The organism is Lentibacter sp. XHP0401 (assembly GCF_025751535.1).
In the GTDB taxonomy this organism is placed as follows: domain Bacteria; phylum Pseudomonadota; class Alphaproteobacteria; order Rhodobacterales; family Rhodobacteraceae; genus Lentibacter.
Genome location: NZ_JAOWLC010000006.1, coordinates 112,085 through 169,755, shown reverse-complemented (window position 1 = coordinate 169,755; position 57,671 = coordinate 112,085). Strand labels below are relative to the sequence as shown.

46 protein-coding genes (2 of these 46 running past the window's edge) are annotated in these 57,671 nt (G+C 57.7%); 24 read left to right on the top strand and 22 right to left on the bottom strand.

Annotated elements, in window-relative coordinates:
- The 4 genes in view from OE750_RS09860 to OE750_RS09845 are tightly spaced (each overlapping or abutting the next) and all read right to left on the bottom strand, a layout consistent with a single transcriptional unit that may run on beyond the window.
- Positions 1-728: the 5' portion of a dimethyl sulfoxide reductase anchor subunit family protein gene (locus tag OE750_RS09860; RefSeq protein WP_263764006.1), read on the bottom strand. The gene continues 142 nt to the left of window position 1, outside the view; 728 of the gene's 870 nt are visible here — the first part of the coding sequence; its start codon is at positions 726-728; its stop codon lies off the left edge, out of view.
- The gene (locus OE750_RS09855) at positions 728-1,459 is read right to left on the bottom strand and encodes a 4Fe-4S dicluster domain-containing protein (RefSeq protein WP_263764005.1); all 732 of its coding nucleotides are present in this window, start codon (positions 1,457-1,459) and stop codon (positions 728-730) included. Before OE750_RS09855 ends, OE750_RS09860 begins: the two co-directional genes overlap by 1 nt.
- The gene (locus OE750_RS09850) at positions 1,456-2,289 is read right to left on the bottom strand and encodes an alpha/beta fold hydrolase (protein ID WP_263764004.1); all 834 of its coding nucleotides are present in this window, start codon (positions 2,287-2,289) and stop codon (positions 1,456-1,458) included. The genes OE750_RS09855 and OE750_RS09850 overlap by 4 nt, the downstream gene beginning before the upstream one ends.
- Positions 2,289-5,114, bottom strand: coding sequence for a molybdopterin oxidoreductase family protein (locus tag OE750_RS09845; protein WP_412176220.1), 2,826 nt, complete (start codon positions 5,112-5,114; stop codon positions 2,289-2,291). The genes OE750_RS09850 and OE750_RS09845 overlap by 1 nt, the downstream gene beginning before the upstream one ends.
- A 1,045-nt stretch (positions 5,115-6,159) precedes the next feature.
- Here OE750_RS09845 and OE750_RS09840 point away from each other — a divergent pair.
- Positions 6,160-6,846, top strand: coding sequence for a sugar transferase (locus OE750_RS09840; RefSeq protein WP_263764002.1), 687 nt, complete (start codon positions 6,160-6,162; stop codon positions 6,844-6,846).
- 13 nt (positions 6,847-6,859) lie between these two features.
- On the opposite strand, the gene OE750_RS09835 is transcribed toward OE750_RS09840, so the two are convergent.
- A complete protein-coding gene (locus OE750_RS09835) occupies positions 6,860-8,008 on the bottom strand; it encodes a glycosyltransferase family 4 protein (protein WP_263764001.1) in 1,149 nt (382 codons plus the stop codon).
- A 171-nt stretch (positions 8,009-8,179) separates the two neighbouring features.
- On the opposite strand from OE750_RS09835, the gene OE750_RS09830 reads away from it, so the two are divergent.
- Positions 8,180-9,565 (top strand): hypothetical protein, encoded by a 1,386-nt coding sequence (locus OE750_RS09830; protein ID WP_263764000.1) that lies wholly within the window; start codon positions 8,180-8,182, stop codon positions 9,563-9,565.
- Positions 9,566-9,567: 2 nt separating this feature from the next.
- Positions 9,568-10,860: a glycosyltransferase gene (locus tag OE750_RS09825; protein WP_263763999.1), complete on the top strand. Its 1,293-nt coding sequence runs from the start codon at positions 9,568-9,570 to the stop codon at positions 10,858-10,860.
- A gap of 103 nt (positions 10,861-10,963) precedes the next feature.
- Here the strand turns inward: OE750_RS09825 and OE750_RS09820 are convergent, their stop codons facing one another.
- On the bottom strand, positions 10,964-11,473 hold the full coding sequence (locus tag OE750_RS09820) for a serine O-acetyltransferase (protein WP_263763998.1): 510 nt from the start codon (positions 11,471-11,473) through the stop codon (positions 10,964-10,966).
- Between the two features lie 114 nt (positions 11,474-11,587).
- Between OE750_RS09820 and OE750_RS09815 the strand changes: the two genes are divergently transcribed.
- Positions 11,588-14,512, top strand: coding sequence for a calcium-binding protein (locus OE750_RS09815; RefSeq protein ID WP_263763997.1), 2,925 nt, complete (start codon positions 11,588-11,590; stop codon positions 14,510-14,512).
- Positions 14,513-14,608: 96 nt separating this feature from the next.
- Here OE750_RS09815 and OE750_RS09810 read toward each other — a convergent pair whose 3' ends face one another.
- Both OE750_RS09810 and epsE read right to left on the bottom strand, forming a co-directional pair.
- Positions 14,609-15,124, bottom strand: a complete 516-nt coding sequence (locus OE750_RS09810) for a hypothetical protein (RefSeq protein WP_263763996.1) — start codon at positions 15,122-15,124, stop codon at positions 14,609-14,611.
- Positions 15,125-15,252: 128 nt separating this feature from the next.
- On the bottom strand, positions 15,253-16,434 hold the full coding sequence (epsE, locus tag OE750_RS09805) for an exopolysaccharide biosynthesis GT4 family glycosyltransferase EpsE (protein ID WP_263763995.1): 1,182 nt from the start codon (positions 16,432-16,434) through the stop codon (positions 15,253-15,255).
- Positions 16,435-16,594: 160 nt separating this feature from the next.
- On the opposite strand from epsE, the gene OE750_RS09800 reads away from it, so the two are divergent.
- The 10 genes from OE750_RS09800 to OE750_RS09755 all read left to right on the top strand — a co-directional run bounded on the left by OE750_RS09800 (position 16,595) and on the right by OE750_RS09755 (position 33,870).
- Positions 16,595-17,455 (top strand): glycosyltransferase family 2 protein, encoded by an 861-nt coding sequence (locus OE750_RS09800; RefSeq protein WP_263763994.1) that lies wholly within the window; start codon positions 16,595-16,597, stop codon positions 17,453-17,455.
- Positions 17,456-17,472: 17 nt separating this feature from the next.
- A complete protein-coding gene (locus OE750_RS09795) occupies positions 17,473-18,816 on the top strand; it encodes an oligosaccharide flippase family protein (protein WP_263763993.1) in 1,344 nt (447 codons plus the stop codon).
- Between the two features lie 126 nt (positions 18,817-18,942).
- A complete protein-coding gene (locus OE750_RS09790) occupies positions 18,943-25,374 on the top strand; it encodes a type I polyketide synthase (RefSeq protein ID WP_412176218.1) in 6,432 nt (2,143 codons plus the stop codon).
- A complete protein-coding gene (locus tag OE750_RS09785; RefSeq protein WP_263763991.1) occupies positions 25,375-26,382 on the top strand; it encodes a glycosyltransferase family 2 protein in 1,008 nt (335 codons plus the stop codon). It begins immediately after the preceding gene.
- Entirely contained in the window at positions 26,379-30,953 is a 4,575-nt protein-coding gene (locus OE750_RS09780) for a MupA/Atu3671 family FMN-dependent luciferase-like monooxygenase (RefSeq protein WP_263763990.1), read from the top strand. Before OE750_RS09785 ends, OE750_RS09780 begins: the two co-directional genes overlap by 4 nt.
- A gap of 2 nt (positions 30,954-30,955) precedes the next feature.
- On the top strand, positions 30,956-31,603 hold the full coding sequence (locus OE750_RS09775) for a 4'-phosphopantetheinyl transferase family protein (RefSeq protein ID WP_263764050.1): 648 nt from the start codon (positions 30,956-30,958) through the stop codon (positions 31,601-31,603).
- A gap of 247 nt (positions 31,604-31,850) precedes the next feature.
- A complete protein-coding gene (locus OE750_RS09770) occupies positions 31,851-32,069 on the top strand; it encodes a histone H1 (RefSeq protein ID WP_263763989.1) in 219 nt (72 codons plus the stop codon).
- Positions 32,069-32,623, top strand: coding sequence for a Panacea domain-containing protein (locus OE750_RS09765; RefSeq protein ID WP_263763988.1), 555 nt, complete (start codon positions 32,069-32,071; stop codon positions 32,621-32,623). The genes OE750_RS09770 and OE750_RS09765 overlap by 1 nt, the downstream gene beginning before the upstream one ends.
- On the top strand, positions 32,595-32,936 hold the full coding sequence (locus OE750_RS09760; protein WP_263763987.1) for a hypothetical protein: 342 nt from the start codon (positions 32,595-32,597) through the stop codon (positions 32,934-32,936). The genes OE750_RS09765 and OE750_RS09760 overlap by 29 nt, the downstream gene beginning before the upstream one ends.
- Before the next feature lie 49 nt (positions 32,937-32,985).
- Positions 32,986-33,870 carry an IS1 family transposase gene (locus tag OE750_RS09755; RefSeq protein ID WP_263763986.1) on the top strand — a complete coding sequence of 295 codons (885 nt, stop codon included), beginning with the start codon at positions 32,986-32,988 and terminating at the stop codon, positions 33,868-33,870.
- A 209-nt stretch (positions 33,871-34,079) separates the two neighbouring features.
- Here the strand turns inward: OE750_RS09755 and OE750_RS18190 are convergent, their stop codons facing one another.
- On the bottom strand, positions 34,080-34,361 hold the full coding sequence (locus tag OE750_RS18190) for a DUF3892 domain-containing protein (RefSeq protein WP_412176217.1): 282 nt from the start codon (positions 34,359-34,361) through the stop codon (positions 34,080-34,082).
- Positions 34,362-34,682: 321 nt separating this feature from the next.
- On the opposite strand from OE750_RS18190, the gene OE750_RS09750 reads away from it, so the two are divergent.
- Positions 34,683-35,990 (top strand): chain-length determining protein, encoded by a 1,308-nt coding sequence (locus tag OE750_RS09750; RefSeq protein ID WP_263763985.1) that lies wholly within the window; start codon positions 34,683-34,685, stop codon positions 35,988-35,990.
- A gap of 74 nt (positions 35,991-36,064) precedes the next feature.
- Here OE750_RS09750 and OE750_RS09745 read toward each other — a convergent pair whose 3' ends face one another.
- From OE750_RS09745 to OE750_RS09720, 6 genes are all read right to left on the bottom strand, one after another.
- Entirely contained in the window at positions 36,065-37,369 is a 1,305-nt protein-coding gene (locus OE750_RS09745) for a CpsD/CapB family tyrosine-protein kinase (protein ID WP_263763984.1), read from the bottom strand.
- Positions 37,370-37,537: 168 nt separating this feature from the next.
- Complete coding sequence (locus tag OE750_RS09740) at positions 37,538-39,631, bottom strand: NAD-dependent epimerase/dehydratase family protein (RefSeq protein WP_263763983.1); 2,094 nt, start codon at positions 39,629-39,631, stop codon at positions 37,538-37,540.
- A 7-nt stretch (positions 39,632-39,638) separates the two neighbouring features.
- The gene (locus OE750_RS09735) at positions 39,639-40,619 is read right to left on the bottom strand and encodes a glycosyltransferase (protein ID WP_263763982.1); all 981 of its coding nucleotides are present in this window, start codon (positions 40,617-40,619) and stop codon (positions 39,639-39,641) included.
- Positions 40,616-41,848 carry a glycosyltransferase family 4 protein gene (locus OE750_RS09730; protein WP_263763981.1) on the bottom strand — a complete coding sequence of 411 codons (1,233 nt, stop codon included), beginning with the start codon at positions 41,846-41,848 and terminating at the stop codon, positions 40,616-40,618. The genes OE750_RS09735 and OE750_RS09730 overlap by 4 nt, the downstream gene beginning before the upstream one ends.
- Entirely contained in the window at positions 41,845-42,780 is a 936-nt protein-coding gene (locus tag OE750_RS09725) for an NAD-dependent epimerase/dehydratase family protein (RefSeq protein WP_263763980.1), read from the bottom strand. Before OE750_RS09725 ends, OE750_RS09730 begins: the two co-directional genes overlap by 4 nt.
- Entirely contained in the window at positions 42,744-43,871 is a 1,128-nt protein-coding gene (locus OE750_RS09720) for a Gfo/Idh/MocA family oxidoreductase (RefSeq protein ID WP_318527994.1), read from the bottom strand. The genes OE750_RS09725 and OE750_RS09720 overlap by 37 nt, the downstream gene beginning before the upstream one ends.
- Before the next feature lie 154 nt (positions 43,872-44,025).
- Between OE750_RS09720 and OE750_RS09715 the strand changes: the two genes are divergently transcribed.
- On the top strand, positions 44,026-44,820 hold the full coding sequence (locus OE750_RS09715; RefSeq protein ID WP_263763978.1) for a WecB/TagA/CpsF family glycosyltransferase: 795 nt from the start codon (positions 44,026-44,028) through the stop codon (positions 44,818-44,820).
- Here the strand turns inward: OE750_RS09715 and OE750_RS09710 are convergent.
- From OE750_RS09710 to OE750_RS09700, 3 genes are read right to left on the bottom strand one after another with little or no spacing between them, the layout of a single operon-like run.
- Positions 44,817-45,587 (bottom strand): SDR family oxidoreductase, encoded by a 771-nt coding sequence (locus OE750_RS09710; RefSeq protein WP_263763976.1) that lies wholly within the window; start codon positions 45,585-45,587, stop codon positions 44,817-44,819. The two genes, OE750_RS09715 and OE750_RS09710, sit on opposite strands and share 4 nt — an antisense overlap.
- Positions 45,580-47,139, bottom strand: coding sequence for a GMC oxidoreductase (locus OE750_RS09705; protein WP_263763974.1), 1,560 nt, complete (start codon positions 47,137-47,139; stop codon positions 45,580-45,582). Before OE750_RS09705 ends, OE750_RS09710 begins: the two co-directional genes overlap by 8 nt.
- Complete coding sequence (locus OE750_RS09700) at positions 47,132-49,117, bottom strand: acyltransferase family protein (RefSeq protein ID WP_263763972.1); 1,986 nt, start codon at positions 49,115-49,117, stop codon at positions 47,132-47,134. Before OE750_RS09700 ends, OE750_RS09705 begins: the two co-directional genes overlap by 8 nt.
- Before the next feature lie 168 nt (positions 49,118-49,285).
- Here OE750_RS09700 and pcaF point away from each other — a divergent pair, with 168 nt between their 5' ends.
- The 8 genes from pcaF to OE750_RS09660 are packed head-to-tail and all read left to right on the top strand — an operon-like array spanning position 49,286 to position 55,277.
- Complete coding sequence (gene pcaF, locus OE750_RS09695; RefSeq protein ID WP_318527995.1) at positions 49,286-50,524, top strand: 3-oxoadipyl-CoA thiolase; 1,239 nt, start codon at positions 49,286-49,288, stop codon at positions 50,522-50,524.
- A 13-nt stretch (positions 50,525-50,537) separates the two neighbouring features.
- Positions 50,538-51,530, top strand: coding sequence for a 1,2-phenylacetyl-CoA epoxidase subunit PaaA (gene paaA / locus OE750_RS09690; protein ID WP_263763970.1), 993 nt, complete (start codon positions 50,538-50,540; stop codon positions 51,528-51,530).
- Positions 51,531-51,543: 13 nt separating this feature from the next.
- The gene (locus tag OE750_RS09685) at positions 51,544-51,918 is read left to right on the top strand and encodes a hypothetical protein (RefSeq protein WP_263763968.1); all 375 of its coding nucleotides are present in this window, start codon (positions 51,544-51,546) and stop codon (positions 51,916-51,918) included.
- Between the two features lie 20 nt (positions 51,919-51,938).
- Positions 51,939-52,223, top strand: coding sequence for a 1,2-phenylacetyl-CoA epoxidase subunit PaaB (gene paaB, locus OE750_RS09680; protein WP_263763965.1), 285 nt, complete (start codon positions 51,939-51,941; stop codon positions 52,221-52,223).
- 1 nt (position 52,224) lies between these two features.
- The gene (paaC, locus tag OE750_RS09675) at positions 52,225-52,977 is read left to right on the top strand and encodes a 1,2-phenylacetyl-CoA epoxidase subunit PaaC (protein ID WP_263763963.1); all 753 of its coding nucleotides are present in this window, start codon (positions 52,225-52,227) and stop codon (positions 52,975-52,977) included.
- Positions 52,977-53,435 (top strand): 1,2-phenylacetyl-CoA epoxidase subunit PaaD, encoded by a 459-nt coding sequence (paaD, locus tag OE750_RS09670; protein ID WP_412176216.1) that lies wholly within the window; start codon positions 52,977-52,979, stop codon positions 53,433-53,435. Before paaC ends, paaD begins: the two co-directional genes overlap by 1 nt.
- A gap of 8 nt (positions 53,436-53,443) precedes the next feature.
- Positions 53,444-54,514, top strand: a complete 1,071-nt coding sequence (locus OE750_RS09665; protein ID WP_263763959.1) for a 2Fe-2S iron-sulfur cluster-binding protein — start codon at positions 53,444-53,446, stop codon at positions 54,512-54,514.
- A gap of 13 nt (positions 54,515-54,527) precedes the next feature.
- Positions 54,528-55,277: a Phenylacetic acid catabolic protein gene (locus OE750_RS09660; RefSeq protein WP_263763957.1), complete on the top strand. Its 750-nt coding sequence runs from the start codon at positions 54,528-54,530 to the stop codon at positions 55,275-55,277.
- On the opposite strand, the gene OE750_RS09655 is transcribed toward OE750_RS09660, so the two are convergent.
- The 4 genes in view from OE750_RS09655 to paaG are tightly spaced (at most 4 nt apart) and all read right to left on the bottom strand, a layout consistent with a single transcriptional unit that may run on beyond the window.
- A complete protein-coding gene (locus tag OE750_RS09655) occupies positions 55,274-55,870 on the bottom strand; it encodes a TetR/AcrR family transcriptional regulator (protein WP_263763955.1) in 597 nt (198 codons plus the stop codon). The genes OE750_RS09660 and OE750_RS09655 overlap by 4 nt on opposite strands.
- Before the next feature lie 4 nt (positions 55,871-55,874).
- Entirely contained in the window at positions 55,875-57,185 is a 1,311-nt protein-coding gene (gene paaK, locus OE750_RS09650) for a phenylacetate--CoA ligase PaaK (RefSeq protein ID WP_263763953.1), read from the bottom strand.
- The gene (gene paaI, locus OE750_RS09645) at positions 57,182-57,625 is read right to left on the bottom strand and encodes a hydroxyphenylacetyl-CoA thioesterase PaaI (RefSeq protein WP_263763951.1); all 444 of its coding nucleotides are present in this window, start codon (positions 57,623-57,625) and stop codon (positions 57,182-57,184) included. The genes paaK and paaI overlap by 4 nt, the downstream gene beginning before the upstream one ends.
- A 2-nt stretch (positions 57,626-57,627) precedes the next feature.
- Positions 57,628-57,671, bottom strand: the 3' end of a protein-coding gene (gene paaG, locus OE750_RS09640; protein WP_263763948.1) for a 2-(1,2-epoxy-1,2-dihydrophenyl)acetyl-CoA isomerase PaaG. The gene runs 742 nt beyond the window's last position; only the last 44 of its 786 coding nucleotides appear in the window; the start codon falls outside the window, past its right edge; the stop codon is at positions 57,628-57,630.

The window sequence follows — 57,671 nt, the reverse complement described above, 5'->3', positions numbered from 1 at the left end:
GGTAGAACAATGCCAAGGCCAAAGGCGATCAGCCTTAGCTTGAACGCGTGCTTACGCCCCACTTGATAGGCCATTTCCTTCAAGAGATAGTTCTCGCCCGAATGGGGAGGTTCCAGCAAGCGCACCTTGCCGATGTGCCCGAGGCCCGTTGCTGTTTCCATCGTTGATCCGGCACGGCCTTTTTCATCGCCCACAATCCAGGCCCAGACCATGAGTGCGCCAAGGCTCGCAAGGAGGACTGCTGCCAAGCGCGGCTGGCCTGCAAGCAAGGCCCCACCGCCCAGAGCGTGGAGAATAAAGACAGGTGGGGTTGTCCACATATTCCAGCGCGGCACGGTTTTGAGCTGTGTGTAGATCATCGACGTGGTGAAAACGGTTCCAAGGCATAAGAGCGCGCCAATCAGGCCGACAAGCCGAAGACGGACTCCGAAGAAGATAAGCGCAATGGCAAAAACAGTCATGACCAAGAGTGCGAAGACTGCAACAATGCCTTCTCGCGACAGCCAACTTGAGCGCCACTGGCTGAAAGCCTTAATAGCGTTCTTCGGGTTCGCCAGATGCGCGACCGAGGCCAAAAGCCCACCTACGGCGAGCGCATACCCGAGAAAGAAAAAAACAAAAGCCACCCAGCCTGTCACAGGAGGCAGGCCTATGCCCAGAAATGCCAGAAGTCCGAAACCGAGGCCTGAAAGCGTTGTGAAGGCAATAACAGAGGGCGCTGGATGCATCAGATATTCTCCAGCGCTTTATCAAGCCAGGCAAAGAGGCCTTTGGCGTCATTGTGTTGCGGCTCAAGCGCGGCGTCAGAGGGCTGATCCTTCAGGCGCGGTGGCAGGTACTTGTTCACAGGTTTGGTTCCAAGCTCCGGCATCAGGTCCATCCCGCCGCGTGCAGCAACCAGCTTTGACACATTGCTCTCGGGGTTGCTCAAATCGCCAAAGTGGCGTGCATTCGAGGGGCAGGTGCGCACGCAGGAGGGAATACGGTCTTCCTCGGGGATGTTCTCGTTATAAATCCGGTCTACACAAAGGGTGCATTTCTTCATCACCCCGAAAATTTCGTCAAGCTCGCGAGCGCCATATGGGCAAGCCCATGCGCAAAGGCCGCAGCCCATGCAATCATCTTCGTTGACCAGCACGATCCCGTCTTCCTCGCGCTTGTAGCTCGCACCTGTCGGGCAAACCGTCACGCAGGGCGCGTCCTCGCAATGCAGGCAGGACTTGGGGAAATGCACGGTTTGCGAGCAGCCGCTTTCAGGTTGTGCTTCAAAGCTGTGGACACGGTTGAGAAAGGTTCCGTGCGGCTCGGCTCCGTAAGCGTCGATATCGGAGAGCGGCGCGCCATAGTTGGAGGTGTTCCATTCCTTACAAGACACCACGCAGGCATGGCAGCCGACGCAGGTGTCAAGATCAATGACAAGGCCAAGCTTTTTTTCGGTGCTTTGCGGCAGAGTGGTCATGCGCTCTCCTCAATCGCTTGGGTTGCAAAGGTTGCCAGTTCCTCGTTGAAGCGCTCGGGGTGCTCGGCGAAGGGCGCATGGCCTGTTTCAGGCCAGAGAGAAAGCGTGCCACCTGAAAGCGTTTCAGCTGCTGTTTGGCCAACGAGAGGTTCAACGATTGCATCATTCGTCCCGTGAATCACGAGTGCAGGTCTGGTGAAACCTTTCCAAACAGGTCGGCAATCAAGCGTGCCCGCAAAAAGCGCGCGGCGCACCAAGGGGCTTACGAACATATTCGCGCCCACAAGCACGCCATAGGTTTCGCGCGGCAGAGGGGCATAGGTGCACTGATCGACAAACTGGGCAGTCGCTGCGAGCAAGCGAGCCTGATTGGAGGTGTATAGGTCTTTGTTGAGCGCAGGGCTGCCCGCCCCCATCATCCAGGGTTCACGCGCCTCGCCAATTGCGATCACTCCGCCCACAAGGACAACACCCGCAATCGCGTCTTGTCCATGCGTTGCGATATAAGAGGCAATCACCCGTGCGCCATAGGACCAGCCCACAAGCACAGTGCTCTTGAGGCCAAGCTCGGTGATCACGGCGTGGATGTCATCGCCCCAGAGCTGTGTCTCTGTGTAGGCGGACACATCCTGAGGCGCGTCAGAGCTGCCATGTCCTCGCAGGTCAAGTGCCACAACGCGAAAGCGCTCGGTCAGAGGGGCTTGTGCTGCCCAAGCGACAGAATGCTGCGCCCAGCCGTGGATAAGCAGGAGCGCAGGCGCATTTTCGGGGCCTTGGTCGGTGACATGGAGCTTGAGCCCGCCGCCGCCTGTTACAGTATGCTCCCTCATCAAAACTCCTCCCCGTAGCTTACGTTCTTCGGCCCTTTGCCGACGGGGCTTTCCTGCGCCTTCAAGGCAGGCTCCGAAGGCCCACCCTTGGACGTTTTCTCGATCCGTACACGCAAATCAAACCATGCGGCTTGGCCCGTGACGGGGTCGGAGTTGGCCCAGCGAAGCCCATCACCCTTGGGCGGCAGAAGCTCGTTGATCAAATGGTTCATCAAGAAGCCTTCTGTGGCCTCCTGCGCATCTTCAGAGAGCGCCCAAGCGCCGCGCTTTTTGCCGATGGCGTTCCATGTCCAGATGGTTTTGCCATTGACACCATCCATCCGCGCGACAGGCGCCTTGATGCGCCCGTGCGGCGAGGTGATATAGGCCCAGTCACCTTCCTCAAAGCCGTGCTCTTCCCAGAGTGCACCAGGAATAAACATCTTGTTCACCCCAGTGATCTGGCGCAGCCAGGCGTTCTGACTGCCCCATGAATGATACATATGCATCGGGCGCTGGGTGAGGGCGTGCAGCGGGTATTTCTCTTCAGAAACGAGGGTTTCCTCAAAAGGCGCATACCAGTCCGGCAACGGTGTCATCGTTTCGATCATGCGAGCGCGCAAATGCTCGGGTGGTTGGCGCTCGCCATAGCCCTCGGCGGCCAGTTGCATTTTGCGCATCGGCTCAAGGTAGAGGTTAAAAACATAGGGCTGGGGCGCATCAAACAAGCCGATCTTCACGGCCCAGTCCTGATAGGCTTGGTTCCAAGGTTTGTAAAACTGCGCCTCCTCGGGCAGATGCGTGGCCCAGAACCCCCCGTTTTCGATATACTTCTCAAGCTGTTTCGGGTTCGGAGACCCGCGGCCTTCGCTCTGCCCGTCCGCTCCACGAAAGCCCGCCAACGGGCCAATACCCGCGCGGCGCTCGTGGCTGACGATATAGTCGGCATAATCCGCGTATTTCTGGCTGCCGTCTTCTTTCACAAAGCCGGGCAACCCAAGCCGCGCACCAAGGTCGCAGAGGGCAGATTGAAAGCTTTTCACATCGCGGTCAGGTTCTACCACAGGCCAGCGGATCGCATCTGCCGCCGCATCGGCCTCGCTGATCGGACGATCCAGTAGCGAGATACAGTCGTGGCGCTCAAGATAGGTCGTGTCGGGCAAGATAAGGTCGGCATAGGCCACAGTCTCGGAGCTATAAGCATCCGAATAGATGATATGGGGAATCACATAATCACCATTTTCATCCGTGTCTGTCAGCATGTCGATGACCGCCGAGGTGTTCATCGAGGAATTCCAAGCCATATTGGCCATATACATAAACAGCGTGTCGATTTTGTAAGGCACACCTGCGTGAGCGTTGGAGATGACCATATGCATGAGGCCATGCGCGCTAAACGGGTTCTCCCAGCTGAAAGCCTTGTCGATGCGCTGGGGGGTGCCGTCATCATCAATCAAAAGGTGCTCGGGGCCCATCGGATAGCCAAGGTGCGGCCCGGGCAGCGGCTGGCCGGGAACATCACCGGCATGCGGCTTGGGGTGTGCCTCGGGCGGCTTGGGGTAGGGCGGCTTGAAGCGGAAGCCGCCTGGCACTTCGACAGAGCCAAGCAGGATTTGCAAAATATGCAGCGCACGGCAGGTCTGAAAACCGTTGGAATGCGCGGAAATACCGCGCATCGCGTGGAAGGACACAGGGCGGCCAATCATCTGGGTGTGCTTCTCGCCCTTCCAGTCGGTCCAAGGCCGGTTGATCACAATTTCTTCTTCGAAAGCCACGCGCGCAAGGTCTGCCGCCAGAGCTTTAATGCGCTTCGCTGGAATACCGCAGCGCTCGGAAACAGTTTCGGGTGCGTAGTCCTCGCTCATATACTGTTCGGCCAGAAGCTCGAATGCGGGGCGGTATGTCTCACCGGCGATACGGATGTGCCCTGTCAGCTTTGCCTTCACTCCATTGGCATCATAGTCTGCCAGCTTCCCTGTGGCACGGTCGACCACTTGCGCCTTGCTACTCTCGGAGCGCAGAAAAAGCCCCTTGTTTGGCCCGCTTTCCGCACAGTTCACAAGGAAGCCCGCGTTGGTGTAGCGGGTGAGGTAATCAAGGTCGATCTGGCCTGCTTTGAGCAGTTCATGGATCATCGCCATGATGAAAAGCCCGTCTGTCCCCGGCGTAATCCCGACCCAGTCATCTGCCACAGCGTTATACCCCGAGCGCACGGGGTTCACGCCCACAATGCGCGCTCCACGCGCCTTTAGCTTGCCAATACCCATCTTGATGGGGTTGCTGTCATGGTCCTCTGCAACTCCGAAGATCATGAACATCTTGGTGCGGTCCCAATCAGGCTGGCCAAACTCCCAGAATGAGCCGCCCATTGTGTAGATACCTGCCGCCGCCATGTTGACCGAGCAAAACCCCCCGTGCGCCGCGTAGTTGGGCGTGCCAAAAGCCTGCGCCCAGAGCGATGTAAAACTCTGCGACTGGTCGCGCCCCGTGAAAAACGCAAGCTCATGCGGCGCGCGCTCGCGGATCGGCCGCAGCCAGCTTTCTGCCAAACTGTAGGCCTCGTCCCAGCTGACCTCTTCAAACCTGCCGGACCCACGCGGTCCCACACGCTTCATTGGCGCTTTGAGGCGGGATGGCGCGTAATGCTGCATGATGCCCGCCGAGCCCTTGGCACAGAGAACGCCCTTGTTGACGGGGTGATCCTTGTTGCCCTCGATGTATTTCACTTTCCCGTCCTGCATGTGCACATTGATGCCGCAGCGGCAGGCGCACATATAACAGGTGGTTTTGCGGATTTCGTCAGAGACATAGGGAGAAGGGCGCGCGGGTGCTTTTTCGGATGTAATGGCCATTGGCTCGTTCGTCCCTTATCCCTGTCCGCGGTCCTGTTTGAGCCACGATGGACGAGCGTTTCACACACGTCAAAGGGAAATGGCGGAGCGGTTTGGGCAATGCGTTTGCTAAGGTGTTGCAAGTAAACGGATTTGTTTCCCTGAAGACGCGTGCTGGCATGAACCGCGCCCTGCAACTGGACTTACAGGGCCGCAGAGCGCGGCTTCGGTGTGGCTTTGGCTGGAAGAGGGGCAGACAGCGGGAAGCTAGAATCAAATCACGTGCTTGCCTGTGGGAGGCGGTTTTGCTCGGTCAGGTGCCCCACTTAAGAAAAACAGCGTTTCCAAATTCAAAACAATGACTTTTCCAAAACCGGCGCGAAGGCCGGGAGGATAGGGGTAATTCTAGGGTCTATTTGGGCAAGGAGAAGTCGGAACTCTTGCGGCAGTTTTTCTGGGTTTTGTCCGAAACACCGAGACTGGGGAGTGTGGTGAAATACGGGGAAACTGAATGAAAAATTGTCATAAATGCGCGCCAGAGTGGTAAACTGTTCTTTCTGACGCAGCTATCTCGGAATTCCCCTTAGACTGTTTTTGATTTTCTAGCATTTTCATTCTTGTCGCAACACAGTTGTGTAACCAGTATGCGCGAAAGTCGGCAGGTTGCGACGCGTTTTTTTGCAGGCTTCGCGCATTGGTTAAACCCTGCCTGAAGTCGTGTCGGAATTTGAAGCTGTGTAGGTTGAAAACTGTTATGTTCGAGGTTTCTACAATTTATCGGGAATTGACTCGGCGCCTCAAAGGGGCGTAGGGAAGGGTTCCGGCGATGTGCAATTTTAGTTCTGCAAATCACGGAGAGCGCTAGGGGACAGCGCGCACAGTTCTAGCTTTTGACGTGGGCAAAGCTGCCAAGCCCGCGCCGGTGAAAAAGTTATGAGAACCATGCGGCATGGCGCCCTTTCAGAGTATTGTCTCTGATGCGCCAGATGCGCGGTAAATCCGGTAGCAAAATTTAGTGAGTGAGGCCTGCCTGTTTTGGGCAGCTCACACGGGTGAAGCGATGAATGAACGTGTTTCAAGCCGATTGGATATGGCCGAGCTGCGCAAATTGCTCGAGTCTACTTCTGTGCCGCGCTCGGCGGGGCTGTATCGCGGGCACGGCAAGCGCGCGCTTGACTTGGTGTTGGTGATCGTTTCGCTTGTTCCAGCTTTGCTGATCCTGCTGCCGCTGATGGGCCTCATCGCGCTTGACGGGCGCGCACCGATCTACACCCAAAAGCGCATTGGCAAAAATGGCCGGCTTTTCCGCATGGTCAAGCTGCGCACTATGGTGGCCGATGCCGACCAAATTCTTGATGCCTATCTGGCGCGCAATCCCGAGGCACGCGCCGAATGGGAGGAAACCCAGAAGCTCAAATCTGATCCGCGCATCACGTTATTCGGGAAAATTCTGCGCAAATCCTCGCTTGACGAGTTGCCACAGCTGCTCAACGTGCTCTTGGGGCATATGTCGATTGTGGGGCCACGGCCGATGATGGTTGGGCAGGAGAGTATTTATCCGGGCCGCGCCTACTATGAAATGCGCCCTGGCATCACGGGCTACTGGCAGATTTCCGAACGCAACGAGACAAGCTTTCCGCAGCGGGCCGAGTATGACACAGCCTACTATAAAGATCTGTCGTTCGGTACGGATGTAAAAGTGATCCTCGGCACATTGCGCGTTGTTGTCAGCGGCACGGGCTACTAAGCAGCCAGTATGGCTAGACCGACAAGCGGGCCTCAAACAGGTCATGCACGGTTTTGCCCCAAGTGTCCCAGTTTAAGCGCTCCTCAAAGTCCATCCGTGACGAGCGTCTCAATGCTGCGTAGCTTTCTGGCGCTTCAAGATAGCCCTGAATAATCGCGCTGAACTCGGCTGAACCGGCGCCTTGCGGCAAGTCATGTCCTGTAACACCGTCTTGCACCGGCACTCCACCGACAGAGAGACAAAGCGATGGCAGCGAATAGGCCGCTGCCTCGCAAAAAGCAAAGCCCCAGCTTTCAAAGCTAGGCTGCACCAGAAAATGTGAGTTGCGAAAGGCCGCTTCAAAAATATCGCGCTCTTTTGGTATGGCTTTGTTCAATGAACGGTGCACCGTGACATGCTCGCTCATATGCTCGGCAGGAGGCTGCGTGCCAATCACGGTGAGGCGCGCATCGACGCCGCGGTCGCGCAGTGTCTGCATCGTGCGGTAGGCATCCGGGCCGCCTTTGGCAAACCAGTCTCGCCCGACGACAAGCAAATAAACCGGAGCGCCCTTTGACAGAGGCAAAGGCTTCGCTTCGGCTATCGGGGTGTCAATATTAGCACCCCAAGGCACGATAACACTCTGCTCGTCACTCAATCCATACATCTGGTCGGCTTCTTCTTTGAGCCACTCGGAAGGCCAAAGCGCAAGATCGAGGTTGCGATAAATCTTGCGTTCTTCGCGAAATGTCAGAGGATCGATCAGCTTGCGCGCAGTCCAGGACGAGCCAAAGCTCTCGCCGATTTCCGAGCGCTTGTAGACAGTAAAGCTTGCATCCGCCGTGAAGGCCTTGAGCATGGGGTAGGGTGTTTTGAGGCGCGCCATGGACTGAAACGAGTAAGCCCCGAAAACCACATCATATTGTCTGGCATTCAATGCGCGCGTAACCGAGCGTGCAATGATGCGCGAGAGCAGAAGATGCAGCCGCCAGCGCAAACGCAGGTTGGTTCCGTCAGGCAGAGCATAGATTGCACGGCGCACCGGCTCTGCTGCGCCCCATGACTGCGGAAGAATATCAACCTCTCCCACATGCTCTCTCAGAGCCTGATAGATTCGGGCATTCCCGCCCGAATAGGGCTGTGTATGCTCCGGGCTGATGTCGCATAGATATGCGATTTTCATAAAACTGTCCTGTCGTTCTACAGATTGATCCGGTAGGCGAACCAGTAGCCAAGATTGCGATCCATTGTCGGCGAAAATAGGGCAAATGAGAAGAAATAAGCGACAAATGTGTGTTTCGTTGTTAATAAAGGTAAAACTTGGGTTGGGGCCTAGCAGGAACACTTAAAGAAGATGCCAAACGCACTCGCCTTACTTGCGCTGGCAAGCTGGCCACTGTTCTCTCTGGTCTTGTTCCGCAAGCTGCCAGTGGGGCGGGCCGTGCTGTGGTCGCTGCTTTCGGCCTACCTGTTCTTGCCGCCTCCGCCTGCGCTGTTTGACTTTCCGGCCATGCCCCCCCTCACCAAAGATTCCATTCCAGCGCTAGCCGCCTTTGCCTTCTGTTTTTTCATGTATGGCAAGGATATGGCTTATTTGCCACGCTCCAATGTGGCCAAGGGGTTGATGATACTCTTTGTAATGACCCCGCTAGCCACTGTGCTCACCAATGACGAACCGGTCTTCTTCGGCGTGGTCGGCTTGCCAGGGCTGCGGATTGTCGAGGCCATTGCTCTCATGGTGCAGCAATGTATGATCCTGATGCCGTTCATTATGGCCTATAGCTTCTTGCGCAGCGAGAAAGACCAGCGCGATATTCTCGTTGCCTTCGTGGCGTTGGGGATGGTTTATTCGGTGCTCATGCTGATCGAGATACGCCTCAGCCCGCAACTCAACCTGTGGATATGGGGCTATTACCAACATAGTTTTGATCAACTTGTCCGCTTTGGCGGCTTCCGTCCCATCGTCTTTCTTTATCACGGTCTTTGGGTTGCCTTGTTTGCGATGATGATGCTGGGCTGCGCGGTCGCGCTCTTCCGCCATTCGAAGGGTAAAACAAAGCTCTGGTATGGCTGTATCAGTGTTTATTTCGGTTTCATCATGATCGCCTGTAAATCGGTTGCCTCAATCGCTTATGCAGGGGTGCTTGTGCCGATGCTGCTCTTCATGGGGCGCTTGTGGCAGTTTCGCCTTGCGGCCTTTCTGGCGCTTCTGGCAGTCACCTATCCGGTCATGAAAGGGCTGGAGTGGATTCCAGAAAAGCAGATCATCGAGAAAATCACAGAATTTGATGAAGACCGCTCGGGTTCGCTCAAGTTCCGCTTTGACAACGAGCGTGTTCTTCTGGACCGGGCCTATCTCAAGCCGGTGTTCGGCTGGGGCAGTTGGGGGCGCAACCACATCCTTGATCCTGTTACAGGTGTAATGCTGACGGTCACTGACGGGCGATGGATTATCACTATCGGGGTGTTTGGTTGGGTCGGCTATCTGGCGGAGTTTCTTCTGTTTAGCTGGCCTTTGTTTGTGCTTTTTGCGCGCAGTTTCGTGCTGACAAAAGAAACCCGAACCTCACCCTATTTGGGTGCGCTTGCGTTGATACTGGGGTTCAACCTGTTTGATTTGTTGCCCAATGCAACGATAACACCCCTCACATGGATGCTGGGGGGCGCGCTTTTGGGCTATACCGAGCACTACATGCCAAATGTGCGGACCCCGAAGAAAAAAATTAAAACGGTGATGTGAGTATGATTGAGCGGCTCAAGGTTCTGATCCTCGCAGACGAGTGCAACCCCGAGTGGCCCTCGCTGCCTATCGTGGGGTATAAATACGCCCGCGAGATTGCGCAGCATTGCGATGTGACCATCGCGACCCATGTGCGCAATCGCGAAAACATCGAGAAGGCCGCACATGGCCTTAATGTCATCTATCTTGATACCGAGTATATCGCGGCCCCCATGTTCAAGCTCGCCCGCTGGCTGCGCGGGGGAGAAGAGGTGGCCTGGTCTACTTCTATGATGATGAATTACCTGCCGTATCTGGCCTTCGAGCGCGAGGTCTGGAAACATTTTCAGGGCACACTCAAGGCGGGTGGCTTTGATATTGTTCATCGCATCACACCGATGTCGCCAACCCTGCCAAGCTATATTGCGCACAAGCTCAAGATCCCGTTTCTCATCGGGCCGCTCAACGGTAATCTGGACTGGCCAAAGGCTTTTCTGGCCGAGCAGGCGCGCGAAAAAGAAAAGCTGCGCGGGTTGCGCAGGTTTTACAAGTTTCTGCCGTTCGCCCGCTCCACTTATGATCGTGCGGCCGCTGTTCTAACTGCCTTTGATCACACCCGCGCCGATCTCACCCGCGTTGAGGAGGCGCGGATTGTCATGGTTCCCGAGATCGGGTTTGACCCGAAGATTTTCCATGCCAAAGGCGCAAGACCTGCAGGCTGGCGTGGGCAGGACGGCAAGCGGCATTTTCTCTATGCGGGCCGCCTTGTGCCTTACAAGCTGCCCGAACTTCCGATCCGCGCTTTTGCCGCTTCTCAGGCTTTGCAGGAGCATCACCTGCATATTCTCGGCAGTGGCCCCGAAGAAGACCGTATGCGCGCGGTGATTGAGGAGTTTGGCCTTGAGGGTTGCGTAACCCTTGAGGGCCGCAAATCCCAATCTGAGGTTGCCGATATGATGCGTGCTTGCGATGGATTTATTTTTCCGTCCATTCGCGAGCTTGGCGCTGGCGTTGTGATCGAAGCAATGGCCTGCGGGATGCACTGTCTTGTGGCCGACTATGGCGCGCCGGGCGCTCTGGCAGCACAAGGGCGTGGTGATGCGGTGCCGATTGCCCCGATTGACGAGATGGTAGCGGCTTTCACGGCTGCACTTGAGCGCTGTGTGAGCGCGCCTGAGCATATGGAAGACTGTGCGGCGCGCGGCCAAGCCTATGCCGAGAGTGCGTTCACATGGGCACAAAAAGGGGCACATGCCGAGGCGCTTTATCGGGCTGTTCTGGCTGAGGAAAACTTGAGACGCTTTGATTTTGTATGAGCTTTACAGGCTTCGAATTTGCTTCGCAAATCCGACCGGTCGGCGGGCTTTGCCCCCCGCACCCCTCAGGATATTTGTAGCAAGAAAAAGACAAGTGGGCCGGTTAGATGATCCTGGCGGGAATTCCTGCGACCGTGACGTTTGGCGGGACATCTTTTGTCACCACGGCGTTGGCACCGATCACCACATGGTCGCCCACGGCGAGCGGCGCGATGAGCTTGGCGCCTGCGCCGACATCCACATGGCCACCGAGCTTGACAGGGCCGGCCAGTGTGACCTGATGAAAGATCATGCAGTTGGGGCCGATCTCTGCTTCGGGGTGGATGATGACCCCTGTGGGGTGTGTAAGACGGAGCCCGCCGCCTATTTTGGTTGTGAGGTGAATTTCGCTTTGTGTGACGAGTGACCAGAAGCCATGATTGAGCACCCAGTATTTCGCCGCCATACGCGCGAAGAGACCACCGCGCGCCTTGAGTGCCTGATAGCGGCGGATGGCCCGTAAGAGCTTGCGGCCAGGATCCCAGAAACACTGCACGGTTTCACGGCTCCAGTCGGGGTCTGTGGCAGACACATTTGCGTCATCTGACGAAGTATTTAGAGAAATTCGGCTCATTTTCACCTCAACTGGGAGCAAGGGACAAATTCCTGCCCTTTTCAGGTTTTACGGCGGGCTTGCAAGATTTACCTTAGAGCGCAACACTACACGCCTTCAAGAGAGGAGACTTCAATGACTTTCAGGAGATGTGCAGCTCTGCTGGGCTTGCTGCTTTTGTGGCCGTTTATGGCGCAGGCAAAAGATGTGCGGGTTTATATTTTTGGCAATTCGCTGATCAACCACCTTGATGGCGGGGATGAGACAACTGTGCCTTACTGGCTGGCACAAATGGCGAAGGCGAATGGCACCGGTTTTGCATCGGACGGGCAGTGGGGCTTTCTGCGCGACTTTGCCCGCGAAGGAGAGCCGATCTCCAACTGGTCGTTCAAAGGCGTGAAACCCGCCTGGAACCGCGACCGCGTGCGCTTTGCGGCTGCCGATCTGACCCATATCATGGTCAACCCTGCCAATTTCATACAGTATCAATGGCCCGATGTGCCATATGATGGTGACAACCCCGACGGGGCCTCGCCGCTTTCGACGATGCTTAAACTCATGGATACCAAAGTGGGTGCGCGTCCCTTGCTGATTTATGAAGGCTGGGCCGAAATGGCGGGGGTTGCCGGGCGTTTTCCGCCTCGCACGCGCGACCTGCGCAAGTTCCACGACTATAATATTGGTGCTTATCACGATTGGTATGTGAAACTGGCGGAACAGTTGCGCACAAGCCGCCCCGAGGCCGATGTGCGGCTTGTTCCTGTAGCGCGCACGCTTTCGCAACTGCTCAGCGACGCACCGCTTGATGCCATCCCCGTTGAAGACCTCTATCTGGATGATGCTCCGCATGGCGCGCCGACGCTTTATTTTCTGGCGGCGATGTCGGTTTATCCAGCACTTTATGGCGAGGCCGCGCCTGCGGAGATGAGCCTGCCTGACAGCATTCACCCTCTGGTGCGCGACAATCTTGCCAAGATTTCCGCCCGTATCACCGCGTTGCAAGGGGTTGAGGAGCAGGCGTCGGTAACTGAGCCAGTGAAAGCCGCCCCTTCGCCTGCCGTCCCATCGGTGAGCCATGCGTCTTTTGCTCCACCGGAAGGCCAGATCGCCAACCCCTCATTGGCGCTGGGGCTTGATGGGGTGTCCGACTGGTCTACCCAGCACCCGTTTCTCAATATCATGAAAACAGCGCGCCCGTGGGTGGGTCATGTGGGTGATCAATGGGGAGCGATCCAGATGAGCGACCTCATGGAGCAGGGGCTGGTCGATGCGCATGGCTATCCGCGTATTGTGCCGGCAGGGGCCAGCAAGCTGGAAAGCTTTGTTCTGACAGATCAGCCGGAAGACGCCACCGATATGAACAACCGCTATCGCATCCGCTGGAAAGGCGAGGGTAAACTTACCATAACAGGGCGCGGCCAGACTGCCAGAACGGGCGAGCGCGGGAACGAGACATGGCTTGAGTATTCACCCGGCGAAGGCCTCGTCGCCATCGGTATTGAAAGCACCGACCCGAACGGCACGGGCAACTACATCCGCGATATCGAGATCGTGCGCGAAGACCATATACCGCTTTATGACGCTGGCGCGACGTTCAATCCCGCATGGATCCGGCGGATCGAGAATGTGCGCTCTCTGCGGTTTATGGACTGGATGCTGACCAACGGTTCGCCCGTGAAAACGTGGGAGGGCCGCCCGACCGAGCCGCATTTTTCCTATGCGTGGCAAGGCGTGCCCGCCGAGGTGATTATCCGCCTGTCCAACCAGATCGGCGCGGACCCGTGGATTTGTATGCCTCATGAAGCCGATGACACCTATATGCGCCAGTTCGCCGAGCTGACAAAAGCCACGCTTGATCCGCGGCTCAAAGTCTATGTCGAGTTTTCCAACGAGCTTTGGAACCATATTTTTCCGCAAACAAAATGGGCCGTCGATCAAGCGCGTAAGCGCTGGAATGTCGAACAGGACGCTTGGATGCAGTTTTCCGGCCTGCGCGCGGCGGAAGTGATGACAATCTGGTCTGATGTCTTCGGTGCCGAGGCCAATGAGCGCCTTGTGCGGGTGATGGGGGTTCACACCGGTTGGACAGGGCTTGAAGAGCCTTTTTTAGAAGCGCCTCTCGCTGTGGCCGAGGGGCTTACCCCGCCTAAAGAGAGCTTTGATGCCTATGCCGTCTCGGGATATTTCGGATTTGATTTGGGGCTGGAGGAAGAGGCCTTGCCGCAGGTGCGCCAGATCGTTGCCAAATCAGTGGCCAATGCCGAGGAAGAGGGCCGTAAAAAAGGTCTGCAACGGCGCGCCCTTGAGGCCGAGATCGAACCGATCAGGTTTGATCAGGCTTACCCGCAAGTGGCGGAGCTGCTCTGGAACGGCTCTTTCAAGGAACTGACAGAAACCTTCTGGCCCTACCACGCCGAGAAAGCTCGCAGCCTTGGCATGAGCCTCGTTATGTATGAAGGCGGCACGCATGTGACCCCGCATGGGGAAGCTCTGAACGATGAAGAACTGGTCGATTTCTTCACTTCCTTCAACTACAACGCCGAAGTGGGAAAACTCTATGAAGAGCTGCTCAGGCGCTGGCGTGATGCGGGCGGCACGCTGTTCAACGCTTTTGTTGATGTTGCACCTGCCACCAAATATGGCAGCTGGGGAGCGCTGCGTCACCTACAGGACGAAAACCCGCGCTGGGATGCGCTCATGGCCGCCAATGCGATCCAGCCCGATTTGCCTCCGCGCGCCGCTGGCACATTTCTCAACGGATTAACGCTATATGGTGGGCAAGGGGCAGACAGGCTTGTCGGCACTCCCGAGGAAGATGCGCTCATCGGCGGACCGGGGGATGACTTTATGGTCTCGGGGGGCGGTGCCGATCATTTCAACGGTGGAGCAGGCTTTGACACGGTTGAGCTGGTAGGCCGTTCGGAAGAATATCAAATATACTCCGTGGGCGGTCTTGTTCATGTGCAGCGCGGCAGTGAGACAAGCTATCTGCTCGACATTGAAGCGCTTTACTTTGCAGATGAACCAACGCGCAAGTATCGTTTGGATTTGCAGCAATAAGACATTTAAAAAGGCCGCCCAAATCAATGGGCAGCCTCGATTCAGTCAAATGGAGTGCACAACTGTTATGTGGCTCGCTCTACACCGGAGCTTTGCTTAAAACAGGGTCACGCTCACGCTGTCGTCACCGCTGTTCACGCCGTTCTTGGTGGCCTTGATGGCCAAAGCGTCCAGAGTGGTGTCGAGCATAATGGCCTGGTCCATCAGCTTCACATTGCCGGGGGTCACTGTGATGACAAGTTCGTCGGCGCGGATCGGTGAATCGTCTTTCACGTCAACAACCATTTCAGGGTTGCCCTGAGCATTGGTGCCCACTTCGGTGATCATGCCGATCTCCTCGCCCGCGGTGGTTTTCATCATTTCTCCACGCGAGTTTGCAATTGCGCGGAAGGTCTCCTGCGACATCGCGATTGTCTGGGCGTCAAATTCCGCCATACCGTTGTTGATACGCGGACTTTCAACATCATAAACAAATTGTTGCTCCGATGCGACTGGCTCGCCTTCGGTCGTGGCCCGCTGAGGTGACTCTGCAAAAGCCGCAGGGGCGGCGAGTGTCATGGCTGTGAGCAAGGCGATTGACTTTGTTTTCATCGAATTCAGTGTCATGGTCATGCTGTATCCTTTCAAATTGGTTACAGCGAAACAACGGATCACCTTGGCGATCGTTCCCGTTTTCCGGCATAAAAAACTATGAAACTTTTGAGCGACTTATGCGTTTGAGCCCACTCAGAAACAGCCGCCTAATCTGTTTCGGCAAGGCCCTGCACCAATGTTTGCGCGCCCTTGCGCGAGGAAAACCCCTCAACAATGGTTTTGCGCCCTGCGACAGACAGCGCCATGAGCCGTTCGGGGGTAGCCGCAAGGCTGGCCAGCATATCCGCCAGCGCCTCGGGGTCTTTTGGCGGCACAAGCACGCCGTTCTCGTCATGGGTGATCAACTCGGGTACACCGCCCGCATCTGTGCCAACCGTCGGCACAGCGCAACTCATCGCTTCCATATAGGCCACACCCAATGGCTCGTGCCAGCTTGCCAGCACGAAAATATGCGCAGCCAGCAGTTTTTCCTGCACCGCTTCCGCATCAATCGCGCCCAGAAGCGTCACATGCGCCTCAAGCCCAAGCTCTTTGATCTTCGCCGCCAACACGCCGTAGTATCCTGCGCCGCCGTCATCGTCCTGCCCGGCAATTTCAAGCTTCGCATCAATGCCACGGTCGCGCAGCAGCTTCACGGCCTCCATCACATCCTGATGCCCCTTAACGATATTGAGCCGCCCGCAGGAGAAAAGCCTGAGCGGGCCGCCTTCAACAGGGGCCTCATAAGGGGTCGTGCGTGTAAGCTCGTCGGTATCCACGCCCATCGGCTGCAAATACAAGTGCTTTGGCAGATCATCGCCCAAAGCCTCGCCCAACTCGCGCATGAGCTTACGGGTGATCACCGTGCCAAAGCGCGCGTGACGCCATTTAAAGCCTTGTCCGGGGCCATAATCCGACATCGGCCCATGCAAGGTGACAGAATAATCCAAACCCCAGATCACTTTGGCCAGCGCCGCAATGGTTGCGGCGCGGCGTGCCGAATGCGCGTGCACGTGTGTTATGCCCGCCGCCTTGCAAGCTTTCGCCAGGCGCCGCGCTGCGGGCAGACTGAGCAATATGTCCTTCAAGAATTCCCGCGGCTCGTGGCGTAAATCCTGCCTGAGTGCGGCCCAGGGAAAGCGAACAAGCGCCATTGCGGCATTCACGGGGTTCGTGTCGACAAGATAGTTTGTCCGCACCATTGCGTCCTGCGACCAACGGTGCGAAATCAATCCGGCGGGTGGCGGACGTGTGCTGAAAAGCGTCACATTGACGCCCATTTTTTGTAGTTCAAGGATCTCACGCCAAAAGAAAATATGTGTTTGGCCGGGAAACTGGGGTATGAGCATGCCAATTTTTTCAGGAACTTGTGTATTGTTTTTCAAAACGCGCCGCTTTCTCATCAGCAGAATCAGAATAAAGGTTAACGCCGTGGCGCTTTCAATTCTTACAGGACTTTGCACTGCGATGCCCTACACCCGCAACCCTGCATATAGTGGGGTTTTTTGAATGGCGGGTCTCTCGGTCATTATTCCTGCCAGCAATGAAGCAGATGAAATCGGCGATTGTTTGGCCGCGCTTTTGGCCTCCAATCCGAAGCCTGGCTATGGTTCGGGCTCTATTCCCGTTCCGATGCCGATTGATGTTGTCGTCGTGGCCAATGGCTGCACCGATAAAACCGCCGAAACAGCCCGCGCCTATGTGCCCAAGTTCAAAGCGATGGGCTGGGACTTTCAAGTGATCGAGCTGGCCGAGGGCGGTAAAATGGGGGCGCTCAATGCCGGTGATGCGGCCGCCAAACACCGTGCCCGTGCCTACCTTGATGCCGATGTGCGCTTGGAGCCAACGCTGCTTGATCAGCTCGCACGTGTGCTGCAATCCGACAAACCCGTCTATGCCAGTGGCCAGTGCCGTATCGTGCCGCCCGAGAGCTTTGCCACCCGGGCCTACGCACGCATTTACGCGCGCGTGCCCTTTATGACACATGGTGTGCCGGGATGCGGGCTCTTTGGCGTCAGCGCCGCAGGCCGCCGCCGCTGGGGCACGTTCCCTGATATCATTTCAGATGATACCTACGTGCGCCTCAGCTTCGCGCCCTCCGAACGGCTCATGCTCCGCGGCGCTTACAGCTGGCCACTTGTTGAAGGGTTTTCCAACCTCGTGCGCGTGCGCAAGCGGCAGAATACGGGCGTTCAACAGATTGAAGAAACCTATCCGGAGCTTTTGAGAAATAACGATAAACCCAGCCTCGCGGGTGGTGATATCCTCCGCATGGCTGTGTCTGATCCGGTCGGCTTTCTGGTCTATACAAGTGTCGCCTTCCTCACCCGTTTCGGTCGCGACACAAGAAACTGGAGTCGTGGGCGGTGAGTGTTCTGGCGCGTGTCATGACAGGCGATAGCCTTGTCGCGCGCATCTTGCGCGGGGCGGGGCTAACTGTCTTCGGTTTTGGTTGGTCGCAGGCCATGCGGCTTATCTCCAACCTTATCCTGACGCGACTTTTGTTCCCCGAGGCGTTCGGCCTGATGGCGCTCATCACCGTCTTTTTGATGGGCCTCAATATGTTCTCCGATGTTGGGGTTGCCCCTGCCATCATGCAGTCAAAGCGCGGCGACGAGCGCGATTTCCTTGATACCGCCTGGACCATTCAGGTCGTTCGCGGCATTTTGCTCTGGCTTGCGGCCTGCGTTCTGGCTTGGCCGATCTCGCTTTTTTATGACATTCCCGAGTTGGCCTATATGTTGCCTGTCGCGGCGCTCACGCTGGTTATTTCCGGCTTCAATACCACGCGCTATCACGAGGCCAACAGGCACTTGCGCATGGGACGCATCACCACAATCGACATGATAAGCCAGCTGATCGGCGTGCTCGCGGCGATTGTTCTGGCCTATGTGTTCCAGTCTGTCTGGGCGCTTATCCTGTCAGGCATCATCGGCGCATTGGCCGAGTTTCTGATCTTCGAGTTTTTCCTGCCGGGCGGGCGCAACCGTTTCCGCTGGGAGCGGCCCGCTGCTGACGAGTTGATCAACTTCGGAAAATGGATTTTCTTGTCTACGGTGGCCGGTTTTGTGATCAACCAGTCGGGCAAGCTTATGCTCGGTAAATACCTGCCACTTGACCAGTTCGGGGTCTATAACATCGGCTATTTCCTTGCCTCTTTTCCGCTGCTTCTGGGCATGGTTCTGGTCAACCGCATGCTCATTCCGATCTACCGCGAATGGCCGCCCAAGGACAACGCAGTCAACTTCGCTTACCTGCGGAAGATGCGCTTCATGGTCTCTCTGGCACTCATGGCGCTTGTCGCAATCATCGGGATAGGCGGTGTCTGGATCGTTGATCTGCTTTATGATGAACGCTACGCGCAGGCCGGTTCGATCACGGTTATGGTCGCGCTCATGCAGATTCCGTTTCTTATTGTGCTCACCTACGATCAGGCCGCACTTGCTGCGGGCGACAGCAAGCGCTTCTTTGTGCTTGCCGGCTCAAAGGCTGCGCTCATGGTGCTTTGCCTCTTTGTTGGCCTTCAAGTGGACGGGCTTTCAGGCGCAATCATCGGGCAAGGGGCTGCGATGGTGCTGGCCTATCCGGTCGTTGTCTGGCTCTCCAAGCACACAGGTGCATGGGATGCCCTACATGACAGCGCCATGGCGCTCCTCGGTCTTGTGCTTGCCATTGTGTGCTATTGGTTCAATCGTGGCGAAATTGACGCGCTGATTGCTATCGGTTCCTGATTGTAAACAAAGTGTTTTTCTTTTGAAAACCAGCTAAACTGAATACCGAATTGGCGCGCCGTCAAAATTTGACCGCAATTTTATGAGACATGTCTCTGGCGTGCCGAAGTCTTGGGGATAGTATGAATGTCCAGTATGAGCGAAACGCCTGAAATAGGCGAAAATGATATTGCCATTGTTGGTATGGCCTCGCACTTGCCGGGGTCTTCAACGATTGAAGATTATTGGGCGAACCTCCGCGATGGTGTCCGCTCGATTCGTAAGCTCTCCGATGAAGACCTCGCCGCAGCAGGCGTCCCTGAGGCCCTGAGGTCTCGGCCCGATTATGTGCCCTATGCCGCCGTTCTGGACAAGTTCGAGTATTTCGATGGTGATTTCTTCGGCTTCTCCCCCAAGGAAAGCGCAATCCTTGATCCGCAACACCGCCAATTCCTTGAGGTCGCATGGGAGGCCTTTGAAAGTGCAGGCCACCCGCCAGAAACCGTTTCGGGCCCCATAGGGGTCTTTGCGGGTTGCGGCATGGGCAGCTATTTTTATTTCAACATTTGCTCCAATCCCGATTTGGTCGAGGATGTGGGCATGTTTCTTTTGCGCCATACGGGCAATGACAAGGATTTCCTCAGCACCCGCGCGAGCCATGTGTTCGACCTCAAAGGCCCATCGCTGACACTGCAAACCGCTTGCTCCACATCACTCGTAGCCACCCACTACGCCGCACAAGCGCTTCTGACGGGCGAATGCGATATGGCCCTCGCAGGCGGTGTCACAATAGAGCTGCCCCATGGCCACGGCTATGTCTTCAAAGAGGGTGAAATTCTCTCGCCCGATGGCGAATGCCACGCGTTCGATCACCGCGCCCAGGGCACTGTGTTCGGTTCGGGCGCAGGGGCTGTTGTGCTTAAACGCATGGCCGATGCGGTGCGGGATAATGACCATATCTGGGCCGTCATCAAAGGCAGCGCCGTCAACAATGATGGCGCCGCCAAAGCTGGCTATCTTGCCCCCTCGGTTGATGGCCAGGCCGCCGCCATTAAGGAAGCGCTGGCCATATCTGGCACGCCCGCCGATACGATTGATTATATCGAATGCCACGGCACAGGCACATATCTCGGTGATCCCATCGAGATAGCCGCCCTCACAGAAGCCTTCCGCGCAACAACCGAGGATGAAGGTTACTGTCGCATCGGCTCGGTCAAAACCAACATTGGCCACCTCGACACAGCGGCAGGGGTCGCAAGCCTCATCAAAGCGAGCCTCGCCCTGAAAGAGGGCCAGATGCCACCTTCGCTCGGCTTTGAGAAAGCCAACCCGACGATAGATTTTGAAAACTCCCCCTTTGCGGTCAACGACAGCTTACGCACATGGCAGAGCCACAAAGGCCCGCGCCGCGCGGGCGTCAACTCGCTCGGTGTCGGCGGAACCAACGCGCATGTTGTTCTGGAAGAAGCTCCGGTGCGCGCCGTAGGCGGGGCCAGTGAATGGCCCTTCCAGATCCTCTGCGTCTCGGCCCGTTCTAAAGCCGCGCTCGAGGATAACGCCGCCGCCATGGCCGCGCACGTCAGCACGCATCCGGAGCAAGACTTGGCCGACATTGCCTTCACCCTCAAAGAAGGCCGCCGCGCATTCGAACGCCGCCACGTGATTGTGGCCGAAAGCCATGAAGAGGCGGCAAGCCTCTGGCGCGAGAACGATCCGCGCCGCGCCTTTACCCACCAAGCGATGAACAAGCCAGAGACGGTCCTCATGTTCCCCGGTGGTGGCGCGCAATACACAGGCATGGCGCGTGATCTTTACGAAACGGAACCTGTCTTTGCCGAATGGATGGACCGCGGCCTTGATATCCTCACCCCTCGGCTTGATTATGATCTGCGCGCGCTCTGGCTCCCTGAAGCAGAAGACCGTGCCGCCGCCGAGGAAACGCTCAAGAAGCCCTCGGTGCAGCTCCCGCTCATCATGATCGTCGAATATGCCCTCGCCAAACTCTGGATCAGTTGGGGTGTTAAGCCCGATCTTCTCGTGGGCCATTCCATGGGCGAAAACACCGCTGCCTGCCTTGCGGGCGTCATGAGTTTTGAAGACTGCATCGGCCTCGTGCATCTACGTGGGCGGCTGTTTGATACCGTTCCAGCGGGCGGTATGCTCTCCGTTTCGCTCCCCGCCGAGGCGCTCAAGCCCTACCTTGGCGACACGCTTGATCTGGCCTCTGTCAACGCACCGAGCCTCTCGGTCGCTTCCGGCCCTGATGCTGCACTGGCCGATCTACAAAAGCGTCTGCTCGCCGATGATATCGACTGCCAGCGGGTTGCCATCGACATCGCCGCCCATTCCAGAATGCTGGAGCCGATTCTGCAAGGCTTTGGCGACTATCTGCGCTCGATCACGCTCAACGCACCTCACACCCCGATCGTGTCCAATCGCACAGGCGCGCTGTTGACAGATGAGCAAGCCACAGACCCCGACTATTGGGTCGCACACCTGCGCGGCACAGTGCTTTTCAACGCCTGCATCGACACGCTCAGCGCCCGCGAAGAACGTATCTATATCGAGATGGGCCCGGGCCGCGCGCTTTCCTCGCTTACGCAACAAAACCCCAACATCCGCCGTGATCAGGTCATTTCGGCTTTGCGCCACCCCGAAGATGATATCGCTGATGACAAATGGTTCCTCGCCCAACTGGCCCGCATCTGGGCCATGGGAGGGCGTTTTGACTGGAGCCAAATCTGGGGCGACGCCCGTCGCCTGCGCCTGCCGCTTCCGACATACCAGTTTCAGCGCAAACCCTACTTCATCGAGGCAGGTAAATCCGAAGCCAAAACAGTCCCAAGCCACCTGGCGCGCCTTGCCGATGTGTCCGATTGGGGCTTTGTCCCCGCATGGAAGCCCACAGCCGCCGATTGCAATATCGACGTTTCGAAAGACCTAGGCAAAACACACGAAAGCTGGCTCGTCTTTATGGACGAAGCGGGCCTTGGCCGCGCCTTGGCTGACAGGCTCACAAAGGCAGGCCACATAGTTACGCCGGTGCGCACAGGTGATGCTTTCGGCCGCGACGGGGAGGGGGGCTATGTCCTTTCGCCCGAGAGGGGGCGCGAAGGTTACGAGCTTTTGCTTGAAGACCTCGCCACCCGTGAAATAGAACCCACACGCATTGCGCATTTCTGGCTGGTCACAGCCGATGAAAGCCACCGCGCTGGCTCGAGCTTCTTTCATCGCAACCAGGAGCAGGGCTTCTATTCGCTGCTCTTCCTGGCGCAGGCCATGTCTGCTGCCGAGTGGCCTCCCGTCGCGATTACCGCCTTCACGACAGGCGCTGCCAGTGTGAACGGCGAGGTGCTCCTCTATCCTGAAAAAGCCACGCTCCGTGGGCCTGTAAAGGTCATCCCGCGCGAAATGGCGGGCGTTACTGCCACGATGGTTGATGTTGAACTGCCCGCAAACGGCAAGTTCGATGCCCTCGCGCCGCTGCTCCTTGAAGAGTTGATGGCCACCCCGTCAAACACCGTCGCTGCATTGCGTGGAGAACGCCGCTTTGCGCAGGTTTTCCGCCATGAAGCGCTAGAAAAACCTCAAGATTTGCCGCTCCGGGATGGTGGAACCTATCTCATCACAGGCGGCTTCGGGGGAATCGGCCTCACTCTCGCGGAAGACCTTGTTCGCCGCCATCAGGCTAAAATTGTGCTCATTGCGCGCACAGCTCTGCCGCCGCGCGAGGCTTGGGAAGGCTACAAACTGCGCCACGGCAGCCACGACGCCGTCTCCCGCCGTATCGCCGCTGTCGAACGCCTCGAAAGTCTCGGCGGGCAAGTCATGGTCGCTGCTGGCGATGTTTCCAATGTTGAGAACATGCGCGGCGCGCTCGAAAAAGTCCAAATGCGCTTCGGCGCAGTCAACGGTGTCATTCACGCCGCAGGCATGATCAATGACGCGCCACTCTTGGCCAAAACCCCCGCCGAGATCGAAGATGTCTTCACCCCCAAACTCCACGGAACAGAAGTGCTGCACCAGCTCTTCCCCGATGGCACACTCGATTTCCTCGTGCTGTTCTCTTCCAGTTCCACGGTCACAGCCCCGATAGGGCAGGTTGATTATGTCGCCGCCAACGAGTTTCTCAATGCCTACGCGCAAGCGCACCAAGGCGGCAAAACCCGCGTTCTCGCGCTTAACTGGGGCATCTGGGCCGAAGTCGGCATGGCTGCCGAAGCCCTCGGCCTCACAGGCGATGCGCCCGACCAGACAGAGACACCCGTCGAAGCCGCCATCTTATCCAGTGCCACGTTTGATGCCCATGGCAACCGGCTCTTCAAAGCCGATCTGAGCACAGAGCACTGGGCCTTGAATGAGCACCGTACCAAGAAAAACCACGCGCTCTTCCCGGGCACAGGCTACCTAGAGCTTGCGGCCGAAGCGCTCGCCGCTCAAGGCGAAGGCGCTGCTTTCGAGCTGCGCGATCTCTACTTCCTGCGCGCGCTTGATGTGGCCGATGATAGCACCCGCGAACTGCGTGTGACCCTTTCGCGCAATGACACAGGCTATGGCTTCAAAGTGCAGTCGTCGCGCACGGTCGATGACCGAACAGGCTTTGAAACCAACGCCACAGGCGAGATCGTCCTGATGGACATGCGTCACCCTCCTGCGCTTGATATCGAAGCAATATCAGAGCGTTGCACCTCTCATGCCCTCGCTGAAGAGGGCCGCACGCTTCGCTCGCCGCAAGAAGAGCACCTCAATTTTGGCCCACGCTGGCGCACCATTAAAGAAACAACGCTTGGCCAAGGCGAGGGCCTCGCACGGCTCAAACTTCCCGCTGCTGCTGCCTCCGATGGTTGCGCGTTGCATCCGGGCCTTATGGACCTAGCCACAGGCTGGGCCATGGACCTCATCGAAAACTATGCACCAAGCCACCTCTGGGTTCCCGTTTCTTACGGTGCGCTCAGGGTTTATCGCCCGCTGCCGGATGAGGTGATCTCATGGGTGCAAAACGCCGCTGAAAACCGCGCACAAACAGGCGCTGCCAGCTTCGATATCGTGCTTTGTGATCTATCGGGCGAAGTCTGCGCCGAAGTGCGCGGCTTCTCGATCCGCCGCTTGGATGAAGCCGACGGTTTCGCGATCGCCCCCGCTACAATACGCGATCTCGAATTCCCGGACCGTGCTGAAAGCCGTCCGCTTTCCGCCGCCGAAGAGCGCTTGCGCGACAACATCCGCCTTGGCATTACCCCGCCCGAGGGAGCCGAGGCCTTCCGCCGCGCGCTTGGTCTGTCACAGCCTCAAATCGTTGTCTCCTCGCTAGAACTTGCTGGGCTTGTGGCACAAGCTGAAGCCAGTGCCGTGCAGCCGGTTAAGACAGAGCAAACCTTCCAACGTCCCGACCTGGACAGTGAATACATTGTTCCCGAAGGCGCGATCGAGCTCAAGCTGGCAGAGTTTTGGAGCAATCTTCTTGGCGTCTCCGAGATCGGGGCGGAAGATGATTTCTTCGATCTCGGAGGTCACTCCCTCATCGCCGTGCGCCTCTTTGCGCAGGTTAAAAAGGCCTTTGATGTCGACTTCCCGATCTCGGTTCTCTTTGAAGCGCCCACCATCCGCAAATGCGCCGCCATGATCGCCGCCGAAGGTGTCAGCATGTCCGGGGAAAGCGCAACCGAGACGCCAGAAAAAGCCAAAGCGCCCGAGCGTCGCTTCACCCACCTAGTGCCTATGCATCAGGGCGAGGGCGGGCCGCGCCGCCCCTTCTTCCTCGTGGCGGGCATGTTTGGCAACGTGCTCAACCTGCGCCATCTCGCGCATCTCTTGGGCACCGACCGTCCGTTCTACGGTATGCAAGCCCGCGGCCTCTATGGTGATCAGGACCCGCACCGCTCCATTCCCGAGGCCGCGAATGATTACCTCAAAGAGATCAAAGCCGTGCAGCCGCGTGGCCCTTATATGCTCGGCGGCTTCTCTGGCGGCGGTATCATCGCGCTTGAGATAGCGCAGCAACTCGAGGCGCAGGGCGAGGAGGTCATGATGCTTGTGATGCTCGATACTCCGCTGCCACAGCGCCGCCCGCTCGAGTTTGCAGATCGCATGAAAATCCAGCTTGCCGAGCTCAAGGCCGGTGGTGTGCTTTACCCCGTTAAGTGGCTTGCGCGCCGCGTGGCTTGGGAGTTCAGCAAGCGCTTTAAGAAGCAGGAACAAACATCTGATAATAAATCAGTATCTTTCCATAACTCCGAGATCGAAGCAGCCTTCCTTGATGCTGTTTCAACCTATCAGCTTAGCGAGTGGCAAGGCCCGCTCGCACTCTTCCGTCCTCCGCTGGTGGGCAAGTGGAAGGTCGGCAAAGGCGCGATGGTGAATTCCGAGCGCGCCTATGTCACAAACGACAACGACTGGAGCACACACGCGCCGCTGGTTGAGGTTTTCGAGGTGCCGGGTGATCACGATTCCATGGTGCTTGAGCCAAATGTGCGCGTGCTTGCCGCCCGCCTCAGGCGCTGCATTGAAGATGCCGAAAACCCCGCCGCCCGTGCTGCACGTGTGGCCGCACTGCCCAACAAAACACGGGAGGCCAGCTAGATGAGTGCGCCTTCCATTCTCGCAGTGATCCTCAATTACCGCACACCTGGCATGACGCTTCAGTCTGCCGAAGCCGCTCTGCGCGAGCTTGAGGGGCTGAATGCCGAGCTGGTGATTGTCGATAACGACAGTGGGGATGGCTCGTTCAAGGCGCTGCAAGAGGGCGTCACAGCGAACAAATGGCCCGTGCGTGTGCTTCAGTCCGGTCACAATGGCGGCTTCGGTGCAGGTAACAACTTCGGTATGCGGGCAGGGCTCTCAAGCGGCCAGGCACCCGACTATTACTATATTCTCAATTCCGATGCTTTCCCCGACAAGGGCAGCATCCGTGCTTTGCGTGACTACCTTGTAAAACATCCCAACGTGGGCTTCGCGGGAAGTTACATTCACGGCCCCGAGGGGGATCCCCATCAAACGGCGTTCCGCTTTCCCTCCGCTTTGGGCGAGCTGGAAGCATCGATGCGTTTTGGCCCCGTCAGCCGCCTCTTGCGCAATTATATCGTGCCGCTGCCTGTGCCGGATGAAACAGTAATGGTCGATTGGCTCGCTGGAGCCAGCATGATGATGCGCGCGCAAACGCTTGATGAGATAGGGCTTTTTGACGAAACATTCTTTCTCTACTTTGAAGAAACCGATCTCTGCTGCCGTGCGTCGCTTGCGGGCTGGCCCACAGTTTATGTCCGTGAAAGCGAAGTGACACATATCGGGTCGGTCTCTACGGGCATGAAAGAATGGAGCCGCGTTCCAGACTACTGGTTTGACAGCCGCTGGCACTATTTCACAAAAAATCACGGGATTGTTTATGCAGCTTACGCCACGCTCTTGCACCTCGCCGGTGGCGCGTTTTACCGCCTTCGCCGCTTTGTCGAGCGAAAGCCGCGCGATGCCGCACCGTATTTTCTGCGGCACTTGGCCGGCCATGCCTTCCGCTCTCTTTTCGCGCGACGCCCATCAGAAAACGTGCCGGCTCTTGCCGCACGCCCAGCCCCCCAAGGAGACAGCACATGAGCCTGTCAGCGATCTTCATTGGCAATGAAAGCCTTGCCCGTAACTGTGCCGAAAAGTGGCTTGCAGCAGGGCATACGATTGCAAGCTTTGTGACGCATAATCAAGAGCTTGCTGATTGGGCTGAAAGTAAAGGTTTAGGTCTGGTTCCGGCAGGCAAGGGGCTTGCCGCACGTCTTGAAGGCGTGAAGGCCGACTGGCTCCTGTCTGTCGCCAATCTCGATATGTTGCCCGAAGAGGTGCTGCGCTTGCCGCACCGGGGCAGCGTCAATTTCCACGATGGCCCATTGCCGCGCTACGCTGGCCTCAACGCCCCTGTTTGGGCGCGCTTGATGGGCGAGGAACAGCACGGCATCACCTGGCATTTCATCGAAACCGGCGCAGACACAGGCGATATTCTCCTGCAGGTCCCCTTCACAATCACCCCGCATGATACGGCCCTCACACTCAATACAAAGGCCTACGAAGCCGCGCTCGGCAGCTTTGACGAGTTGATGAATCGTCTTGCCCGGCCCGATGTGCCGCGTGAAGCGCAAGATAGTAGCGCGCGCAGCTATTTCGGCAGGCACAAGCGCCCCGAAGCCTTCGCAACGCTTGATTTTAACGCGTCTGCGGAAGAAATCATCGCTCTTGTTTTGGGCCTTGATCATGGCCCTTACTGGAACCCGCTCACCACGCCGCGTATTGTCCATGAAGGTCGCGTCATCGCTGTCAAAGGCGCGGTTGCTTCGGGGCTTCCGCGCGCCAGCGTGCCTGCGGGCAGCATCATCGAGGTTTCCGAACGCTCGCTGACTGTGGCCACAGGCAGTGCGCCCGTGGTGCTGAAAGAGCTGGTCTCGCTGGATGGAGAGGCGCTGAAACCTGCCGACATTTTTGCCAAGGGGGCGTCGATAGCACCTTTGTCAGACGCAGACCGCAATGCACTCAACGCCGCGCAAGACCGTGCCGCCCGCGGGGATGCGCACTGGCGAAAGCAGCTTGGAAAGCTCGCGCCCGCAAGCCTGGGCCTTTCGAAAACCCCGTCACCAAACGCAACTTTCGAGCGCCTGCCGTTGAACCTCCCCGAGGGGCTTGAACACGATGAAATCTTGCGCCGTTTTGCAGGTCTTGTCCAAGGCCTCAACGCCGATGGCCCTGTCGATCTCGCCTTTGTCTCGGGGACTGCACCCAAGGCCGACGGCCACGTGAGCCGCTGGGTTCCCTTGCGGTTTGGCGCGGGTTTCACCGAGGGTCTGGCCGCCGCACGCAAGAACGGTTGTTTCGCGCTTGATCTCCCCCTGCGTGATCCCGCGCTTGGGCGAATTTCCCAGCCTGAGATCGCACTGGGTGATGTTGATCAAAAGCTTGAAAATAGTATCATAACTATTTGTAAAAAATCACTTTATTATGATGCTAAATGTGTCTCCCCTGAGCTTGCAGCGCTCTGGCTGGCCCGCCTTGAGCATATTGCAGGCTGTGACGCTCTGGGCGCTGATCCGGCCACATGGCCGCTCATGCCTGAGGCCGAAAAAACGCTTGTCATCGAGCGCTGGAACGACACGCAAGCAGACACTCCCGACACCCCCATCCATCATCTTTTTGAAGCGCAGGTTGCGCGTACGCCCGAGGCAACAGCGCTCGTTTTTGAAGACACTTCTCTCAGCTACGCCGCACTCAATGAAAGCGCCAACAAGGCCGCCCATGTGCTGCGCGACATGGGGGTTGGCGCAGGCACGCTCGTGGGCCTTTGTGTGCACCGCGGTCCGCAGTTGCTCATCGGCGCTTTGGCCATTCTCAAGGCAGGCGGCGCTTATGTTCCGATTGACCCTGCCTATCCCGATGACCGGATCGCACTTTATATTAGCGATAGCGAAGCGCCTGTTATCGTGACAGAAGCAGCCCTTGCCGAAGGCCTGCCCAAAGGCCGTGCCGAGCAGTTTGTCCTGGATCAGGATTTGCGCATCGCCACAGCCGATACCGCCAATCTTGCAGGCGGCGCAGGTCCTGATGACTTGGCCTATCTCATCTATACCTCCGGCTCCACAGGCCGCCCCAAAGGTGTCATGGTCGAGCATCGCAATGTCGCAAACTTCTTTACAGGCATGGATGCGCGGGTCGCCTCGGAGGAGGCGGGCGTCTGGCTCGCCGTCACCTCGCTGTCGTTTGATATCTCGGTGCTTGAGCTGTTTTACACCCTCGCGCGTGGCTTCAAGCTGGTGCTTGCGGGAGACGAAAACAAAAGCCTCGTCTCGAACGGCCGCATCTCGATGACCGATAAGGGCATGGACTTTGGTCTGTTTTACTGGGGCAATGATGATGGCCCCGGAAAGAAGAAATACCACCTCCTGCTTGAGGGCGCGAAATTTGCCGACACTCATGGCTTCAGCGCTGTCTGGACACCCGAGCGGCACTTTCACGCCTTTGGCGGACCCTATCCAAACCCCTCCGTCACAGGCGCAGCCGTGGCGGCCGTTACCAAGAATATATCCGTCAGATCAGGCTCTTGCGTGTCACCCTTGCATCATCCTTTGCGCATCGCCGAGGAATGGGCCGTGATCGACAACCTCACCGAGGGGCGCGCAGGCCTTGCCATCGCCTCCGGCTGGCAGCCTGATGATTTTGTGCTGCGGCCCGAAAATGCGCCTCCCGCCAACAAGCCCGCGATGTATGAAACGATAGAACATCTGCGCAAGCTTTGGCGGGGCGAGGCGGTGAGCTTCCCCAATGGTTCGGGCAAGGATGTCGCTGTGGTCACACAGCCGCGCCCTGTGTCTGATGAACTGCCCATTTGGGTCACCACGGCAGGCAACCCGGACACATGGCGCGAGGCGGGCGAGATCGGTGCAAATGTGCTCACACACCTCTTGGGGCAGTCGATTGACGAAGTCGGCGGCAAGATTAAAATTTACCGCGAAGCGCTTGAAAAGGCAGGTCACAATCCCGATGACTTTACCGTCACATTGATGCTGCACACCTTTGTGTCTGACACGCGTGAGCACGCCCGTGAAATCTCGCGCCAGCCGATGAAAGACTATCTGAACGCCGCCGCCGGCCTCATAAAGCAATACGCCTGGGCCTTTCCCGCGTTCAAAAAGCCCAAGGGCGTCGAGAACCCTTTCCAGCTTGATCTGGAAATCCTCGGCCCCGAAGAGCTCGACGCCATCCTCGAATTTGCCTTCGAACGCTACTTTGAAGACAGTGGCCTCTTTGGCACGGTGGAAGATTGCCTCGACCGCGTCGAGCAACTCAAACGCATTGGCGTTGATGAAATCGGCTGCCTGATTGACTATGGCATTGACCCCGAGGTGGTGCTTGAAGGGCTGAAACCGCTGGCCGAAGTGCACCGCCGCACAAACGAGGCGCGCTCCGTCAACGAGGGCGACTATTCGCTCGCCGCCCAGATCGTGCGCCATAACGTAACACACTTGCAGTGCACCCCTTCGCTTGCCCGCATGCTCACCCTCAATGAGGAAAGCCGCATGGCTCTGGGCCGCATCAAGCACCTGATGATCGGTGGTGAAGCACTGCAAGGCAATCTTGTCAGCGAGTTGAAAAACCTCACCTCTGCCAGCATCGAAAATATGTATGGCCCGACCGAAACCACCATCTGGTCAACAACCGAAACGGCTAAGGGTGATGAAGATACTGTCAACATCGGCACGCCTATCGCCAACACGCAGGTCTACGTGCTGGATGAAAACATGCAGCTTTGCCCCGTTGGTGTGGCGGGCGAGCTTTACATCGGTGGCGCTGGAGTCACCCGTGGATATTTCCAGCGCGAGGATCTGACAGCCGAGCGTTACCTATCCAACCCTTTTCACGCAGGCCGCATGTATCGCACAGGCGATCTGGTGCGCTGGCAAGCCGATGGCAAACTCGGCTATATCGGCCGTGCCGACAACCAGGTGAAACTGCGCGGCTACCGTATCGAGCTTGGCGAAATCGAGGCGCGTCTGCACGAGCAGGCGGGCATCCGTCAGGCCGTTGTCATGGCGCGTGAAGATACGCCCGGAGATATGCGCCTCGTGGCCTATCTTCTGGCCGATAAAGCCCCCGATGAAGCCGCTTTGCGCCAAACTCTTGGCCGTGATTTGCCGGAGTTCATGATCCCGCAACACTTTGTTCGGATAGATGAATTTCCACTCACGCCCAACAAGAAGGTTGACCGCAACGCGCTGCCCGAGCTTGGCTCAATAGCCAAGCCTGTCGCCACCGACAACACCGCCGCCCCCGTGCTTGAGGATGCCATCGAGGCCGAGATCGCCGACATCTGGACAAAGGTTCTCGGCGTTGCGCGCATTGCTTCGCATGACAACTTCTTTGATCTCGGGGGGCACTCGCTTCTCGCCGTGCAGGCACACCGTGAAATCCGTGAGCTTTGCACTGTGCCGCGCCTCTCGATCACCGATGTCTTCCGCTTCCCTACACTCGGCGCGCTCGCTGCCCGTGTGCGTGAGCTTGGTGCAAGTGTCAGCGGTAAAAAGGCCGAGACTCCCAAGCCAAAGGCCAAGCCGCAGCCCGAAGTCTCGGTCGATGAAACCATGTCGCGCCGCCGCCAGATGCGTGCGCGCCGCGAGACGGCCCGCGCCTCTTGAGTGTGGAAGAGGTTGAGACCACGCTCGCCAAACTCTTGCCCGAGGGTGTGAGTTTTGCCTTGTCCGATCCGCGCGCCGAGGCGGACGGGCTTCTCCCCGAGGAGGTCGCCCATATTGCCCGCGCTGTGCCGAAGCGGAAGCGCGAGTTTGCCGCCGGCCGCCGCGCCGCGCGGGTCGCTCTGGCCAAGCTGGGGCAGGGGCCGCATCCCATTCTTGCCGCCCCGAGCCGTGCACCTGTCTGGCCCGAAGGCTTCATCGGCTCGATCAGCCATTGCGATGATATCTGTATCGCCATCTGCGCGCATCTCACGCGGTTCACCTCGCTTGGATGCGATGTAGAAGAGCTTGCGCCCATGTCGGATGCCGTTGCGGAAGCTGTCACAACCCCGCGCGAAAGAGACTGGCTCAAAACACAGGATGCGCTTCAGCCTGTGCATGTTTTTTCGGCCAAAGAGGCACTATATAAGGCGCTCTTTCCCGTTACAGGAAGAATGACTGGCTTCGCTGATGTGACGATCCTTCCCGATGGGGCGGGTGGAGTATTTGGCGAGCTGGTTAGCAGCCAGCCGCCCTTCGCGGCGGGGCAACGGTTCACACTCTTGTCTGCTTCGCTTCAAGCGCATGTTCTTCACATGTGCTTTATCTCCTAACAAGATGATATCGCTTGCAAAAGTAAAGCTTAAGTATCTTTCTGGTAGTGTCTCAGTTTGAAATTAGTGAAAATGAAACATAGATACGCACCCGCAATAAAGGCAATATTAACCCGTATAGCACGATCATGTGAAAGGCTGTGCGAAATTGCCCACTTGCGAAATGTGGAAAAAGTTTCCACATGTAACGCACAATGCGTTAAGGTAACGCTAAGCGGGACGGAAACCCCGCACACGGAGGAAAGTCATGCCAAAAGGACCGCAAGGCCAGAAGCGCCCAGCGGACGTGATCGGCAACGCAGTACATATTGCCCGCATTGCGACCGGAGAGGCAAAGGAAACAACACTCAAGCAACCTGCGAAGCGCAAAAGCGGCTTGGCGGGTGCAAAAGCGCGTGTGGAGAACACAACTTCAGAGGACCGCAAGGCGATTGCCAAGAAGGCCGCTGCGGCGAGGTGGGGCTAATGCCAGCGCCATATAGCCCACTAGCCATCGCGAACAATTTTTTAGAGCAGTTTGGCTCTCGTGGTGGTATCGAACATATGAAGCTTCAAAAGCTAGTCTACTGCTCATATGGGTGGTGGCTGGCTGTGAACGGACTAGACGGAAATCGCTTAACCACTGAGGGTCCGGAGATTTGGAAGCACGGCCCTGTTTTTGACAGCCTATATCACGCGTTCAAGATTTTTGGACGGAAACCAATTGTTACCCCACAATCTTCAAACCCGTTCGGTGCGCCTGAAAATGTAGACGCCGATGATGAGTATACTCGAAATCTGGTTTCTTGGATTTGGGGAAGGTACGGGCATCTTTCTGGATTCGCGCTGTCTGACCTAACCCACAAGCCAGGAACGCCTTGGCATCGGGTTGCCACTGACAACAAATTTAAGGTGGCATTTAACACCGAAATTCCAGACCAGTATATCTGGGAAGAATTTAACGAGTTACTTAACGCTGCAGAGATTGCCGCAAGTCATCAAAATGTGCAGCATGAATCAGACCAAAGACAAAAAGCTTGATGTTGCCGAACATCCCACTCCGGGGAATGAGGCTGACGCCTTCTCATCGCCAGATGAGAAGGCTGTAGAGGCTGCACACAAGAGAAATTTAGAAGATAAGGCAACCGAACAGGGCCCATTTGGAAAATTAATTGGATCGTCAGATTCATCCTTGAATACTTGTCTAATCCTTCTCTTGCTAGGTTTTATCGCGATCGGAATCTCGCTTGTAGCAATGATATGGAATGACAATGCCGCTTCGGCTCTTGAGAAGTTGATAACATTCGAACTCACTATCGCCGGGTACGTAATGGGAACCCAAAAGAAAGATTAAACTGAACTTTTTGCTTGCTAACACGAAATAACATACCTATAACAATGGTATGAACAAGCTAGATACAGCCAAACGCACAATGATCCTCAATATGATGGTAGAAGGCATGTCCATGCGCTCTATCAGCCGCACGGTGGGTGTATCCATCAATACAGTGACCAAACTGCTTGTTGAGGCTGGTGAGGCCTGTGCGGCATACCACGACGAGGCTGTGCGCAATGTTGGCTCTACTCGCGTTGAGTGCGATGAAATCTGGTCATTCGTCTACGCCAAGGACAAGAACGTAAGCGGCGCTAAGGCCGCTCCTGACGGCGCTGGCGACGTTTGGACATGGACCGCAATCGACGCCGATAGCAAGATGATCCTATCCTATGAGGTTGGCGACCGTTCTGGCGATACCGCTTATGAGTTCATGGTTGATCTGTCTTCTCGCCTTGCGAACCGCGTCCAGCTTACTACAGACGGCCACAAGGCTTATCTTGACGCCGTAGAGGGTGCATTTGGCGGCGATATAGACTACGCGATGCTGGTTAAGCAGTACGGCGCACCTACAGGCTCTAAGGGCCACGAGCGCAAGTATTCACCCGCTGGCTTTACCGGATCGCGCAAAGAGCAGGTTTTCGGTGAACCTATCGAAGAACTGGTCAGCACGTCATACGTTGAGCGTCAGAACCTTTCCATGCGCATGGGTATGCGCCGCTTTACACGTTTGACTAATGGCTTTTCTAAGAAGCTAGAAAACCACCTCAACATGCTTTCCTTGTACTTTGTGCATTACAACTTCGTGCGCATCCACAAAACTTTGAAAATGACCCCAGCAATGGCGGCGGGTGTATCTGACACACTGCGCGACACCGCATGGATTGTTGGCTTGATCGACGCAAACGCACCCGCGCCTAAGAAGCGTGGACCTTATAAAAAGAAATTGGGTTAATGGGGTATTTTAATACCGACAAGAGTGTGGTATTAAAATACCTCAACAGTGAGGTGCTATCATGAGCTTTATACAACGTGAACTCGACCGGATCAGCGAAGCGCTTGGCCAAAACCAGAATGCGGATGACCGTGAAGCGCTTTATGCTTCACAGCAGGCGCTAAGTTGGGCAACAGACCCAGGCAACTTCAAATCGCCAATGGGTTTGATTAAGGGCACTCTGGCAAAGACAGAAGATTGTCAGCCGTGTCCTGATCCGGGTCCGTCCTTACATACTCAGTGCCCGACGCACTAGTGCCAGTGATTAAAAAGACTTTGTGATTGCTGGCCTGTACGTAAAATAAAGTACCTTTGTTGACGTGATCAACGCACTCTTTTCGGGTGAGCGTCCACCGTGCGCCAGTGTCGTCTCTTGTTCCGCTTAGTTTTATAATTCCATCGTACCGACTGTTCCGGTCGGCTTTAGTGATGCAGGTAACTCTATTTGACATAATTTCTCTCCATAGGTGAATGCGGACACTAAATCACCTAAAGGTTGATTCTGGCAATGTATGGTCAATGCAGTCATTGCATCATCCAGACCCAAGGCTGGGGAAAGATAACTTTCAAACCGAGACACTACCATCTTTCTACTGTTGCCGTTTCCGAAACGTTATGTTTCGGGTATTTCCGGAAAAAAGGTGGCAAAATTAGGGCAGAAACTCTATATTGGCGTAACGTGAGCACAGACACCGCTGGGGTGGCTTGCCACAAATTTTTTCAGCAATATTCCTGCGGGGGCAGGGAGTGGCGCGTGGTATCGGAGTAAGGCTATGGGCCAGATCCAGTCGCTGAGTGATTTTGTGAGCATGGTGCGCAGGCGCTTTTGGCTCATGTCTTTTGTTGTGCTTCTTGGCACGCTTGGCTCAATCTATTGGGCCTTGGGCCAAAAGAAGACTTTCGAGGCCACAGCCGTCGCCCAGATCGAAGCGCCGACGATTGCCGATTCTGGCGCCCGTGCTGGTGCTACCACTTCGATTGAACAGCGCTTGCGCTTGCTTGAGCAGCAGCTCATGGCACGTGACAATCTCCTCGCAATAATCAAGAAATTCGGCCTTTATTCTGCCACACCCATGTCGCAGAGCCAGAAGGTCAACACCCTGCGCAGCTCGGCCCGCCTTATGCAAATCACCGATCCAAACGCAGGCTGGGGCGCGGCCCGCACGCCCACAGGCATGCTCATCACCGTCTCCGATACTGACCCCGAAATCGCCGCTTTGCTGGCCAACGAGTTCTTGCAGGGCCTGCTTGATCTCAACAACCGCCGCCAGTCGGCCGCCGCCTCCGAGCAACTGTCCTTTTTCCGCGCCGAGCAGGAGCAGGTTGAAGCCGATATCGCTGCGCTCGAGCAACGCATTGCCATTTTCAAAGAGCTCAACGGGCCGTATTTGCCCGCAGGGATAGCCGCGCAACGAGACGAGTTGACAGAGCTGCGCAGCACCTTGCTTGCGCTTGACCAAAGCCTGATCGAGCTTGAGGCCAGTGGCACACGCATCCGCACCTCCGTTATCGAGCGCCAGCGCGGTCTGATCAATGAACAACAAGAGCTTATCCGCTCGCGTATTGCCGAGATTGAAGAGGGCATCGCCCGCGCCCCCGAGGTTGAGCGCCAGTTCAACCTGCTTGAGCGGGAGCAGGAGCAACTCAAGGCCCAGTTCACAGCGATTACCCAACGCGCGACCAGCGCCGAGATGAGTCAGGCGCTTGAATCCCAGAACCAGTTCGAACGTATCGAAGTGCTTGAGACAGCGCTTGTGCCCGAAAACCCGATCTCCGGCAGCCGCAAGAAAAAGGTCATAATGGGCTTTCTTGCTTCGGGTCTGCTCGCGCTTGGCCTCGCCTTTATCCTCGAGATAATGCGCCCCGTCATCCGCACCCGCGAGCATCTTGAGCGCCAGCTCAATGTGAAGGCCGTTGTTGCCATCCCGCGGATCGAAACACCCCGCACGAAAGGCCGCAAAAAGCTGATCCGCGTCGCGATGATCGTAGGGCTTCTGGCACTGATCCCGCTGCTTTATGGTGTTCTGCGTGATGGAATGGGTGGATTGACGGGGCTGTTGCAGCGCCGCTCGGCCTCCTGAATTCCCGATATAAAACATAGATATAAAACGCTGCGCGCCTGTCGAATACGCGCGCGCGTTTTTATTCTTTGAGCTTAATAACCGTAGCTATAATCGCTGCCGTCTTCGCCTTCGGCCTGGTTCAGCACAACACCCAAAAGAGGCGTGTCCTCGCCCATACGGCGCATCACTTCGCGCACGTCTTCAGGTGTTGTCTCACCACCGCCCACGACCATAAGCACCCCGTCAAAATGTTTGCGAAACGCGATCACATCATCAAATGCAAGGGCCGGGGGCATATCAAACAAAACAATATCAGGCGACATTTCCTGCATCATCCGCTCAAGGCTTGCGGCTGTTGAAGGCTCGTGTGCAAGCTCCGAGGCATAGGGTTCAACCACATTGTTCGTGCCAATCGCAAGGCTCGGTCCGATATTGAGAGTGTTGTGGTCAAACTTCACAAGCAGCTCTTCCGCAGGGATAACACCGCGCAAAAAGTCGCCCATCTTACCGGGCTGTGTGTCGCCAATCACGCCCGCAACCGAAGGGTTGCGCATGTCAAAATCAAGCAGGATCGTGCGGGTCGCTTCATAGCGCGAAAGCGAGATCGCGAGGTTCACAGCGGTAAAGGTCTTGCCACAGTTGCGCGAGGGCGAGGTGATCGCCACGCGCTTCCAGTTGTGTTCCAGAAGGGTCTGCACAAGCCGCGTGCGCAGAACATCAAACGCGCCATGCGCAGGCTCGTTGCGACTCGCGGTAATCACAAGATTGCGCTCCAGATGGTCCATATCTACAGGCATCACATCAAGATTGTCCCATTTGTCGGCCGTGTCCAAATAGGGCGCTGGCATCTCTGCCATTTCATAGGCCGCACGCAGCTTTTCCTGGCTTGCTGATTTCCGCAAAGGGGCTGCGTTAGCAGGCTCTAACTCTTCGGGCACATGCTCTGTAACAGCTTGGGGTTGAGGCTCCCTAACGGCTTTCGCCTCACCTGTGGCTTGGTAGAAATTGTCCAGTGGCAGAGGCGCTTCCTGCATTTCTTCCAGAGGTTTTTCCTCGAGCACAGCCTCCGGCTCTACATCCGAAATCTCTCCGTCATCAAGCATGGCAAGCAATTCTTCAAAGGCCGCGTCATCATCCTGCGGTATTTCCTCTTCCTCGTCATCATAGCGCTCGTCTTCCAGCGCAAGGCCTTGCGAATCCAGAGCATCAAGTGTGTCGAGGGTGTCGACCAGCGGGTCTGTCGTCGCGCGCTCGGGCGCTTCGGCCTCTGAAACCGCGGCCGCTGGAGTAGCAGACTTGCCGGTCTCCTCGCCAAGCATATCCGAAATCATCTGCTGGCGGGCCTCACGGCTCAACGCCTTGCGCGGGGTGCGAGAGAACGAATGACGCTTATCCATGACGCGGCCCGCAAGGCAGTGTCATGGGGCGGGTCGGGCAAAAACCTGCTCGTTTCTGCGTCACGTGGCACCTGTCTTTCGTTCGTTTCTATTGCCTAAGAGATAAGGCTTCCCTGCGGTAGACCAAACAAATTTGGCAAAATTATGCCAATCTGGCTGAAAGCCGTCTCAGAAGCCAAAAAGCTTGGCATCGGTTATCGCTTTTTGCACAAAGACTTGCTCGGAGGTTTCTGGTTGCCAGCCAAGCATGCGTTTGGGCTTGTCGTTGTCAAAGGGCGAAAGATGTGCGCGGCTCTTCCAATCGGAATAGGAGGGGCGTGACAGCCCCTTGCGACGCAAGACCTTGGTTTTTAGTGAGAACTTCACAAAGTCTGCGCCGTAAAATGCCCAAAGTGGTCCTTGGTTCACCCGAATGCGTGCGCCGAGTGTTTCGTGGATCGCGTCAAAATACCCCCGCGCCGTGAGCATCGGCTCGCCAATCAGGTTGAAGCTCTCGCCAATCGCCGCAGGGTCATGCGCCATCAAGATCAAGCCGTCTACCACATCTTCAATCAGCACAAACGGCAGGATATTCCGCCCGTCACCCCAAATTTTCACGGCTCCCGCGCCATGCCAGCGGCCAATACCCCAATGTTGTAAAGGTCCTCCTTCTCCAACGACAATCCCGGGCCGCGCAATGCTCACAGGCAGGGCTTTTTCCGCGTGCATCTGCATCAAACGGCGCTCGCATTCGGCCTTGGAGCGGGCATAAATATTGCGCGCTTCCATGTCCTCTCCAAAGCCCGTCTCTTCGGTGATCGTGCGGGCAGGGTCCGACATATCGTAAGAAGCAATCGTGCCTGTATAAACCAGCTGCTTCACACCTGCGGCAAGAGCTGCGCGCGCAATGTTCTCGGCCACGGCCACATCGTTTTCAAGCGCGGCCTGCCATGTCTTGTCGTCACTTTTCGCAAGGTTGTAAACTTCGTCAATTCCCTGCATCGCCTCCGTCAGCGCCACTTCATCGCGTAAGCTGACAGCCACGGTTTCAACCCGATCTGCGATATCATCAAACGGTCCCGTTTTCCCGCGCGAAAGCACGCGCACGTGGGTTCCGCTCTCCGCCAACCGCCGTGTGAGCGCACGGCCAATAAAGCCCGTTCCGCCAATCACAAGCGCTGTCGGCTTGGGTGTTCCGCGCGGTTTCTTCACAGCCGCTTCCGCAGGCAAACGAGCCAGCACATCATCAATCGCGCGCATCACGGCCTCGGCGCTTGTGCCATTAAACCGCGCATCCAGCGTGCGCTCTTCGTTGATCGCTGCGTAAATCTCGCCACACATCCCGCGAAAGCTGAGGCCATAGGGTGAGCGCTGGTTGAGCGAGGCAAGCTGACGGCTCGCGTTCCGGGCCCCTTCGCGCAAATGCGCAAAACTTTGGCTCAGCGCGTTGCGCAGCGGGTTGAGCACAAGGTCCGAGGTGTTCACCCCCGTCACAACCAGCGTGTCATTGGCATAATCCAATCGCGCCATGGCCGACGAGCCGCGCAGGGTTACCGAGCGGTCATCATAGGTTTCGACAAGGCTGATGTTAAACGTTACATCCACGCCGCCCGCCCGCGCCAGGACACGCCAGTTCTGTGGCCGCGTCCCGCCGCCGGGTAACCCGACATGGTTTGACAGCTCCAAGTGTAAAATCTCGGGGGTGCCAAACAAATCCTGACAAAAAGCAAACAAATGTGGCCCGAGCTCCAGCAGCAAATTCCGTGTCTCGCGCATCAGCCAGATACCATAAGGCCCCGCGCGCAAAGGCCCAAGCGGGAAGCACCAGTTGATCTCGGCGGTTGAGACACGCCCCAGGTCGCCCGCCTCAAGTTTCTTTTTCAGTCGCAGATAACTTGGCAGGCCCAGAAAGTTATGTCCCGCCGCAAACTGCACGTTCTTGGCGTCGGCGGCTTCGCGCATCGCGGCCACATCCTCGCCTGAAGTGGCCACAGGCTTTTCGACCAGAACATGCAAGCCGCCCGCAATACACTCTTGCGCAACAGCGCGGTGGTAATCGGGCGGGGTGAGCACATGCACCGCCTCGCAAGCCCCCGCCGCGAGCATTTCGGCAACCGAACCATAGGCCTCAACCCCTCGCGCCGCGCCAAAAGCCTTGGCCGCCGCCGCGTTCGGATCAACCACACAGGTCAGTTCCGCGCCGTTGGTGGCGGCAATCGCATCGGCGTGCCAGTCGGCAATATAGCCTGCTCCGATGATGCCAACTTTTGTCACTTTGCTCATAATAGCCTCACTTATATTCGATAATTTCCATAGCACTGCCGCGCCGCTTGCGCTTGCGATAGGTCGCCGCGCCCAGAATATTTGGAAACTTTGACAGGAAGAGGTAGAACGCATGCCGCCTGGCGCGGTCGCGGATCAATCCGTCACGCACCAGCCCGCGCACCGTGCGCACATATGACACCGCGTAAAGCCCGAAAACCAGCGCCAGCAGCGGCCAGAACAGGACCGCACCAATGAGCGCCAACAGGGGCAAAACCCCGCCATAAACCCACATCCGCCGCCGTTCACGCACGAAGTAATCGGGGTGCAGGTCATTCACCTGCTCAAAGCCGTGGCCCGTGCGCACAGCGCGGCTCCACCATTCGCTGAAGCGGGTCATATTCGCGTCATGGTGCGTCATCGGAATGGGCAGACGCATAAGCTTGTGCCCCGCCTTGCGCAGCCGCGTGCAGAATTCGTCGTCTTCTGCTGCGATCACTTCGGGGTTAAATCCGCCGACCTCTTCAAAGGCACGCGCGCGCACCATCATATCACCGCCGCATGCCATGATCTCACCGGCTGGCCTGTGCCATTCAAAATGGCACATCTCGTTGTAAATGCTGGCCTCAGGGTAAATTTCCGCGCGCCAGCCCGTGACAAGCCCAAGGCGTGCATCCGCCGCCAAAGCCTCGGCAGCATGGGTGAGATACCCCGCTTCAAGCGTGCAGTCGCCGTCAACAAACTGCACAAAATCGGGCGCATCAGGCCGCGCCATGATCTTCTCGAAACCGGCGTTGCGTGCCCTTGCAGCCGTAAACGGCACATCTGCGCTCAACAGCACTGTCTCCGCCCCAAGCGCTTCAGCCGCTTGCAACGAACCGTCGGTCGAGCCGCTGTCGACATAGATCAGCAAATCAACCTCGCCTTGCATCGAAGTGAGGCAGTTTACAAGCCGCTGGCCCTCATTGCGGCCAATCACAACAGCGCCGATGCGGGACAGGGATGTCATAGCGTATCCTCCAAAGGTTCGGGCCGTAATTGTGCCGTCTTTCCAGAAGGGTAAGCATGGAACAGTCCCGCCAATCGCCGCGCCTCTATACCGGCGTCAAATTCCGCACAGACAGCCTCGCGCCCCGCCGCGCCCATCTTCGCTGCACGTGCAGGGTCACCCAGCAGCGCCTCGATCGCCCCGCGCAATCCGTCTTCATCACCTGCGGCAACAAGCCAGCCGTTTTCGCCGTCTTTCACAAGCTCGGGCACCCCCGCAATCCGCGTTGTGATCACAGGTAAGCCAGCCGCCATGGCTTCCATGAGTACAACAGGCAGCCCTTCCGCAAAGCTCGGCAGCACAAGGGCTGCGCTCTGGCTCAGCAAAGCCGCCACCTCGTCCTGGTTTTGATAGCCCAACATCTGCACCCTTGCCTCAAGCTGAAGCGTGCGCACAAGCGCTTCGACATCGCTGCGCTGCGGCCCGTCACCCACAATCGTCAGCCGCGCGTCAGGCACTCGCGCCATTGCATGCAGCAAAACAGGCAGTCCTTTCACAGGCGCAAGCCGCCCGACAAACAACAGCTCCTCACCCATAGCTGCACCGGCATAGCGCGAAGGCTCCACGCCGCAATGCACAATATGCAGCTTTTCCCAGTGCTCGGGTGCGGAAAATGCCATAGCCTGCGAGCGGCAGAAGTGACTGATACAGCTCACAAAACGGGCCCGCGCGATCTTCTCGTCAAGCCGCCAGTGATGCGGCTCAAAGAAAATATCGGGGCCATGAAGTGTAAACGAATAGGGGATGCCTGAAAGCTCTGACGCCAGCATCGCCACTGTGCAAGATGCCTTGGCAATATGGTTGTGTAAATGCGCAGCCCCCGTGGTCTGCATTTGCCGTGCTAAAACACCGGCCTCGGCAAAGTAAAACAGCTGGTAAGCACGGCCCTTCACACCCTTGGGAGCCGTCCGCCAAGCCAAAGCCAAAGCCGAAAACCAGCGCTTCGGGTTGGCCACCATCAACGCTCCATGCGCTTTTAAAAGCCTGAACGGGTTTTTCGCCGCCTCCAGCACATGAAAGGTCCGTGCCGCTTCCGCGCGCTGTTCCTCGCCCACATGGTGTTCCGCCCCCGTGCGGCGAATGCTCGCTGTCTCGACAGTCAGCCCGGCCGCGCGCAACCCGGCGACTTCGCGCTGGATAAATGTATCCGTCGCGCGCGGGTATTCTCCTGTGAGGTAAACGATCTTCATGACTTAACCTTCACAAATTGTTTTTGCGGCAACCAGCCCAGCCGCGTTTTGGCGCGTTCGTTGGGATAGCTCACAGCCTGCATCCGTGCGCGCAAAATCCGCGGCCTCAGCAAGCCGGGCGCGCGGGGTCCAAGCACGGCCTCGCACAGCCAAGCAGCAGGCAAAAGCAGCCGCCAATGCAGCGGAAAATGCAGGCCGCTATGCTCGGCGGCGATAAATGTCGCGCGGCTTGGCAAATCACTCTCTACAATATCAAGCGCTTCGCAGGCCTGTTCGGGGGCTGTCTCCGCTGCGCGGATCATCGCCTCGGCGGCATCTTTCACATTCACCACAGGCACATCGCCCTTGCGTCCGAGGCTTAGCAAAACCGGCCCTTTCCGCACGCCGATATGCGCATTCCAGCGCCGCTCCGTATCATAGAGCGCGCCAATTCGCATGCACCAGCCGCGCAAGGAAGCCTCGCAAAGCATCGCTTCCTGCGCCAGCTTCGACGCTATATAAGGCTCGCGTTTCGCGGGCAGGGTTTCAACCTGCGAGGCTTCATCAACCGTGCCGGTCAAGCCGGCATCGTAAACAGCAATCGAGCTCGCCAGAACCATCATGGGCGGAGCGTGTGCCGCCTCCGCGGCCTCGATCAAACGCCTGGTTGCCAACACCGTGTCGCGCTCCAAAGCGCGCGCGTCATTGCTCACAGAAGCCGCCGTATGGATCACCGCATCAACACCCTCGAAAAACGCAGCGTCACAACCTTCGGCTAGATCGCCCAGCACCGCTTCAACCCCGTCAGGAAAGCTTGCTGCATTTCGCGTCATCGCGCGCACCGAATGCCCGCGCGCCAAAGCCGTGTCCACGCAGGCGCGCCCCAAAAAGCCATTGGCCCCCGTTATGAGCAGCCTCAAAGCGCCCATGGCATCGGCTCCATCTTGGTGCATGTGCTCTTGGGCACATATGCGCTTCCGCTAAGCCCCGCGTTCTGGATTGCCAGCGTCACTTCCGTCAGATGCAGCGCAAAATCGCCGCCAATACGGCTTGGCACACCCGCTTCAATCGCTTCCAGCATTTCTGCTGGTCCAAGCGCAAAGTTCATCGCCGCTGCGCCCTTTCGGGGCAGTTTGGGGTGCGTTGCTTTCGCACTCAGCCTGATCCGTTTGCCCAAAGGGCTTTCCAAAAGCCGGCGGCGCAGGCGCATCCGCTTGTAGAACTTCACAGGCGCAGCATTATCCCAAGCCTTTTTCACAGTCAAAACACCCGCATCGGTGACAATCCGCAAACGGTGATCATGCGGCGCGGCAATCGAGCAGGTGAGGCGCACAAGCGGCCCGTCTTCAAACTCAAGCACAGCCACAGAAAAATCGGGCGCCGCATTTGCTACTCCGCGCTTGTCAGGCAAAACTTCGGCAGACACGGCATTCACCCGCGTCACCGCACCAAACATCGCAATCAACCAGCTCAGATAATAGCCCGCATGTTCGAGCGTGCAGCCGATCTGGAATTCGTCCTCATAAGGCCACGCTGCGCCGCTCTCGCTGGCCCAGTCTTCAAGCGGGGCTTGCGGGATAAACCCGTCATCAAGCTCCGCATAGACCAGCCTCGGTGTTCCATAACTGCCGCTGCGGGCAGCATGTGCCAGCACTTGCGCGGCCTCTCCCAGCACGGAAGAAGGGGCAGAGCCAAGCTGCACGCCTTTCGCCTTTGCCAATCTCAACAGTGCTTCGGCCTCATCGTAAGACATGGCCAAAGGCTTTTCGCAAAACACATGACACCCTGCTTCAAGTGCGGCCTTGTTCACATCATAATGCGCGCGCGGGTTCGTCAGGTTCAGCAGAAGGCCGCTCTGGTAAATCTCTGAAAAAACAGTCTCAAGATCCGCCGCAGCCGTCACATTCCAATACTTTGAGAAGGCCTCAAGCCGCGCTTCATCGCGGTCATAGCAGCTCACAACCTCGATCTCGGGGTGAACCGCGAACGAGCGCATGTAAAGGTCAGCAACAAAACCACAGCCGACAATCGCAACTCTTTTCACGTCTCGCCTCCATAGAAATGTCACCGCACGCAAAGCCGGTATAGCTTCGGTCGGGGCGCTCGTTTCACCAAATTCAGCCTCAATTTGGCCGCGAAAAGTGGCAAGACTGGGGCAAGCGTCAAATTTTTGGCATTTTTTATGCCTACCAAGGGCGTTGAAAGCGGTTTATGCGCTGAACTATGGTTTCAAACGGGTGATCAAGTTGATTTTCAAGGCCAAAGGGCAAGACATCGTAGTGAATATCCCTTCCAAACAGGCGCTTCTGGTGGCTGTAGAGGAGAGATTCGCACGTCATGAAGGCTTTGCACTTGCCACGATCAATCTGGATCATCTGGTCAAGCTGCACACCTCTGAAAGCTTCGCCAAAGCCTACGCCGCGCAAGATCTGGTCGTCGCCGATGGCAACCCTGTTGTCTGGCTGTCCAGGCTCGCGCGCCGTCCTGTCTCCCTCGTTCCAGGCTCCGAAATGGTGCTGCCTCTGGCCGGGCTTGCCGCTCAGCAGGGTGTGAAAGTTGCGCTCTTCGGCTCGACAGATGAAAGCCTCACGGCTTCGGCCGCTGCCCTGCAGGAACAGGTTCAAGGGATTGATATTGTAGAAAAAATATCGCCTCCCATGGGGTTTGATCCCGCAAGTGATGAGGCCGCCGCAATGCTGGAAGAGCTCGAATCCTCAGGCGCAGGTCTTGTTTTGCTTGCGCTTGGCGCCCCCAAGCAAGAGGCCTTTGCGGCCCGTGGTCGCAGTCTCGCCCCAGGCCTCGGTTTCGCCTGTTTCGGCGCGGGCCTCGACTTTCTGTCAGGCGCTCAGAACCGTGCGCCGAAATGGGTGCAAGCCATCGCAATGGAATGGGCATGGCGCGCGGCTCTTGCGCCCACACGGCTCATCCCGCGCTATGCGCGCTGCTTTGCGATCCTGCCGCGCCTTATCCGTGAAGCCTTAAAACTGCGTTAAAGTATCCGCGGTTTCGGTGCTCGGCGCAGCAAAAGCCTGTCTTTAAGTCGCGCCTTCAGGCTGCGCACAGGTGGCAATTCGCGCATCATTTCAAATGTCACACCGTTCAGGCTCCGGTCATGCCAAAGGGCCAGTGCGATGCCCCACTTTGCAGCAGTTTCGGGGGTAAGCCCGTTAGGCACACCCATATCCGTTGCCAGTATCCCGGGTAACCAGTCGCTGATTACAATATCAGGCAGACGGTCAGCCAGATCAGCCACCAAAGCACGCGTCAAAATCCGCTGCGCGCCTTTGGAAACAGCATAGCCCGCCGAGGCCGGCAGCGGCGCCATATCGGCAAAACTCGCCACATTCACAATGCGCCCGAAGCCCGCCTCGGCCATATCCTCAAGCGCGAGGCGTGTTGCACCAAACGTGCCGCCAAGGTTTGTTGCCACCGTCTGCATGAAGCTTTCATGGCTCTCGTCAAACACATCGCGGCGCGGAAAGACCGCCGCGTTGTTCACGAGCAAAAGCACAGGCCCGAGCCGCTCACGCACCTCGGAGAACGCGGCCTCAAGTGCCGCCGCGTCGGACACATCGCAAGCAATCGGCACAATCCTGTCGTGCCCCGCCGCTGTCTCTTCCAGTGCCGCAAGCCTGCGCCCCAAAGCGGCAACTTTCACACCTCGCGCTGCCAGACCGCGCGCCAAAGCGCGACCAAGCCCCGAGCCTGCCCCTGTCACAACCGCGACGCTCTCCAATAGCCGCTCGTCTGCGTCACTCATACTCGACCCTCTCCAGTATCGCTTCCGCCACGCGCAGGGCCTGCGCCGCAATCGCCAGTGACGGGTTCACGCCCATCGAACTTGGCATAAAGCTCGCGTCTGCCACATAAAGATTGCGCAGTTCGTGCACCCGCCCATCGCCGTTCAAAACCGAGCGTTTCGCATCATTTCCAAAGCGCATTGTCCCGCAAGGGTGGCCATAATTCAGCTCTGGTGAACCCGAAAGGAACATCTGCCGCTGGCCTTTGAACGCTTGCTTCATCGCGCGGCGAAACAGCTTTCTCCGCTTCAAGAGCTCGTCATTCAAACGGTATTCAAACGCAATCACATCGCCTTCGGGCGGCAATACGCGGTTGTCGTCATAAGCGAGGTCTTCCATCAGCCCGACAAACACTTTGGCATTGCCCAGAACCTTGGCCGCAACAGCCGCAGGCAGCCGCGCGGCCTCCTGAACAAGCCGCTTCTGCCCCAACGCATTACGCGCCAGCCTCAGCCGCAAGTAGTGCAAAATCTCACCATATGAGGCATCAATTCCCATCGCCTGCACCATGCCGAGCCGCTCGCCCTCATACCAAAGCAAATCCCGAAATCCGACGGACTTTGAAGGTCCGCCGTCCTTGATCCCGGGCCAGACTGCAAACATCTCGTTGAGGTGAAACATAAGCCCCCGCCCGAGAAGCCCGCTCGCATTTGCCACCCCTTCGGGGAAGGCTTCGGATGCCGAGCCAAGGCACAAACGCGGGCTGCCAAAAGCCCCGCCCGCTAGCACAAACAGCGGCGCATGGAGCTCGTGGTGCTCGCCACCAATCCGCAGCTCGATATGGCTGATCTTCTGCCCGTCACCCACAAGGCGCGTCACTTCGGCACTGTCAAGAAGCGCCGCATTGCCGCTCGCAATCGCGGGTTCAACACCCGCCGAGCGCGCATCCATCTTGCAGGGCATCGGGCATTTGAAGCCAAGGCAATTCTTGCAGCCTTCAACGTTTTTCACAGCAGAATGAAGATGATAGGGGTGCATTCCCGCTGCGCTCAGCCGCTCGGCAATCACCCGGTCCACCTCGCTCATGGCGTCCGCCGCAGGTAATACGCAGCTTGGCTCGGGGCTTAGGGCATCTGCGCCGCCACGGACATGATACAGCGCTTCCGCGCGCGCGAGGTAAGGCTCGAAACCAGCGTATGACACAGGCCAGCCGCCGGTGGGGTGGGGCCGCTCGTTCGTGCTGTCCAGATCCTGCGGGGCAGGGCGCTCCAAAGTGGCCGCATAAAACACCGAGCTGCCGCCAACACCTGCCCCAAGAGGTCCGTAAAAGCTCTGCTCGATCCCGTCGACAACGGCGCGCATCGGCGCAGGCCAAAGCCCCCGCGCAAGCCGCGCTTCGGGTACAAAAATATCGTGGCTCAGCGGCGTTTCTTCGCGGCGCTGTCCGCTCGGACCTTTCTCGATGAAAAGCACCTTCTTGCCGGCCCCCGCCAGCGCACGGCCCAGCGTGCCGCCGCCCATGCCTGTGCCGATAATCACGACATCCCAAGAGGCGCGCAGAAGCTCACTCATAGGTCAAGTTCCCGCTAAACAAGGGCGCAAACCGCGCTGCCATCGCCCGCGCGGCGGTATTGGTGATGTGGTTGTTGTCGAAATACCAGCTCGCATCACCCTGCAAGGCCGTGCAGTTTTCAGCATCGCAAACCGCATCCCAGGTCCTGATCACAGGAGCCGCGCTCATGGCTTCCCGTGCCAAGCTATACCGCGTCTCAGCCTCTGCCAGAGCAACAGTCGCGCGCGCGGCAATCTCTTCTTCACCAGCCCGCCCATGCGCCAGAAGCCGCGCCGCCTCGCGGCTGTCATAGCTTGGCAACTCGGGCATCTGCTCAAGCACATGCACATGGCCAAACTGTTCTTCAAGCATAGGCAATGTCGCCGCAAGCCCCGCACGCAGCACAGCTGTATTACCCGTCGCGCCATAGCCGCTCAGTGCAATCGTGTTGTCTTCATCAAGGCCCACACCCGTGCCGCTGGCATAGTAAGACCAGCGCCCAACGAGAAGCACATCGCGCACGCTTTCAAGCGTTCCCATATCCCGCGCAATCATGGCCTTATCCGCCACACAGGCCGCATCTTCGGCTGGCGTAGCATAGCTCTCGGTCTTGCTCACGCCAAACAGCGGAGGGCAGCCCGCATGCCATATAATGAGCGCAGGAGTGCTTGCCTCCCAAGCCGCCAGTTCCAGCCCTTCCTTCATGGCGCGCAAGTGACTGTCACCCCAGATCAAGACTTCAGGCGCGCCTTCCGGCCCGATGGGGCAAAGCTCCACTCCGTCAAAAACGCCTTCGCCCGGCGTGTAACAGCGCGAGAAGTCCTGCAAAAAATCACCACTCGCGGCAATATGCGCTTGGGTTTTCATGTCAAAGCGCGTGGGCAGCCCGTCTTTCAGATAGGCCAGTGCACCAAGGCCCAAAGCCACTGCCGAGGGCACCGCCAGCGCGCCCAAAACGGCCCGGCCGCGCGGCGCGCGCATTTCGCGAAACGGCGTTTCGATATATCGCCAGGAGAGCCACGCCAAAACCACGCTCAGCCCCATCCAGAGCACAGCCTCAAACCCGCCCGCATAGCTGCCGCGCCAATAGAGCGAGAGCACAAAGACAGGCCAGTGCCAAAGATAAAGCGAGTAGGATATCTTGCCGAAGAATACAGGAACGCGCGTGCTCAAAGCCGCATTCACCCCGTTCTGCGCCTGACCGTTTGCCAACAAAAGCACCGTGCCGAGCACAGGAAACATCACTTGCCAGCCGGGAAACCCACGCGACGCATCAATCATCACAAGGCTCGCAACCACAAGCAAAAGCCCCAGCCAGCTCACCCATGCACGCGCCCTGAGAGGTGCGCGGCCATGGCTCCGGATCGCCAGTAGAACGCCCGCCAACAGCTCCCATGCGCGGAAAGGGAAAAGATAGAATGTTGCTGTCTGGTGGCTCGGCGTCAGGGCGACAGAAGCCGCCAGAGACACCGCAAAGCAAAGCCACAGGAAGCCCACAAACAGCCGTGGCCAGCGCGCCAGAAGCAACAGCGCCAGTGGCAGGAAAATATAAAACTGCTCTTCAACCGACAGGGACCACGTGTGCAAAAGCACCTTGTTTTCCGCGCCGATATCAAAATATCCGGCGCCTCGGTAAAATAACACGTTGCTCAGATAAACCGTCGCCGCAATCAGCGATTTGCCATACTCCCGAAACTCGAACGGCAGCAGCACAAACCAAGCCACCACGCTCGCCGCCAAGGCCATAGCAAAAAACGCAGGCGCGAGCCGTTTCACACGGCGGATATAAAACCGCGAGAGGGAAATCCGTCCGCTCGCCAGCATCTCACGCCACAAGATGCCGCCAATCAGATAGCCCGAAATGACAAAAAACACGTCAACACCGGCAAATCCGCCGCCAAGGCCGGGCAGGCCGAAGTGATACAGCACCACAGCCACAACCGCGATCATCCGCAGCCCGTCAATCTCGGGGCGATAGCCTTTTGTGTCAGGTGTCATGGTCACTGTTTACTTCAAATACTTCCCTTGAGCAGCGGCTATAACAGCAATGCGGCAATATTTTGAACAATTTGCTGAAATCCGCCAATATGTTACGAAAAAATAAAAATATGCATAACATGTGTAACATATTGCTTGCGTCGAATCGTGCCCCCATGCAGTATGCTGATGCAACAGGACCACTCAACAGGAGACGCAGCTTTGGCGCAGGCCTTTATTTGTGATGCAACCCGTACACCCATCGGCCGCTACGGCGGTTCACTTTCATCTGTGCGCGCCGATGATCTGGCCGCGCTGCCTATTGCCGCGCTCAAGGCCCGCAACCCGGGTGTAGACTGGGCCGCGATTGACGATGTGATCTACGGCTCCGCCAACCAGGCAGGGGAAGACAACCGCAATGTCGCTCGTATGGCCGCGCTTCTCGCAGGCTTGCCTGTCGAGGTTCCCGGCACAACCATCAACCGCCTTTGCGCTTCAGGTATGGATGCTGTCGGCATGGCTGCCCGCGCCATCAAGGCAGGTGACTACGACATGGTCATCGCAGGTGGCGTTGAAAGCATGAGCCGCGCGCCCTTCGTAATGCCCAAGGCCGAAACCGCCTTTTCGCGCAGCAATGCCGTCTACGATACAACCATTGGCTGGCGCTTCGTAAACCCCAAGATGAAAGCCGCGCATGGTATCGATTCCATGCCCGAAACAGCCGATAACGTGGCCGAGGATTATGGCGTCTCCCGCGAAGACCAGGACGCCTTCGCAGCCCGTAGCCAAGCCCGTTTCGAGGCGGCGCAGGCCGCAGCCAAATTCACCGACGAAATCACCCCTGTAACGATCCCGCAGCGCAAGGGCGACGCGATCGTGTTTGATACCGATGAACACCCCCGCGCAGGCAGCACCGCAGACAAGCTCGCCAAACTCCGCGCCATCAACGGTGAGGGCAAGACTGTCACCGCTGGCAACGCTTCGGGCGTCAACGATGGTGCCGCCGCGCTGCTTCTGGCCTCGGAAGAGGCGGCAAAGGCCCAAGGCCTCACGCCGCTCGCCCGTGTCGTCGGCATGTCTGCCGCAGGCGTTGCCCCGCGCATCATGGGCATCGGTCCCGTGCCGGCTTCGCAAAAAGTGCTCGCCCGCGCGGGCCTTTCAATCGAAGACATGGACGTGATCGAGCTGAACGAAGCTTTTGCGTCCCAAGGTCTCGCAACCTTGCGCGCCCTCGGCGTGGCTGATGATGCCGAGCACGTCAATCCGAACGGCGGGGCCATAGCACTTGGCCACCCGCTCGGCATGTCGGGCGCGCGCCTCGTCATGGCAGCGGCTTACGAACTCAAGCGCAGCGGTGGCCGCTATGCACTCTGCACCATGTGCGTTGGCGTTGGCCAAGGCGCAGCAATCATCATTGAACGGGTCTGAGGAGGACACACTCATGTATGCACAGATGGTAAAATCAACGGGCGAGGGTGTTAAATCCCGCGAAGATATGTCCCCCGAAGAAGCGGCCTTTCAGGATCGTATCGACCAGGATATCAAGATTGAGCCGAAAGACTGGATGCCGGCAGGTTACCGCAAAACGCTGATCCGCCAGATGGGCCAGCACGCGCACTCCGAAATCGTCGGCCAGCTCCCCGAAGGCAATTGGATCACCCGCGCGCCCACGCTTGAGCGCAAGGCAATCCTGCTGGCCAAAGTGCAAGACGAGGCAGGCCACGGTCTCTACCTCTACGCTGCCGCCGAAACACTGGGTGTCAGCCGCGACGAACTCACAGAAGATCTGCTCTCTGGCCGCATGAAATACTCTTCGATCTTCAACTATCCCACGCTGAACTGGGCGGATATGGGCGCAGTCGGCTGGCTTGTTGATGGCGCGGCGATCATGAATCAGGTTCCCCTTCAGCGCACATCCTACGGCCCCTACAGCCGTGCGATGATCCGCATCTGCAAGGAAGAAAGCTTCCACCAGCGCCAAGGTTACGACATCATGATGAAGATGGCCAACGGCACAGATGCGCAAAAGAAAATGGCGCAGGATGCGCTCAACCGCATGTGGTATCCAAGCCTGATGATGTTCGGCCCCAGCGATGCCGACTCTGTGCATTCGGCCCAGTCAATGGCATGGAAAATCAAGATGGACAGCAACGACGAGCTGCGCCAGAAATTTGTCGACCAGACCGTTCCACAAGCCGAATATCTCGGCCTCACAGTGCCCGACGAGAACCTCAAATGGAACGAGGAGAAGGGCGGTTACGACTTCTCCGAGCCCGACTGGAACGAGTTCTTTGACGTGATCAAAGGCAATGGTCCCTGCAACACCGACCGCCTCGCCGCGCGCAACAAAGCCTGGGACGATGGCGCATGGGTCCGCGATGGCCTCTTGGCGCACGCTGAAAAACGCGCCGCATTGAAAACAGCTGCGGAATAAGCCGATGTCACGAATGCTGCGTTTCAAAACAGGTCTTTCGGCGCTCGCATTGGCAGGGTTCATGCTGGCGGGCGCAGCCGAGGCCTATGTCTCGGGCGGACACGAATACAACCTTGCCTGCAATGAGGCAGGCTTTATTTTGTCATCCAAAGATCCCGTGACGCGCACCAAAGGCTCGGGCGCAATGACACAGAACATTTCAGGTATTGAAAAGATCTATCTCGGGAAAAGCTGCGTTGCGTTTCACGAGGTCTATGGAACGGGAACATGGTGCTGGGCCAATGGCGGCTTTGTTGCGGATTTTGCCGACTTCAGCTTCGGCTTTGCACGGCAGGAACTCTACTGCCCCACCGAAAACGACGCGCCCGGCCTGCACTGCACCTGCTAGAATAATGAGAGGAAGAAACGATGTCTAAAGAATGGCCCCTCTGGGAAATTTTCATCCGTGGCCAACACGGCCTGTCACACCGTCACGTCGGCAGCTTGCATGCGCCCGATGCCGAAATGGCGATCAAAAACGCGCGTGATGTTTACACGCGCCGCAACGAAGGCCAAAGCATCTGGGTTGTCGAGGCCAAGCACATTTCGGCCTCAAGCCCGTCTGACAAAGGCCCGCTCTACGAGCCAAGCGAAAGCAAGGTCTACCGTCACCCGACGTTCTTTGACATTCCCGAAGATGTGGGGGCCATGTAACATGAGCACGCTTTACGACTTTGCCCTCAGGATGGGGGACAACACGCTTATCTTGGGGCACCGCGTCTCCGAGTGGTGCGGCCACGCGCCCGTGCTTGAGGAAGATATCGCGCTTGCCAATACGGCGCTTGATCTCATCGGCCAGACCCAGCTCTGGCTCGGCCTCGCCGCCGAAGAGGAAGGCACAGGCAAAACCGCCGATGATATCGCCTTTCTGCGCGATGCATGGGATTTCCGCAATGCGCTCCTCTGCGAGTTGCCCAACGGTGATTTCGGCCGCACACTGATGCGCCAGTATCTCTTTGATCAGTGGCACTTGCTGATGCTGCAAGAGCTGCAAAAAAGCTCGGAGAAGCGTGTCTCCGACATTGCCGACAAAGCCATCAAAGAAGTGAGCTATCATGTAGAGCGTTCGCGGGACACTGTCGTGGGCCTTGGCGATGGCACGGCTGAAAGCCACAAGCGGATGCAGGACGCGCTCGACTATCTCTACCCCTATGTGGGCGAGCTTTTCACGCCCGATGCCGTTGATGACGCCGCCACGAAAGAGGGCATTGCCCCCGATCTGGCCAGCCTGCGCGAGGCTTACGATGCCGCTGTTGCCGCAACCATGGCCGAGGCCACGCTGGCCCTGCCGGAAAGCCGCTTCGGCCACAAAGGCGGGCGCAACGGCAAGATGCACACCGAGCATTTGGGCCACATCCTCACCCAGATGCAGTGGCTTCAACGCGCCTATCCGGGAGCGACATGGTGATGAAACCGAGTGTCGCGCAGGTCTACGCATGGCTCGATGATGTCCCCGATCCCGAGATCCCCGTGATCTCGCTCACGGATCTGGGCATCATCCGCCATGTCGAGTGGGCCGGCGATACGCTCGAGGTCACCGTGACGCCGACTTATTCAGGCTGCCCCGCGACAAGCATCATCAACCTCGATATCGAAACTGCCCTGCGCGGCCACGGCATCGAGAAGCTCACGCTGAAACGCCAGCTCAGCCCGCCCTGGACAACTGACTGGCTCACAGAAACGGGCCGCGCCAAGCTTGAAAAATACGGTATCGCGCCGCCCCGGCCCGCAGGCGGACCGGCGCATTGCCCGCGCTGCCAAAGCACTGACCTGGAAAGGCTTTCCCAGTTCGGCTCCACCCCGTGTAAGGCCCAATGGCGCTGCAAAAGCTGCCTTGAACCTTTCGACTATTTCAAATGTATCTGAGGTGAAACATGCCCCGCTTTCATGAACTCGAAGTCACAGATGTCCGCAAAACCATCCGCGACGCTGTTGTTGTCACTCTGAAGCCCGTCAACGGCGCGGCGTCAGAGTTTGACTTCACCCAAGGCCAGTATCTCACCTTCCGTCGCGATTTTGACGGCGAGGAAATCCGCCGCAGCTACTCGATCTGCTCGGGCAAAAGCGAGGGCATCCTGCAAGTGGGCATCAAGCGCGTCGATGGCGGCGCCTTCTCCACCTGGGCCAACGAAGACCTCGCCGTTGGCGCACGCATCGAGGCCATGCCGCCCATGGGCCGCTTTTTCACCCCGCTCGACGCCAGCACCTCCAAAACATACCTCGGCTTTGCCGGAGGGTCGGGCATCACGCCGGTTCTCTCGCTCATCAAAACCACGCTGGAGGCTGAGCCAAACGCCGACTTTACGCTGGTCTACGCCAATATCGGCGTCAGCACGATCATGTTCCGCGAAGAGCTGGAAGACCTGAAAAACCTTTACATGGGGCGCTTCAATGTCATCCATATCCTTGAGCAAGACGCGCAGGATATCGAGCTTTTCTCCGGCCGCGTGACTGAAGAGAAATGCGCCGAGCTGTTCAAATCATGGATCGACATTGCGTCGGTCGACACTGCCTTTATTTGCGGTCCCGAGCCGATGATGCTCGGCATCGCCAAGGCGCTCAAGGATCACGGCCTCACCGAGGCCCAGATCAAATTCGAGCTCTTCGCTTCGTCCCAGCCCGGTCGCCTCGCCAAGCCAGCCGCTTCAAAAGCCGCCGCCGCTGCCGCGCAAATCACCCTTGCAGTCACACTCGATGGTGCCACCCAAACGATGGAAGCTGACGTCGAAACAAGCATCCTTGATATCGCCCGCGCAGGCAACATGGACGCGCCCTATGCCTGCAAGGCAGGGGTCTGCTCCACCTGTCGTTGCCGTGTGATCGAAGGCGAAGTCGACATGCGCGCCAACCATGCGCTGGAAGATTACGAAGTCGAGAAAGGCTATGTTCTCTCCTGCCAAACCTTCCCGGTGAGCGCGAATGTGAAAGTCGATTATGACCAATAATCAGGAGGCCCAAATGGATATCGAAAGCTACCTCGCCGAAGGCGGAGTCTTGAGCAACCCAAGCAACGTGCCGCCGCGCTACCGCGCCGAGCTGATGAAGCTCATGGCTACTTTTGTAGACAGCGAACTCGCTGGCGCCGCAGGTTTTGCCGATGTGATCAACGCAGGCCCGGGTATCAAAGAGCGCATCGCCGCCGCGCGGATTGTGCTTGAAAAGACCGATCACGCCGAGCGCGTCCTTGCCCTGATGAGCGAATTCGGCGCCGACGCAACCCGCTACGAGCGGCATCACCCGTGGTCAGCCCGCCTGCCGCGTGATGCCGATATCGGCGCAACCCGTTCTGAGCATGATATGCGTCTTGCGCTGTTCAACTACCCGCTCACGGGCTGGACAGATGCCGTGGTGATGAACCTGCTCATGGGTCTTGCAGTTGATGTGCAACTCGCTGATATGGCGCAGGTTTCCTATCAGCCCTTGGCCGAAGTCCTGCGCGAAGTTGCCCCGCGCGAGGCACGCCATACAGAGCTTGCCGCCGAAGGCGTTGCAAAGCTTGTCGAAGGGGATGCACGCCCCGAAGTTGAAGCCAGCGTTGCCTATTGGTGGCCCCGCGTTGCGGCGAGCTTCTCGGCTGCATCGGATGACAAACTCGCCAAGCTCAAAGCCCAAGGCCTGCGCAGCGCCAGCGGAGCAGAGCAGGGGGCCGAATGGGCGAAAAAGGCAAGTGCCGCGCTCGCCGTGCATGGCCTTGCAGCACCTGCCTAAAGAGCCTTAAGCCCGCCCAGCGTCAGTTGGGCCACCTGCGCGCCATAAGCACGGCGCGCAGCATCGTCCGCGCCCGCGTTCCACATGTAATGCCAGTTCAACATGCCAAAAACCGACATGGTCACCTGGCGCAGCTTGGCCGGGTCATGTTCAAACACCTCGGGCGCATTCTCGGCGACAACGCTTGAGACAAGCCGCACCATATCGCGCTGATACGCCGCGAGAATTTGCCGCTCGTCCTCGGGCAGATGGTCCATCCCCGTGCTTTGCACACGGTGGGCATTGTCTGCACCCTGATAGGCCAGAAGCACTTCGATACAAAGCGCCGCCAGCTTTTCAGGTGGGCTCAACCCTTCGAGTTTCACGGCCACCAACCTGTCGCGCAGCGCCTTGAGGTGACTGTCGAGCAGGTCAAACAGCAAAGCATCCTTGCTGTCGTAATAGTGGTAGATATTGGCCTTCGAAATACCGGCTTCCCGCGCCAGCGCCGCCATCGAGGCGCGATCAAACCCCTCGCTGGCAAACACCCGCGCCGCCGCTTCCAGAATGGCCTCTTGTTTGGCCGCGTGGTCCTTCGCTTGTGTCCGTGCCAAGGCCTTACCCCTTGTCGCGGTTATCGACTACGCGCACGGCCTTGCCTTGCGAGCGCTCGACCGAGCCGGGATCCCCCACAATCACCTCGGTGCTCACGCCCACCATATCCTTGATATGCTTGGTCAACATTCGCTGCGCCGCTGTGCGCGAAAGGTTGTCGGCGGCATCGGGGTTGGCTTCCACAAACACCCGCATCGCATCCATTCGGCCCGATTTATACAGCTCGATCTGGAAGTAGGGCGCAAGCCCGCCTGTGGCCATAACCTGCTCCTCGATCTGCGTCGGAAAGACATTCACACCGCGCAGGATGATCATATCGTCGCTGCGTCCGGTGATCTTCTGCATCCGCCGCATTGAGCGCGCCGTGCCCGGCATCAGACGGGTAAGGTCGCGTGTGCGGTAGCGGATCATCGGCATCCCTGTCTTGGTGAGGGTGGTAAACACAAGCTCGCCTTCCTCTCCATCAGGCAGCACTTCGCCTGTGACGGGGTTGATGACTTCGGGGTAGAAGTGATCCTCCCAAATGTGCAGCCCGTCTTTGGTTTCCACACATTCATTGGCCACACCTGGCCCCATAATCTCGGAAAGCCCATAAATATCAACAGCATGCATATCAAAGGCCGCTTCTACCTCAAGCCGCATGGCGTTCGTCCAAGGCTCCGCGCCAAAGACGCCCACATCAAGGCTGCTCTTGCGCGGGTCGATCCCTGCCTTGTGAAAGCCCTCAAGGATATTGAGCATATAAGAGGGTGTCACCATAATCCCCTGCGGCTTGAAATCGGTGATGAGGCCAACCTGCTTTTCAGTCTGTCCGCCGCCCATAGGCACAACAGTCGCGCCCAAACGCTCGATACCATAATGCGCACCAAGCCCGCCGGTAAACAGGCCATAGCCGTAAGCATTGTGCACCGTATCACCGCGTTTAAGCCCCGAGGCGCGCAAGCTGCGCGCCACAACTTCTGCCCAGACATCAATATCGTTCTGCGTGTAAACAACCACGGTCGGCTTGCCCGTTGTGCCCGATGAGGCATGAATACGCACAAGTTCCTCGCGTGGCACAGCAGCAAGCCCGAAGGGATAGTTGGCGCGCAGATCGTCTTTGTAAGTAAACGGAAACTTCGCCAGATCGCTCAGGCTTTTCAGATCGTCAGGGTTAACCCCGGCGGCATCAAAGCGCTCTTTATACATAGGGACGTTGTCATAAGCGCTCTTCAGCGTGGTCTTCATCCGCTCAAGCTGCAACGCCATAATCTCGTCCCGCGAGGCAATCTCGATCGGGTCCAGATCGCTCTTCTTCGGTGTCAGGTCTTTCATCGTTTTTCTCCCTCAGATTCGTCAAACAATGTGCCGGCAACGGCGCGTGAAATGCCGCGAAACTCGCAAAGCACCTCTCCCTTTTGGTTGCTCACAACCACATCATATATCCCGCTGCGCCCTGTCAGGGACACTTCCTGCGCCTCGGCGCGCAAACGGTCGCCCTCAAAGCCCGGCGCAAGATAGCTCATAAACGTGTGCTGCCCGACAGTGTTCTGGTTGCGCGAGTTACACGCAAAGGCAAAAGCGCTGTCCGCCAGCATAAAACTCACCCCGCCGTGGCAGGTTTTGTGGCCGTTGGTGTGATGCTTCTGCACCGTCATCTCAAGCACAGCCACGCCTTCATCCACGCTCACAAGCTCCATCCCGATCCACTCGGAGGCTTTGTCGCCGTCCCACATCGCCGCAGCCGAGCGTTCGGCGCGTTCCTTCGGTGTCATGCTCATTTCCCCTTAAACTCCGGCGCGCGTTTTTGCAGAAACGCGC

Excerpts from the sequence above, each read along its gene's own strand:
- epsE (WP_263763995.1), bottom strand. The coding sequence starts at position 16,434 with ATGCTCATACCCCAGTTTCCCGGCCAAACACATATTTTCTTTTGGCGT.
- paaK (WP_263763953.1), bottom strand. The coding sequence starts at position 57,185 with ATGAAAGACCTGACACCGAAGAAGAGCGATCTGGACCCGATCGAGATT.
- OE750_RS09790 (WP_412176218.1), top strand. The coding sequence starts at position 18,943 with ATGTCCAGTATGAGCGAAACGCCTGAAATAGGCGAAAATGATATTGCC.
- OE750_RS09730 (WP_263763981.1), bottom strand. The coding sequence starts at position 41,848 with ATGAAGATCGTTTACCTCACAGGAGAATACCCGCGCGCGACGGATACA.
- OE750_RS09735 (WP_263763982.1), bottom strand. The coding sequence starts at position 40,619 with ATGACATCCCTGTCCCGCATCGGCGCTGTTGTGATTGGCCGCAATGAG.
- OE750_RS09740 (WP_263763983.1), bottom strand. The coding sequence starts at position 39,631 with ATGAGCAAAGTGACAAAAGTTGGCATCATCGGAGCAGGCTATATTGCC.
- pcaF (WP_318527995.1), top strand. The coding sequence starts at position 49,286 with ATGCAACAGGACCACTCAACAGGAGACGCAGCTTTGGCGCAGGCCTTT.
- OE750_RS09835 (WP_263764001.1), bottom strand. The coding sequence starts at position 8,008 with ATGAAAATCGCATATCTATGCGACATCAGCCCGGAGCATACACAGCCC.
- OE750_RS09660 (WP_263763957.1), top strand. The coding sequence starts at position 54,528 with ATGGATATCGAAAGCTACCTCGCCGAAGGCGGAGTCTTGAGCAACCCA.
- paaC (WP_263763963.1), top strand. The coding sequence starts at position 52,225 with ATGAGCACGCTTTACGACTTTGCCCTCAGGATGGGGGACAACACGCTT.
- paaI (WP_263763951.1), bottom strand. The coding sequence starts at position 57,625 with ATGACACCGAAGGAACGCGCCGAACGCTCGGCTGCGGCGATGTGGGAC.
- OE750_RS09700 (WP_263763972.1), bottom strand. The coding sequence starts at position 49,117 with ATGACACCTGACACAAAAGGCTATCGCCCCGAGATTGACGGGCTGCGG.
- OE750_RS09665 (WP_263763959.1), top strand. The coding sequence starts at position 53,444 with ATGCCCCGCTTTCATGAACTCGAAGTCACAGATGTCCGCAAAACCATC.
- OE750_RS09815 (WP_263763997.1), top strand. The coding sequence starts at position 11,588 with ATGACTTTCAGGAGATGTGCAGCTCTGCTGGGCTTGCTGCTTTTGTGG.
- OE750_RS09825 (WP_263763999.1), top strand. The coding sequence starts at position 9,568 with ATGATTGAGCGGCTCAAGGTTCTGATCCTCGCAGACGAGTGCAACCCC.
- OE750_RS09820 (WP_263763998.1), bottom strand. The coding sequence starts at position 11,473 with ATGAGCCGAATTTCTCTAAATACTTCGTCAGATGACGCAAATGTGTCT.
- OE750_RS09830 (WP_263764000.1), top strand. The coding sequence starts at position 8,180 with ATGCCAAACGCACTCGCCTTACTTGCGCTGGCAAGCTGGCCACTGTTC.
- OE750_RS09840 (WP_263764002.1), top strand. The coding sequence starts at position 6,160 with ATGAATGAACGTGTTTCAAGCCGATTGGATATGGCCGAGCTGCGCAAA.
- OE750_RS09800 (WP_263763994.1), top strand. The coding sequence starts at position 16,595 with ATGGCGGGTCTCTCGGTCATTATTCCTGCCAGCAATGAAGCAGATGAA.
- OE750_RS09765 (WP_263763988.1), top strand. The coding sequence starts at position 32,069 with ATGCCAGCGCCATATAGCCCACTAGCCATCGCGAACAATTTTTTAGAG.
- OE750_RS09710 (WP_263763976.1), bottom strand. The coding sequence starts at position 45,587 with ATGAGTGACGCAGACGAGCGGCTATTGGAGAGCGTCGCGGTTGTGACA.
- OE750_RS09780 (WP_263763990.1), top strand. The coding sequence starts at position 26,379 with ATGAGCCTGTCAGCGATCTTCATTGGCAATGAAAGCCTTGCCCGTAAC.
- OE750_RS09705 (WP_263763974.1), bottom strand. The coding sequence starts at position 47,139 with ATGAGTGAGCTTCTGCGCGCCTCTTGGGATGTCGTGATTATCGGCACA.
- OE750_RS09750 (WP_263763985.1), top strand. The coding sequence starts at position 34,683 with ATGGGCCAGATCCAGTCGCTGAGTGATTTTGTGAGCATGGTGCGCAGG.
- OE750_RS09795 (WP_263763993.1), top strand. The coding sequence starts at position 17,473 with ATGACAGGCGATAGCCTTGTCGCGCGCATCTTGCGCGGGGCGGGGCTA.
- OE750_RS09760 (WP_263763987.1), top strand. The coding sequence starts at position 32,595 with ATGAATCAGACCAAAGACAAAAAGCTTGATGTTGCCGAACATCCCACT.
- OE750_RS09755 (WP_263763986.1), top strand. The coding sequence starts at position 32,986 with ATGAACAAGCTAGATACAGCCAAACGCACAATGATCCTCAATATGATG.
- OE750_RS09685 (WP_263763968.1), top strand. The coding sequence starts at position 51,544 with ATGCTGCGTTTCAAAACAGGTCTTTCGGCGCTCGCATTGGCAGGGTTC.
- OE750_RS09725 (WP_263763980.1), bottom strand. The coding sequence starts at position 42,780 with ATGCACCAAGATGGAGCCGATGCCATGGGCGCTTTGAGGCTGCTCATA.
- paaD (WP_412176216.1), top strand. The coding sequence starts at position 52,977 with ATGAAACCGAGTGTCGCGCAGGTCTACGCATGGCTCGATGATGTCCCC.
- OE750_RS09850 (WP_263764004.1), bottom strand. The coding sequence starts at position 2,289 with ATGAGGGAGCATACTGTAACAGGCGGCGGCGGGCTCAAGCTCCATGTC.
- OE750_RS18190 (WP_412176217.1), bottom strand. The coding sequence starts at position 34,361 with ATGTCAAATAGAGTTACCTGCATCACTAAAGCCGACCGGAACAGTCGG.
- OE750_RS09810 (WP_263763996.1), bottom strand. The coding sequence starts at position 15,124 with ATGACCATGACACTGAATTCGATGAAAACAAAGTCAATCGCCTTGCTC.
- OE750_RS09785 (WP_263763991.1), top strand. The coding sequence starts at position 25,375 with ATGAGTGCGCCTTCCATTCTCGCAGTGATCCTCAATTACCGCACACCT.
- OE750_RS09745 (WP_263763984.1), bottom strand. The coding sequence starts at position 37,369 with ATGGATAAGCGTCATTCGTTCTCTCGCACCCCGCGCAAGGCGTTGAGC.
- OE750_RS09855 (WP_263764005.1), bottom strand. The coding sequence starts at position 1,459 with ATGACCACTCTGCCGCAAAGCACCGAAAAAAAGCTTGGCCTTGTCATT.
- OE750_RS09770 (WP_263763989.1), top strand. The coding sequence starts at position 31,851 with ATGCCAAAAGGACCGCAAGGCCAGAAGCGCCCAGCGGACGTGATCGGC.
- paaA (WP_263763970.1), top strand. The coding sequence starts at position 50,538 with ATGTATGCACAGATGGTAAAATCAACGGGCGAGGGTGTTAAATCCCGC.
- paaB (WP_263763965.1), top strand. The coding sequence starts at position 51,939 with ATGTCTAAAGAATGGCCCCTCTGGGAAATTTTCATCCGTGGCCAACAC.